A 57,671-nucleotide genomic window follows, 5' to 3' on the forward strand; every position below is an offset into this window, starting at 1 on the left:
ACGTCAGCCCGGGATAGCCGATGACGAAATGCGCCTGCTCCTTGGTGCGCTGCTCCTCGGCCTTGCGGATGCCGTCGGCCGGAGGGACCGGAAGCGCTCCCAGGACCCCGAATCCCTTGCGCTGCGGCATCGCGCCGAACGCGTCACGCACCATGGCGATCGCCTCGTCGGTGCCGATGTCGCCGGAGACCGTGACCACGAGGTTGCGCGGGTCGGACCAGCGCTCAAAGTATGCCTTGACCGCCTCGGGCGTCAGCGCCTTGATCGTCTCCTCGGTGCCCAGCGGGTTGCGCGAATACGGGTGTTCGCCGTAGTGCGTCGCGAGGAACAGGAGAAAGACGGACTGCGTCAGCTCGTCCTTCTGCAGCTTGAGGCGGCCGAGCATCTCCTTGCGTTTCTTCTCGAGCTCGTCGGCCGGGAAGGTCGGCGACAGCAGCGATTCGGTGAACAGCGCGAAGCCCTTGTCGAAATCGCGCCGCATGAACTTGGCGCGCAGGCCGAACGAGTTGCGGCCGGCGAAGGACGACAGATCGCCCGCCATGTCCTCGACCGCCACGGCGATCTCGCGCGCGTTGCGCTTCGGGGTCCCCTTGGTCAGCAGCTCGGCCATGACGGCGCTGACGCCGCCCTGTTCCTTCGGCTCGGCGCGAAGGCCGCCCAGGAAGCCGGCTTCGACGGACACGACCGGGACGGCGTGATTCTCGCGAACGATGACCCGGATGCCGTTCTCGAGCGTCTCTTTCCGGACCGCGCCCGACGGCTTCTTCGCGGCTTTCGCCCCTTCCTTCGACGCCTCGGCCCAGATCTCGGCCGCAATCCGGCGAACGGCGTCCTCGGACAGGTGCGACCCGTCGCCCTTCGGCAGGACGGCCGACACGGTGAGCTTCTCGGGCGACAGGCAGCTTTTCGCCACCCGGAGAATGTCGGCGGCGGTCACGGCTCGGATCTTCTGGATGTATTGCTCTTCGAAGGCCGCGTCGCCCAGCGCCGTCTCGAAGAAGCCGACGTGGCGCGCCAGCGACCCCTGCGACTCGAGCGAATAGAGAAAATCGCTCTCGGTGCCGGTCTTGGCACGCGCCAGCTCGGGGCCTTGCGGCAGCTCGAACGCCATTCGGAACGTCTGGCGCAGGATCTCGCGATAGGCGTCCTCGGCCTTGTCGGGCGCGGCGGTCGCTCCGACCATCAGGAGCCCCGCATCCCGCGGCGTGTAGGAATAGGCGCTGATCGAGTCGACGAGCTGCTTCTTGTCCTTCACCTCATGATAGAGACGGGAGGTCTGGCCGCCCCCGAGGATGATCGAGAGCAGGTCCCACGCGAACACGTCGTTGTCGGCGATCGCGGGGCCGTGGAAGCCCAGGTCGAGGTAGACGCGGCGCGCGTCGCGCTCCTGCACCTTGACCCGGATGGCGTCCTGCGGCGGCTCTGGCGGCCGGAGATCCACCGGCGCCGGGGCGGCGGGCAGCCCGCCGAAGATCTTCTGGATGACGGGCCGCGACGCCTTTGCGTCGATGCCGCCGGTGATCACGAGCACCATGTTGGACGGAACGTAATGCCGTCTGAAATAGGCGAGCAGGTCTTCGCGCGTCGTCGCCTTGATGGTTTCGGGATAGCCGATCACGGGACGCCCGTACGGGTGGACCGTGTAGGCGGTGCGGAAAAGCGCCTTGGATCCGACGCGGCCGGGGTCGTCCTCGTTCATGTGCACTTCCTCGAGGATGACCTCGAGCTCGCGCTTGAGCTCGTTCTCGTCGAAGAGCGAGTCGCCGAGCGTGTCGGCCAGGATGTCGAGCGCATTTTCGAGGTAGCGGCCTGAAATGGTGATGTGGTAGACGGTCTGGTCGAAGCTGGTGTAGGCGTTGATCTCGCCGCCCAACGCCTCGACCTCGCGCGCGATCTGGTTGGGGCCGCGCCGATGCGTCCCCTTGAACGCCATGTGCTCGAGGATGTGGGACATGCCGGCCCGGACTTCGGGCTCGGTGGTGCTGCCCGCCTTGACCCAGACCTGGACCGCCACGACGGGGGACGAGCGGTTTTCACGAATCACGACCGTCAGGCCGTTGCCCAGCGTGTACTTGTCGATCACCTTTGCCTCCTCGGACGGGGACGCTTCGCCCGCCGCGTTGACTGTGCTGCCGAATCCGAACCCTGCCACCAGCGCCGCCAGAAGAAGGCATAACACCGCATTCCGTACGTCTCTCATCGCACGCCCCGACCTGTTCCGATTCTAATGGGATTTTTTAGATGTCGGTGTCCCGGCGCGGATTCGAAGCCGCCGGGACACCCGATGCAAGACTACCGCGGGCGCGACGAAGAGGACGTCGGCCGACGCGAATCCTTGCGGGGGCCTGTGCCGTAGCGCGACGGCTTGCCCGCCTGCTCGAAGCGGCGACGCTGCGCCGAGTGGATATTGGCATCGGCCGGGGACGACGCGGCGAAGTCGGCGGCGCTGATCACGTAAGGATTCTTGAGCAGCTTCGACTTGGTCGGCTCGAGCGCGGTCGGCGGCCCCGGGTTGAGCTCGGAGCGGTACGCGTGGTTGTCGACGATCTTCAGGTGTTTCTTGATGAGCCGTTCGACGGACTGCAGGAACGGCCGCTCCTCGATGGCGCAGAACGAGAAAGCGACGCCGGTCAGCCCGGCGCGGCCGGTGCGGCCGATCCGGTGGACGTAGCTCTCGGGCTCGTTGGGCAGGTCGTAGTTGATGACGTGGGACAGCTCGTTGATGTCGAGGCCGCGCGCGGCGATGTCGGTGGCGACGAGCACGCGCGTGCTTCCCTTCTTGAAGGCGGCCAGCGCCCGCTCGCGGGCGTTCTGGGACCGGTCTCCGTGGATCGCCTCGACGCGGATGCCGGCGCGCTGGAGCGACCGCTCGATCCGGTCGGCGCCGTGCTTGGTGCGCGAGAAGACGAGCGCGTTCTTGACGTCGTCGCCGACGAGCAGCTCTTTCAGCAGGTCGATCTTGTTGGACTTCTCGACGTAGTAGACGAACTGCTCGATCATGTCGGCCGTCGCCGCGACGGGCGTGACCGCGACCTCGACCGGGTCGCGCAGGATCGTGTCGGCCAGGCGGCGGATGTCGTAGGGCATCGTCGCCGAGAACATGAGCGTCTGGCGCTCCTTCGGGATCAGCTCGATGATGCGGCGGATGTCGTTGATGAAGCCCATGTCGAGCATCCGGTCGGCCTCGTCGAGGACCAGCGTCTCGACCTTGTCGAGATAGACGAAGCGCTGCTGGATCAGGTCGAGCAGCCGTCCCGGCGTGGCGACCAGGACATCGACGCCCTTGCGCAGGGCATCGGTCTGGGGCCGCTGGCTGACGCCGCCGAAGACGACGGTGTTGCGCAGCGCGGTGTATCGGCCGTAGGCGGTGAACGAATCGGCGATCTGGCTCGCCAGCTCGCGGGTCGGCGAAAGCACCAGGCAGCGGATGTTGCGCCGCCCGCTCTTCAGCGGCTCGGCCGAGAGGCGATTGAGGATCGGCAGCGCGAACGCCGCGGTCTTGCCCGTGCCGGTCTGGGCGCAGCCGAGCAGGTCTTTCCCTTCCATCACGTGGGGAATGGCCTTCTCTTGAATGGGGGTGGGGGTTTCGTACTTTTCGGCCTTGACGGCGCGAAGAATCTCGGGCGAGAGCCCGAACTCGTCGAACTTCATGCAATTGCTCCTTCTTTTTACCGGCGGCGTTCGGAAGTTTCCCAAGGCGCACGCAAGTGTGCCAGGGAGGAAAGCCGCGGTTGCAGTGGGATCACCACGCGCAATCCGCGGAGACGGGACCATCCCGCCGCCCAATCTTCCGAAGGTAAAGACCCTGACGCATCGCAGGGTGAGTAAGGAAGGGATTGCAGTTCGTGATTTGCCAAGCTGGGTCCACTATACACGCCGTGCGGGAAAACGCAAGCCCGCCAAGCCGCGCGGCGGTGGCGACGGCTTTTCTCGCATGAGCGGGGGGTATTTTCGGGGTACGGCTTGCTCACGCATCCCTGCGTTCGCTGCGCCTCGGGTACCCGCTCGCGGCGCCCTCCATGGCGCCCCAAACCGCTCGGGGCACACGCCCCCGAAAATGCCCCCACCGCTATGCGATCACCGTCGCCGTGACGCTTGCCGAAGCGGGGCGCCCGAATGCCGCGTGATCCGTAGCGGAGCGGGCAGGGGGGTCTGAACGCAGTGCCGGTGGATAGAAGTGTTGCGGCTGACGACGGAGTGAGCGGCCCCCCTCCCGCGGAGCCTAGGATTTCAGGGCATTCGGCTCACGCTTCCAGAGGCGTCCCAGGGCGGCCGTCAGGGCGAACGCGAGGAGGGTGCGGATGCCGAGGATCATCGACATGCTGCCGCCAATGGCGCCGAACACCAGCGTGTCCTCGACCACGGCGTGGCACGTCGCAAGGAAAAGCCCCATCAGGAAGAGGTCGCGCTTCGGGAGCCCCTTTTCCTGCGCCACCCGGATGATGATTCCGGCCCCGTAGGCGATGCCGAGAAAAATGCCCGTGAACAGCGGGACGGCGGAATCGGCGGTCAGCCCCATCCCGCGCATCGCCGGGTCGACCGCGCGCCCGGCCTTCCGGAAGACCGGCATGTGCCGCAACAGCTCGAACAGCGCGACGAGCGGCACGATGATCAGCACCAGCTTGGCCGAAAGCCGGAGCGCGCCCAGAAGGCTGTTTCCCAGCGCATCGGCGAAGGGAAGCCGGATCGCCACGGACGCCGTGGCTGCGGCGACCGCCTTGACCGGGGCGGCCCCCGTCAGATCGAGCAGCCCGAGCAACCGGGCTCCGTTGAGCCCCAGCCCGGCGACGATCGCCAGCAGAATCCGCAGCAGCGTCAGCGCCGTCCCGCGCGTCCCCGTGCTGCCCAGGACGCCTCCTTCGAGGAGCAGGTTGTGGGCGATCCCCATCATCAGCCCGCACTGCGTCACCTGGAACGCGTCGAGGCCCAGAGGCACGATGATCGCGAGCCCCGCGTAGATGTTGAGCAGCCCCGCGGCGACGAAGGCGAAGGCCGACGTGCCCGGCAGCCCGAACAGCGCCATCGCGGGGGCGAACAGACGCCCCAGCGCATCGACCGCGGGCGTCGTGGTCTTGAGCAGGTCGACCCCGACATAGATCGGGAAGGTGATCCGGGCGATCTTCAGCGCCGTACGGAAGCCGCCGGACAGGCCGGTGCGCAAGCGCGTGCGGATATCGGGAGCCTCGGGCAACATGGTCTATCAGGGTACCAAATGCGATACGCCGGGAATGCTATAATTTTCCGTTCATAAGGAGGGAACTCATGCCATCGTTCGATATCGTGTCCACGGTCGACATGCAGGAAGTCGACAATGCGGTCAACCAGGCCATCAAGGAAATCGGGCAGCGCTACGACTTCAAGGGATCGAAGAGCGAGTTGACCCTCGAGAAGGAGGGCATCAAAGTGCTCTCCGACGACGACTACAAGCTCAAGGCGGTCATCGACGTCCTGCAGTCCAAGCTCCTGAAGCGCGGCATCTCGATCAAGGCGCTCGAGTACGGCAAGGTCGAGCCGGCGAGCGGCGGCGCCGTCCGCCAGATGATCACGATCCAGCAGGGCATCTCCAAGGAGAAGGGGAAGGAAATCAACGCCCTCATCAAGGAGAGCAAGCTCAAGGTGCAGTCGCAGATCCAGGACGAGCAGGTCCGGGTGACCGGCAAGAACCGCGACGACCTGCAGGCGGCCATTGCGCTTTTCAAGGGGAAGGATCTCGGCATCGACATGCAATACGTCAACTTCCGGGACTAGCGGGAAGCGCCCGCTTGCGCCTGGGAAAAGCCATCGCCGTCTCGCTGGCCATTCACCTGCTGGCGGCCGGATGCGTCGCCATCGGTTCCGGGATCAAGCGGTACACCCGGAAGCCGGCGCCCGATGCCGTCTTCGCCGAGCTGTTGCCGCCTTCGCCCGCTCCGGCCCCCGACACCGCTCACCGATTGCCCGACCAACTCGCCGAAACGCCGATGCCGGCACAGGCGCAGGAAACGCCCCCGGATCCGCCCGCGACCCGCGAACCCTCGCCCCCGCCGGCGCCCACCGCCGCGCAGCCGCCGCCCCGGCCTGCGTCTGTCTCGACTGCGGCTGTCTCAACTGCCGCCCTCGCGACGTCGCCCGTTTCCCCGGCCGACAACGCCGCGGTCGCCTCTCCCGGCGAAATGCCCGATCGCCAATCGTCCGATATCACCCGGATGCACCGCATGGCGGCGATCTCGACGGCGGCGTTCTACAGGGACGTGCCCGCCGAGCTTTCGCAGGTGATCAATTCGGTTCTGGAGGGGGGAACGCTCCTGTCGCAGGGCGACGCCCTCATCCACATGGACGTAACGCCCGCGGGGCAGGTGGGACAGGCGCACATCCAGGCCAACTCCCCCGCACTCCTCAACCGGCTCGAGCAGGTCGAGTGGACCCGGACGCTGCCGCCCCGGCCGATGGCGGCCTGCAACGCCATCCACCTTCGGATCTCGGTCGTGGGCAACGACATCCAGGTCAACGTCGAGTTTCTCTGACCCGGCGCGCCCCGGCCGCCGCTCAGAATCGATATTCCCGGTTGGACGGGTCGAAGTCCCGATCGGTCAGGCCGACGTTGAGCCTGAGCGCGTCGTACCAGTACTCCTCCATCGGCAGGCCGTCCCACCCATAGGCGGAAACCCGGATCGGGAGACCCGTTGCCCGGTCGAAGTTCACGATGAGCGCCTTCGCGTAATAGCCCTTCCCCGCCGGGAGCTGCACCGAGAAGATGTCGGTCGTGCGGTCGCCCAGCGCATCCTCGCCACCGTAAAGCCACTTCCCGTCGCCCGCCTTCCGGCTCTGCTCCCACGTCCGGACGAGCATGTCGAGCAAATCGCCCAGGCTCGATTCGTCGATCGGATGACGGTTTTCCTTCATCGCCCGCGGGTCGCGCGGCTCCATCCGAAGCGTGACGAAGCCGAGGAAGCCGCCCGTGTGGGCCAGCATCTTCCCCCCGTTCTTCCCCCGGACGTAAAGCGCCTCGGTCCCCGCCATGCCGTCCTCGGTCCACTTCATGTAGACCGCGTAAGGCTTGCGGAACTTGATTTGGATCCCCTTCTGCCGGTAGAGCTGGTCACCGTGCCGTTCCTGCCGGTGCAGCGCGCACGTGTAGTCCTCGACCTTGGCCCATGCCGCCTTCGCCCGATCGAGCGTTTCCCCGATCTCGGGGGCCGACGCCGCGGACGCCACGGACGCCCCGACGCACAGCAGGAGCAGACCGGCAGCGAACCCCCGGGCCGTGCGCAAAGCCGTACTCACGACGAGGACTTGCGCGCCTTCGCGAGCGCCTCGGCGAAAGCGGAGAGCGGCGCGGCGGGCCGCGGCGACGCCGGCTTGCCCGGCTTCGGCATCCCGCTCCCATGGCCGGACTGCGCATGCCTGCCACCTGCCGCTGCGGCACGCGGTGCAGCGGGCGAGGTGCGGTGCGCGGCTGCGCCCGAAGAACCGGCGCCCTCGGAAGGCGGGACCGTTTCGCTGCTGCGCATCGACAGGGCGATCCGGCGGCGGGGAAGGTCGACCTCGACCACGGTGACGGTGACGCGCTGCTGGACCTTGACGATCTCGGACGGCTCCTGGACGAAGCGGTCGGCCAGCCGGCTGATGTGGACCAGGCCGTCCTGATGGACGCCGATGTCGACGAAGGCGCCGAACGCCGTGACGTTCGTGACGATGCCGGGCAGCCTCATGCCGACGACAAGGTCCTCCATCTTCTCGACGCCATCGGCGAATCGGACCGCCTCGAACCGCTCGCGCGGGTCGCGGCCGGGCCGGGCCAGCTCCGCCAGGATGTCGTTCAGCGTGGGCAGCCCGACGGTCTCGGTCACGTACCGGGAGAGGACGATCTTTTCCCGCAGTGCCGCATCGCGCATGAGGTCGGCCGGCGCGCAGCCAAGGTCGCGCGCCATGGCCTCGACGATCGGATAGCTCTCGGGGTGCACCGCGCTGCCGTCGAGCGGGTTCTCCCCCTCCCGGATGCGCAGGAAGCCGGCCGCCTGCTCGAACGCCTTGGGCCCCAGCCTCGGGACCTTCCGGAGCGAATCGCGCGATGCGTAGGGACCGTGCGCGTCCCGGTACGAGACGATCGCCGTCGCGAGCGACGGCCCCAGCCCCGACACATACGAAAGGAGAGGCCGGCTCGCCGTGTTGACCTCGACGCCGACCGCGTTGACGCAGCTCTCGACCACATCGTCGAGACTGCGGCGCAGCGCGGGCTGCTCGACGTCGTGCTGGTACTGCCCGACGCCGATCGACTTGGGATCGATCTTGACCAGCTCGGCCAGCGGGTCCATCAATCGCCGCCCTATGGAGACGGAACCGCGCACCGTCAGGTCGTGGTCGGGAAACTCTTCGCGCGCGATCTCGGAGGCGGAATAGATCGAGGCGCCGCTCTCGTTGACCGACACGACGGACGGCTGCCCGGGCAGCGGCTGCGCCCGGAGGAACGCCTCGGTCTCTCGGCCGGCGGTCCCGTTGCCCACGGCCACCAGCTCGATGGAATACTTCTCGCACATCGACAAGACGGCCGCGACGGCATCGGCGCGCTGGCGCTCGGAAGCGTGCGGGTAGATCGTCTCCGCGTGGAGCAGCTTTCCCTGCCGGTCGAGGCAGACCGCCTTGCAGCCGGTCCGGAAGCCGGGATCGAGCGCGAGGACGTTCTTTTGTCCCGCCGCGGGCGAGAGCAGGAGCTGCCGGAGGTTAGACGCGAACACGCGAATCGCCTCGGCGTCTGCGCGACGGCGTCCCTCCATCCGCGCCTCGGTCTCGATGGCGGGGCCGAGCAGGCGCCGGTAGCCGTCCTCGACCGCCGCGCGCACCTGCATCGAGGCCGCGCCCTCTCCCCCGACGAACCGGCCGCAAAGAAGCGCAACCGCCTCGTCTTCCGGCGGCGTCAGGCGAAGGTACAGAAAGCCCTCCTTCTCGCCGCGGCGCATCGCCAGGACGCGGTGCGAGGGGGCGGTGGCGGTGGCCTCGTCCCACTCGAAATAATCGCGGTACTTGGCCCCTTCCGCCTCCTTGCCCGGCGCCACCCGGCTCCGCAGGACGCCCTTCTCGAAGTAGAGCGACCGGATCGCGGCGCGCGCATCGGCATCCTCGCTCACCCGCTCGGCCAGGATGTCGCGGGCGCCGGCCAACGCGTCATCGGCGGAAGCGACCCCCTTTCCCGCATCGACGTACGGCAACGCCGCGTCCGCGGGATCGGCCGCCCCTTGCGCCCAGAGCAGATCGGCCAGCGGCTCGAGCCCCTTTTCGCGGGCGATCGTCGCGCGCGTCCTGCGCTTGGGGCGGTAGGGGAGATAGATGTCCTCGAGCGCCGACAGGGTTTTCGCCCCGCCGACCTTTTCCTTGAGCGCGTCGTCCAGCAAGCCCCGTTCGGAGAGCGAAGCCAGCACCGCATCGCGCCGCTTGTCGAGCTCGGCCATTTGCTCCAGCCGGTCCCGGATCGCCGCGACGGCCACCTCGTCGAGTGCCCCCGTGGCCTCCTTTCGATAGCGGGCGATGAAGGGGATCGTGGCGGAATCCGCCAGAAGGGCCGCCGTGGCGGCCACCTGGCCCTCTCCGATCGACAGCTCCCGTGCGACAGCGGAAATATAGGTGTCCTGCATCATGTTTTCTGCGTCCCTCCAATTGAAAACGGCTTCGCCGGCCCTGGATCGGTCAAGGGCCGGCGAAGCCGATATCCACTTCGCGGTTCTGACGAAAAGAGCGTGCGATCAGTGGCCGCGCATGCCGCCCATGCCGCCACCCATGCCGCCGCCCTTGCCGCCCGCGGTGTTGCCTTCCTTGATGGAGAGCAACTCGACTTCGAAGATCAGCGTGGCGTTGGGGCCGATGAGGTTCCCCGCCCCCTTGGTGCCGTAAGCCAGCTCGGACGGAACGAAGAGCTGCCACTTGGAGCCGACTTTCATCTTCTGGAGCGCTTCGGTCCAGCCGGGGATGACGCCATTGACCGGGAAGACCGCGGGCTGGTTGCGCTTGTAGGAGCTGTCGAACTCGGTGCCGTCGATCAGCGTGCCCGAGTAGTGCGTCTCGACCAGGTCGGTCGGCTTGGGACTGACCCCGGTGCCTTCCTTGATCACCTTGTACTGGAGACCGCTGGGCAGCGTGATGACGTTATCCTTCCCCTTGTTGGCCAGGAGGAAATCCTCGCCCTGCTTCTTGTTCTTCTCAAGTGCCGCCTTCGCCTTCGCTTCCTGGTGCGCGGTCACCTCGGACTGGAGATTCATCATCGTCTCGCGAAGCTGGTTATCGCTGAGCGCGGGCGAGGCGCCGGTGAACGCGTCCCGCAGCCCTCGCAGGAGAAGTTCCTGGTCGATCTCGATATCGTCGTTCTTGATGTTTGCCTTGAGGTTGTTGCCGAAGCTCAGTCCGATGCCGTAGCTGACCTTGTCCTTCTTGTCCTTCAACTCCACGCCGTCTCCTCCGAACGCCAGATTTGCCGAAAGCACGACAGCCAATACCACGACTCCCCAGATCTTCATACGCGCTCCTCTTACCGGACGGATTTTCCGGTGTCATACGTATTTTCCCGCCTCCGCTGCCGGGGCATTGCAGAGCCATCGGACAATGGGGGGTAATTTTCCGATTGTAGCACCCCGTGTGCCGGAACTGGGGTAAAATGTCCAATATCAGCATGGACGACACAGGGAACTCAATGCGTTTTCGCACATTCGCCGCCCTCTGGGCGCTCTTTTTCCTTCTCATCGCCTTCTCACCGGCCGTCGCCGCCCGCAAGGCGCCGAAGAACAGCAAGCACGCCGCCGCCGCCGACAAGGGGTCCGGCCAGGAATCCCGGCGGCAATCGCGCCGCGCCGCCTTCTGGGCCTGCTCGGACGGCAAGGGGTCGGTGTCGCTCTTCTGGCTGCCGACCGGCGGCGACTGGCCCGAGGGAGGCTTCCAGCTCGAACGGATCACGCGCAGTGCCACCACGCTGCTCGCCCCGAAGCTCGGCCCCGGGCTCGAGGCCTCCGCCCTCATGCGCCTGCCCGATGCGCAGGCCGAGGAGATCCGCGCCTTCTCCGACAAGTTGACCCAGCGGACGCTCACCGAGGACGACCGACGCGCCTCGATCGTCAAGATGGGGCGGACGGCGACGACTGACATCAACTACGGGTTGGCGCTTGGGGTCCGCTACACCGACTCTGCAAGGGGAGGCGGGAAACGAAGCTACCGCCTCACCCTGATGGGCCCCGACGGCAAACCCGAACTGACGGTCAACAGCGACGAGGTCGACCCGTCGAAACGAACGCCGGGACCCGCCCAGCCGGTGGGGCTTCGCGCGCAGCCGCGCATCGACAGCGTCGCCCTGTTCTGGAGCGACCCCCCCGCCGATACGCAGACCCCCGTCGTCGCCTACATGATCGGCCGCATCATCGGCAGCGGGAAGGGCACGGCGAGCACTTCCCTGACCCCGCAACCGCTGGCGCTCGAGCGCCACCTTCACCGGGGACAGCCCGAATTCCTCGACGACGACGCCCCCCGCCTCAACCTCTCCTACGACATCAGCGGCGTCGACCTGTTCGGACGCCATAGCGCCCCGGTTCGCGTTTCCGTCCTGGCCAAGGAATTTCCCGAGCTCGCGCCGCCACCGGATGTCCGCGTCGAAGGCGTCAAGGGGGCGGTCAGTGTTGCCTGGACCAACACAGACAACGCTTACGTCGCCGGCTTTCTCGTCGAACGCTCCCCATTCCCCAACGGCCCCTTCCAGCTCGTATTCAAAACCCCGCTGCCGCGCAACGCGTCGCAGTACGAGGACTCAGGGCTTGAGGATGGGAAAGAATTTTATTACCGGGTCCGCGCGGTAAGCGGGCGAGGCGAGGCGGGAACCGCCTCGCCCACCTACATGGCGCGAACCACGAGCGGCAAGGACGGGGTGGCCCGGCCTGGCGACGGCATTGAAGAGGAAACCATCGTGACCTCCTCGACCGGAGAGGAAGTGCTGCCGGTCCCGACGACGACGCACCGGCAGCCGTTGCCGGCGGCAAAGCCGCCCGAACCGCCGCCCGCGTCGCCTCCGGCCCCGGAGCCCGTCGCCGCACCCGCGCCGCCTCCGGCCCCGACGCCCATCGCCGCACCTGCGCTGCCTCCGGCCCCGGCACCCGTCGCCGCACCTGCGCTGCCTCCGGCCCCGGCACCCGTCGCCGCGCCCGCGCCGCCTCCGGCCCCGGCGCCCGTCGCCGTCCCCGCGCCGGCCCCTGAGCCGGTTGCCGCACTCGTGCCGGCGACCGCCCCCACCCCGGCCGCCGTGGCTGCCGCGCCGGTTGCCCCGGAACCGCCCGCGCCGGATCCCGACACCGTGCCAGCCCCCACCATCCTGAGCATCCAGGGGATGGGAGGAAAGGTGACGATCACCCTCCAGACGGGCAATCCCCCCGGGATGACGACCGAACTTCTCATCTACCGCAGCTCCTCGGCCGCAAACATGGGGGTGACCGTCGGCCGTCCGTTGCCGGGCGACACGCGGCAGTGGCAGGACACGAGCGCCGAACCCGGAAACAGCTACTGGTACCGGATCGTCGCGATCGATGCCCAGAAGCGGCAGAGCGAGCCGTCCCGTCCCAAGTGGGTGCGGGTCAACCGGTAAGCAAAGGTGTCGAAGGGAAAACCCCCCGTCACGACCGCCGTGCGGGCGCTACGCGCCGCCTGCGTCCCTTTCACCCATCACCTCTACGCCTACGAAGACCGGGGCGGAACCGCCGTTTCCGCGCGGGAACTGGGCGTCGACGAGCACTGCGTCGTCAAGACGCTGGTGATGGAGGACGACCGAAAGCATCCGCTCATCGTCCTGATGCATGGCGACCGGGAGGTCTCGACAAAGACGCTGGCCCGCCTCCTGGGCGTCAAGACCATCGCGCCATGCTCGCCCGACGCCGCCCATCGCCACTCGGGCTTCCTCGTCGGCGGCACCTCGCCTTTCGGCACCCGGCAATCGATGCCGGTCTACATCGAAGAGACGATCCTGTCGCTCCCGACGATCTACATCAACGGCGGACAGCGCGGCTATCTCGTCGGCCTCGACCCGAAGGACGCCGCCCGGATCCTCAACGCCACCCCCGTCCACGTCGCCAACGAATAATTCTCAGCATACAAAAGGGCCGCCCCCCTTGCGGGAAGCGGCCCTTTCGGAAGATCAGGGAGAAAAAGTGTTACTTGGCGGCAGGCGCTTCAGCAGCCTTCTCGTCCTTCTTCTCTTCCTTCTTGGCCTTCTTGGCCTTCTTGACGGACTTCTTGGCCTTCTTCGCCTTCTTCTCGACCTTGGCAGCGTTGTCGGCAGGAGCCGCAACAGGCTCAGCGGCGAACACGGAACCGGCGACGACGAGCGCGAACATCATGGCAACAACGGATGCGAGAACCTTCTTCATTTCATTACCCCCTCATGGGATTGTATTTGACCTTTCCTTAGAGCAATGGACGTGCCAGTTTTGGAATATGGCTGTAACCTATTGATATGACACGATTAGCCGATCCGTGGACAATGCGGGTCAGACCGGGAGGCAGCCTGTGGCTGCCTCATTCGGGCACCGGTTTCCCCATATGGGGAAGATGGGAATCCATCCCCCTTTTCCCTTGGGAAAATGCAATCGATTCTGGTAGAACCGTATCCGGAGACCGCGTGCAACCGATACACGCGCAACAGAGAGGATGATAATCATGCCGGTGGAAATGGTGAGTCACCTGTTGTCGTATGCCCCGTACCTGCTCGGCGCAGTCGTGCTTTTCCTGGTCTGGAAGTCGATCCTGCTCGTCGGCGGCACCGAGATCGCCGTCATGGAGCGGAAATATTTCGGCGCTTCCATGCCGCAGGGACGCGTCGTGGCCATGTCGAACGAGGTCGGCATCCAGGCGCGCACGCTGGGCCCGGGGATGCACTTCCTGATCCCCTTCCTCTATGCCGCGACGAAATATCCCTTCAGCACGGTCGGCGAGAACGAGGTCGGACTCATCGAATCGATCGACGGGGACCCGGTGCCGCCGGGAAAGATCTTCGCCAAGGTGGTCAAGGGGCACAACGCCTTCCAGGACGGCGAGAGTTTCATGAAGAACGGCGGGGAGAAAGGGCCGCAGATCGAGATCCTGCCGCCGGGGACGTACCGGGTCAACCCGGTGCTGTTCAAACTGCGCAAGCTGCCCGCGGTGATCATCGAAAAGGGGAAGATCGGCGTGGTCACCTCCAATGACGGCGAGCAGATCCCCGCCGGCCGGTTACTGGCCCGGAAGGTGGAGAACCACAACAACTTCGAGAACGGGCAGGCGTTTCTGAACAACGGGGGGCAGAAAGGGCCGCAGATCGACATCCTGCTCCCGGGCACCTACCGCATCAACCGCGACCTGTTCAAGATCGAGATCGAGGATGCGACGGTGGTCCCCGCCAAAAAGGTGGGGCTGATCACAGCCCGTGATGGCGAGCCGCTGCCGGACGCCGAATACGTCGCCAAGCCGGTGACGGGGCACAACGATTTCCAGGACGCGTCCAAGTTCCTCGCGGCCGGCGGGCAGCGCGGTCCCCAGTTCGACGTGCTGCGCCCCGGCACTTACTACATCAACCCGATGTTCTTCATGGTCGAGCAGGACGACGTCGCGATCGTCGAGCGCGGGCAGGTGGCGGTCGTCGTCAGCAACGTCGGCGAAGAGCCGCCGCAGGTCAAGAAGATGGTCGAGGAGATCGCGAAGGCCGAGGGGCAGGTGCCCTCCGGCGAAACGGCCGCGGGCGTCGAAGGGCGTCACAACCTCGGGCTCGAGCGGTACGTCGTTCCGAAGGGCTTCCGCGGCATCCAGCAGGAGGTGGCGGGCCCCGGCTACTATTACCTCAACCGGCGCGCCTACATCGTGTACATCGTCGACACGACCAACATCACGATCGACTGGGACGACTCGAAGGAAACGCGCTTCGACCCGCTGAAAGTCATCTCCCGCGACGGCTTCGCGATCGGCGTCTCGGTCAAGGTCGTCATCCGGATCCGGCCCGACCAGGCGCCGTACATGGTCGCCAAGATCGGCTCGATCGAGAATCTGATCCTGCACGTCATCCACCCGATGATCGACTCGTCCTTCCGCAACCAGGCCTCCTCCACTTCGGCCATGAACTTCATGCAGGACCGGCAGGACGAGCAGCGCAAGGCCGAGGAGCGGGCGAAGACCGAACTCGAGAAATACCATGTCGAGTGCGTCTCGGTACTCATCTGCCAGATCAACCTTCCGCAGGAGCTGATGGACACGCAGACCAAGAAGATCATCGCGCAGCAGCAGGAGGCGATGTACCAGGACCAGCAGAAGGCCGAGCAGAGCCGGATCGCGACCGAGAAGACGCGGGCGGAAGCCGACCAGCAGAAGAACCTGGTCGAGGCCGAGATCGGCGTGAAGATCGCCGAGCAGAACAAGCAGAAGGCGATCCGGTTCGCGGAGGGCGAGGCCGAGAGCATCCGGGTGAAGGCGGTCGGCGAAGCGTCGGGCATCAAGGCGCGCGGCGAGGCGGAAGGCGCCCGTATCCTGGCGATGGGGGAGGCGACCGCGAAGGCGTACGAGCTTCAGAACAAGGCGGTCGGGCAGGCGGGCGTCACCGCCATCGAGATCGCCAAGCAGATCGCGACGGGCAACATCAAGGTCACGCCCGACTTCCTGGTGCAGGGGGGCGATAACGTCGGCGGGCTGCTGTCGGCGTTCCTGACGAAGAACATCGCGGGAGGACAGGTGCGCGGCATCGCCGGAAAGGCGGACACGGATACCCAGAAGCCGGCGTAAGGCGAAGGACCGACGGAAACGCGGCGCCCTCCCGCAACGGGGGGCGCCGCAAGGATCAGGCCGTCACTGCGCCGAGGCCCAGAACGAGCAGACCCCCTCTGCGCACGGGTTCTTGAGGAATTCGCGGCATCGACCGGCCGTCGTGCGGCTTTTCGACCCGTTGATGGACACCGTGATGGGATACTCCTCGGCAACCTCGCATTGCTCGATCAGCTTGCTGCCCGCCTTGGCGATGACGCTGACCATCATGACCAGCCCTGCCGACGGGTCGACGTAGTTCGGGATCTCGCCGACGGTGACGACGCCCCCCGCCTTGTCGAATTCGCCCGTGATGTCGAACCCGACCGAGGATGCATCATCGGCCATCGCGGAGGAAACGGCCCCGAAATGCGTCGGGTCGCTCGCGCCGTAGGAAGGGACCGGGGACGTCATCAATGCGACGACCGCTGCAACCCCGAACGAAAACACCAGATGCCTCATTGCGCTCTCCTTTCGATGGGGATCCGGAATGGACGGGAATCAAACAGGAGAACTAGCAAGGACTATTCCGGGGAGGTGGCAGAAAAAACATCAATCATTCAAGTGAGTTATCCGGGGGCTGATCCGCCGGAGAAGAAATTTATGGAACCATCGGATAAATCATTGCCCTGATCCTCCTCCGGGCAATCCGGTCTTTACCGGAGAATCTCCCCCGCCGGCGCTGACCGGGCCTTCGCGTTCCCCGTGCGGATCCGCTGCGCCTCCCGGAAGCAGCGGTCGGCATCCGGGTTCCTCCCGAGCCGGCGAAACGCCACGCCCAGATTGAACCACGCATCTGGATATTCCGGGCGGAGCCGGATCGCCTCCCGAAGATTTTCGATGGCGGTTCCGACGCGACCGAGGGAATTGTTGCTCACCGCCAGGTTGTTCCATGCCTCGGCGCTTTCCGGATCGCGGCGCAACGCTTCTCGATAGAGGGAAACCGCCTCCGTAGATTCGCCCACCGATTCCAGGACCATCCCGAGATTGTTCCAGGAGCCGGGCTCGCGAGGATCGATGCGGATCGCTTCCCGAAAGAACCAGGCCGCCTTCCGGTAATCTCCCCGCGCCTCGTGGATCAGGCCGAGGTTGTTGCTCGCCAGCCAGTTGTCGCCCGTCACCGATCGCGTGTGTAGATACAGCCTTTCTCCGTCGCCCCAACGTGCGGCCTGACGCGCGGAAACCATCGATAGCGCCGCAATCAGGGCGATTCCGATGATCGCCCCGGCGATCCGGAGCGGGCTTTTTCCCGAAAACGGTTCCGACGCACCCCACGAGAACGCCACGAATAGCCCGATCATCGGCACATAGGCGTATCGATCCGCCATGGCCGCCTGCCCCACCTGGACGAGGCCGATAACCGGCAACATCGCGACAAGGTACCAAAGCCACCCCGACAGCCAGCAAGGCCGGGTCCGGCGAACGCGGACCGCGAGGGAGGTCAGACCCGCGAGCAGCGCCACCGATGCGGCGACCTGCCACGCCGGGATTTCCGGGGGAAGCGGGTAGTATGGCGCCAGGGCGGAAGGCCAGACGGCGTCCGACAGGTATTTCGCGTGGGAGACCAGCGCATTCGCGATCCGGTGCCCGAGAGGGACCATCCGCAGGGTGCGAAGCGCGCCCCCTTCCGACTGGGCGACCAGGGTGACGGCGGAGGAGGCGATCGACAGCGCCAGCAGCGGCAGCTTCTCGGCCACGAGGCGGATCAGCCGGGAACGGGCCGCCCCGGCACCGGCGACCTGTCCGGATCGAGCGTCAAGCCGCCCCAGTGGCCAGATGTCCAGCAGCAGGAGCAGCAGCGGCAGCGTTACGGGCATCGGCTTGCACATCAGTGCCATGGCGAACAGGAGCGCCACCATCGCGTAGCGCCGGATCGAGCGGTCTGACGCATAGTGCGAATAAGCGCCGATCGTCAGCAGCAGGAAAAACGTGGAGAGAAGATTCTTTCGCTCGGCAATCCAGGCGACGGATTCGACGTTCAGCGGGTGGACGGCGAACAGTGCCGCTGCGAAAGCGCTTCGCCACACGGCGCCGGTCATCCGGGAAAGACCGAAGAACAGGAGCAGGACGTTTGCGAGATGGAGGACGGCGTTGACGAGATGCTGCGGGCCGGGCGCGGCGCCGAACAGCGACACGTCGGCCATGTGCGACAGCCAGGTCAGCGGGTGCCAGTTCGCGGCTTGGAAGGTCGAGAAGGCCCAGGCGACGTTTCCGGCGGAAAGCCCCCCCAGCACGCGGCCGTTTTCGGAGACGTAATCGGGATCGTCGAGGTTGATGTACGGGTGTCCGCCGACCTGCCCGTAGACCCCGGCGACCAGCAGCGACAAGAGCAGGGCGATCGCGAGGAAGCGTGCCCCGCGACCGCCCGCCCCGGCTTCGTCGACGGTCGGCGGCCCCTCGCTCACTTCGGGAGAGGCGTCCCTGCGTCCCGCTCCCGGAACAGGAAGGGAACCGCCTTGCCGGTCGCGCCGGCGCGGACGAGGTAGACCCATCCCTTGGACGGCCCCTTTATGCCGAAATCGGGAACAATCGCGCGCAGCCCGCCCGAGCCATCGGGGTTCGCTGCGGCCTTGATGTCCCTCCCCTTCAGGAGGAAGCGGATCTCGTCGGGCTGCGCGGACCCGGCCGCCGTCGCCGGCACGACGGTAACGACTTGGCCCGGACGCCCTTCGGCGACGCTCAGTCGCGCGATCGGCGGCCCGGTCGCGGCGGCCACGGGCGGGCCGCCTACGTCCTTGCACCGGTCGACAGCCACCCCCTTGAACATCTCCCGCATCGACCGGCCGATCCCCTCGTCCCGGGCAGGCAGTTCGGCCATCGCAGGCGTCGAAAGGATGGCGGCGGCGACCGTCCAGGCCACCCGCCGCGCCGCGGCTCCCGACATCGTCCTCATCTTCCGCTCCCCGTTCGCCCCGGCCTATTTCCGCATGCCGGCGGGACGCTTCCCGAACAGGACGCCCGCGCGCAGCACCGGCTTCCCGTCGAGGTAGACTTCGCCTTCCTTGCGCAGGTCCTTGATCATGTCCCAATGGATCGCCGAGTCGTTCTTCCCGCCCGATTCGGCGTAGGAACGCCCGACCGCCAGGTGGATCGTGCCGCCCATCTTCTCGTCGAGCAGGATGTCGCGCGTGAAGTCGGTGACGCCCGCGTTGCAGCCGATGCCCCACTCGCCCAGGACCCGCGCCCCGGGATCGGCGTCGAGCATCTCGAGCAGGTACGCCTCGTTCTTCTCGGCCGACGCCGCGATCACGCGCCCTTTCTTGAACGTCAGCCGGACGCCCGCCACCTCGCGCCCGCCCGCGATCGCCGGGAACTCGTAGTAGATCTTCCCCTCGGTAGAGTTCTCGACCGGCGCCGTGAAAATCTCGCCGTCGGGCATGTTGAAGTCGCCCGCGCACGGGATCGCCGTGCGTCCCTTGATCGAGAACGAGAGGTCGGTCTCCTTGCCCACGATGCGCACCTGCGACGACTTGTCGAGGATCTTCTTCGCGCCGGCGAGCATCTTCGCCATCGCCGCCCAGTCCTGCTCGACCGCCTTGTAGTACAGCTTCTCGTAGTCGGGCAGCGACCGGTCGGTCTCCTGCGCGAGCGACTCGGTCGGGAAGTTGGTCAGGCACCAGCGTACGCGCTTCATCAGGATCTCGGATATCGGCTTGACCGCCTTCCGCCGCCGCGCCATCGCCTTCGGCGCCACGTTGCTCAGGTGCCGCGTGTTTCCCGGCGCCAGGATGATGATGTCGGCGTCGATCGCCTTCGCCTCGTTGAGCTTGGTCGGCGGCAGGTGGTCGAGTTGCGCCTCGGACGCCTCCTCGTAGAAGATGCGCCCCGCGTCCTCGAAGCCGATCGCCCAGAGCGGATTCGCCCCGGCCTTCAGGATCTCGCGGTAGACCTCGAGCGCAAGCGGCTTGCCGAGCTCGCCGCACGAGATGCGGACGGTCTCACCCTTCTTCGCCTTGACCGATTGCCGAACGAGGATCTGCGCCAGCTTGCTGATCTGCTTTTCGGAACCCATGTGTAGACCTCCCGGAATTGTCGATAAATAACAATCGTCCTTCGAATATTACCCCGATCCTGAAGAAGCAAGACCCGCTCCGAAAAGCTCCCGGAACGCGGACGCCTTGATCGCCGCGTAGATCGGCTGCCCAGGCCGGAGGTCGAGCTCCTCCGACGTCTCGCGCGACACCTCGGCCACCAGCCGCTCGCCCCCGCACGAAAGCCCGACGCCGGTCCGGGTGCCCAGGTCGTGGAGCCGCTCGATCCGGCAGGGCAGCAGGTTGCGCGCGCTGATCGCGCCGGGGTGCTCTCGGATCAGGATGATGTCGCGGGCGGAAAGCACGAAGACCGTCTCGCCGGGCTTCCCCTCGCCGGAAATCACCAGCCCGGTCCCGCCCCACGGATAGACCGACAGGCCGTTCCGCCGCGACGGGTTCACCAGGCGGAGCAGGTTGACGTAGGCACCGCCGACCCCCATCCGCCCGATCGCGAGCGCTTCGGCGCTCGACATTTCCGCGATGCGCCCTGCCTCGACGACGGCAACCTGCCCGGCCATCAGCCGCATCTCGAGCAGCGCGTGGGAGATGAACAGGAACGGGACGCCGAAACCGTCGAACGTTTTCCGCAGGAACGGGATGACCCGGTATTTCAGCGCGTCGTCAAGACCGGACAAAGGTTCATCGAGCAGAATCAGGCGAGGGTTCGACAGCAACGCCCGCCCCAGCGCCACGCGCTGACGCTCGCCGCCGGACAGGTTGCCCACGCTTCTCCCCAGCAGGTCGGACAGCCCGAGCGCATCGGCCACAGGTTCGAGCGCGATCCGGCGTTCGGCCTTCGGGCAACGCCGGTATCCGTAGAGCAGGTTCGCCCGGACGTCGAGGTGCGGGAAGAGGTGCGCGTTCTGGAAGACGACCGCGATCCGCCGGCGCTCCGGGGGAATGTCGATGCCTGCCTCGCGGTCGAACAGCACCGTTCCGTCGAGGACGATCCGCCCCGAATCGGGCGTGACGAGTCCCGATAGCGCGCCGACGAGCGTCGATTTCCCGCTGCCGGAGGGGCCGAACAGGCCGATCCGCTCGCCCTCGACCGAGAGCGCGGCGTCCAGCGTGAAGTTCCCGAGTCGCTTCCTGCAGGCCAGTTCGAGGCGCATGCGGCTAGCCCTCGCGCCCGGCGCGGCGGGCGATCCACTCGTGCGCGAACAACACCCCGACCGAGATCGCGACGGAGACCACGCAAAGCGCCCCGGCGGAACCCTCTCCGCCCGGCGATGCCGCATAGTCGTAGATCGCCAGGGGAAGCGTCTGCGTCACCCCGGGAATGTTGCCCGCCACCAGTACCGTCGCGCCGAACTCTCCGAGGCTGCGTGCGAACATGAGCGCAGCGCCGGCCAGGATGCCGCGGATCGACAGCGGGACGACCACGGAGAAAAGCGCGTCGAGGCGGGTCGCCCCCAGCGTGCGAGCCGTGCGCGGCAGCGCCGGGTCGATCGATTCCATCGAGAGGCGGATCGCCCGGACAAGGAGCGGGAAGCCGACGACCATCGAGGCGATGACGGCCGCCCTCCAGGTGAAGATCAGGCGAAAACCCAGCTTCCGGAACAGCGGACCGAGCGGCCCGCTTTCCCCGAGCAGCAGGAGCAGCAGGTAGCCGACGACCACCGGTGGGAGCGTCAGCGGCAAGTTGACGAACACCTCTACGATCGTCTTCCCGCGGAACTTTCCGTAGGCGAGCAGGGCAGCCGCGCCAAAGCCAAGGGGGAGCGACAACAGCGTCGCGGCGGCGCCGACTTTCAGCGACAGCAGGATGGCTTCGTAATCGGACGGAGCGAGCATCTAGTCGACCTCTGCGCGTACTTTCAACGGATGACGAATCCCTGCTTTTCGAGCACCGCCTTCGCCGCATCGGAGCGCAGGAACGCGAAGAACGCCAAGGCATCCGGCTTCTTCGCCCCGGAAACGGTCAATGCGCACGGATAGGTGACGCGATCGTACAATTCCTGCGGCACGACGAAGAGGACCTTGAGCACCTTCGACCGGATCGCATCCGTGCGGTAGACGAAGGCGCCGTCCACCTCGCCCCGCTCGGCATAAAGCATCGCCTCGCGGACGTCGCGCGCCATGACCAGCTTCTTTACCATCGGCCCCGCGATCCCGGATTTGTTCATCGCCTGGACCGCGTATTCTCCGGCGGGAACGCTCTTCGGGCTGCCGATCGCGACCCGCGCCAGCCCCGGGAGATCCTTCATCCCGCCCGCCCGGACGCCTTCCTTGCCGGCAAACACCAAGACGTTGTGCGCCAGCGTCCCGATGCTCCCGGGATCGATTGCCTTTTCCCTTTGCAGCTCATCCATCCACTCACGGTTCGCCGACAGGAAGAGGTCGGCGGGAGCACCGGCTTCGATCTGCTTCGCGAGCGCTCCCGACGCGCCGAAATTGCGGACGCACTTGACGCCGAGGTGCGCCATCTCGTACCGGTCGGCGAGCACGTTCACGACTTCCTTCAGGCTGGCTGCCGCCGACACGTAGATTTGCCCCGCCCGGACGGCCGTTGGCAGCAGGGCGAGAGCGAAAATTAACACGGCTGCCCCGAGCAGTTTTACCGACATGGTCATCTCCGGCCGTCGACCTGTTCCATTGCGTTTACTATATAACGCGCCCCGGCTATGTCGGAAAGGCATGTTCCCGCAATGCGGTACGGATATAATCGGGCAAGGACTTTTCCCGAAAGGAGGTGATCCTCATGCCGGATTCTTCGCTTTTCCCCCGCCGCATCCGTTGACGCGACGGACGATCCGCCGGTCGGCGGAATCAGAACATGACAGGGAACGGCGACGGCTGGGCCGGAAGGGGGATCGCCTCATTCGCGCAGGATCGCCCGTCAGCGCGTCATTGACAACGCCAGCCTCTTCCGCCCCACCCACCGCCGTCTCCCTGGATGCACCCCCGCAACGTCCAAATGGGAGGTATCCACGCAATGGACCGCAACACTGCAATCCTGTTCACACGCAACGGGCTCGGCGATGCGCCACCCGAGCTCCGGCGCCTGCTCGTCACCAACTTCGCCGGACTTCTGGCCAGGGAGGAGACACCGCCGGGCAAGCTGCTCTTCTACGGCGAAGGGGTGAAGCTCGCCTGCACCGGCTCGCCGGTCCTCGACGCGCTCCGGCAACTGTCGGAGCGGGGCACGGATCTGTTCCTTTGCCGCACCTGCCTCGACTATTTCGGCCTGCTCTCGAAGGTGGAAGCGGGCGAGATCAAGGGCATGCCCGACATCCTCGCCGCGATCGCCGCGGCAAGCAAAGTCGTCAGCGTATGACGATGACGCCCCGAAGACGCATCGCCCTGTTCGCCGGTACCCTGTCCGCGGCGGTCGCGCTCGTCGTCTTCGGGATCTTCCACGACGAGATGGGCGAGGTCATGTTCAATGCCTGCATGCTGTGTCTGTCGTGCATCGGGATGGGGTGAGGAAAGGGAGCGCCCGAGGGACGGCCGATGCCGTCCCCGGGCGCTTCCGGAAGGTGACTACAGCCCGTCGACGTCCTTATCGATCGGGTATTCGACCGCGAACGTAAGCGTCAGCGTCTTCTTTTCGCCCGCCGCGAGCGGCAGCTCCCAGCGCACTTCGCCCGCCTCCTTGCCGCCGATCTTCGCCCCCGGCGCCTCGACGTCCTTGATCTCGATCTCCCTGGAATGCGCCACGGGGATCCGGTCGAGCATCGTCAGCGTCGCCGGCTCCTTCCGGAAGTTCGTCACGGTGTACTCGTAGCGGTATCGGATGCGCTTGAAGCGGCCGAAGACGCCCCCCTCGTCCTTCTGGCGCAGCGTCTCCTTCCGGATCGCCTGGAGCGACGGATCCTTGCCGAAGCCGATGCGGAACGCCGCACCCTCGGGCACCTCGGCCGGGCGGCCCGACGCGTCGGTGACGAAGCCGCTGCCGATGAAGGCGTCCTCGAGGAAGAGCGCGGCCGGGGCGGAAATCAGGGGAAGGCCGGTCCCGTTGGTCCCTTCCGCGGTGACGAAGGCGCCGTCGGCGACCTTCGGGATCGAGAGCCACGAGACGGATGCCTGCTGCTCGCGTTTCGCCAGCAGGAACGACTTCTTCTCGCCGCTGCCGGGAAGCGCCTGGGGCCCGTCGAGCGTCACCTCGAACGAGGCGAAGCGACGCAACGGCGACGGCACGGGCGGCGGAGGCGGCTCGGCCCCCGCCATATCATTCAGCTCATCGAGTGCCTTCCCACGACCGGCCGCCATGGAGGCCATCGGCCGGGCCGACTTCTCGAGCTTCATCATGGCGCGCGGCGGCTCGGGGGGCGCCTTGAAGTCGATCTCCCAGGGCGGCAGCGGCGGAAGTTGCGCCATCCGGCCGGGACGAACGGTCGAAACCTTCATCGCCGCATCGACCCAGTCCTCGCCCGTTCGCTGCCAGGCGTCGCCCGCCAGCTCGAACGCCAGCGCGCCCGAGCCGGGCGAGAGGCGAACGTTGTATCGCGGTGCAAAGCCCGCACCCGTGGTCAGGTAGGTGAGCGCAACCTTGCACGAAGCTGAGCGGGAAAGCTGGATCGTGATCTTCTTCTGCCGCAGCGGCTCGGGGTTGCGCACCTTGTCGAGCTCCTGCTGCGCGGCGACAATCTCCCGGTCGAGCGTGCGAATCTCCTGCTCCCGCTTGAGCAGCGCCCCGTCGATCGAATCGACGCGGCCCCGGAACAGGGCGAGCGCGGCCTCGATCTCGGCCGGCGTCAGCCGCGACGGGCGTGCCTTGTCTTTGGGTGTCGCATCTCCCGGCTCGCCCCGGTAGACCGCCTGGATCCCCTGGTCGAGCAGCTCCTGCTCGCGGCGGCTCGCCCGGATCGCGCCCTCCGCTACCCGCTTCGCGTCGTTGAGCGCCTCGATCTTCTTTTCGAGGTCGCGCACCTTTTCGACCGCAGGCTCGGTGCGGAAGGTGTCCTCGACGGAGAAGCCGACGATCGTCGCCTGTCCGGCCGTCACCTTGGCCGCAAGCGAGGCGGGCTGAAGACCGGCCGGAAGCCCCTCGAGCACCACGACCGACGACGGCGGGTCGACCGGGATCGTCCGGGTCACCTCCGCCATGTCGGGATAGAGGATCGCCTGCGTCACCTTCGACGGGTAGACCTCGGCGCGGGCGGCGAAGGCCGGCATGCTCGCCAGGAACGGAATCGCCAGGATAATGAACGCGGGAACGCGGACCGGGAATCTTCGCATCGTGCCCCTCCGGATCTTCAGATGTCGGACCATTCGCACAGGACGACCGTGACGTTGTCGCTTCCGCCCCGCTCGTTGGCGAGCGCGACCAGCCGGGCGACCTTTTGTTCGGGGGTGCCCGGGGCCGCCAGGACCGATTCGATCCCGGCGTCGTCGACCATGTCGACGAGCCCGTCGGAACAGAGCAGCAGCGCTTCCCCCGCACCCAGCGCTCCCCCGGAGATGTCCGGCTCGGCGCCCTCCGCCGTGCCCACGGCCCGGGAGATCATGTGGCGCAGGGGATGGTTGCGGGCCGCTTCCTCGGTGAGGAGGCCGGCGTCGATCTGGTCCTGGACGGGGGAGTGGTCCCGCGTGATCCGCCGGAGGCGCCCCCCGGCGAACAGATAGGTCCGGCTGTCGCCCACGTGTCCCACGACGAAGCGGTTCCGGATGAACATCGCCACCTCGGCGGTGCACCCCATCCCCGCTCGGCCGGCATCCTCGAGCGCGACGGCCAGGATCGCCTGATTGGCTTCCCGGAAGACCCCACGGATCAACTCGGCCGCCTCCGTCTCGGAGGCGGGGCCGCCCGCGGCGGCGGCGCGGCAGGCCGCCTCGACGAAGATCGCGCTGGCGACTTCCCCCATCTCGGCGCCCCCGATGCCGTCGGCGACGGCGAAGACGCCGGTTTCGGGCAAGAGGGCGAAGGCGTCCTCGTTGTTCGTCCGGCGAAGGCCCACATCGGTTATTCCGGACACGGAAAGGGGAGACATGCGGATCAGCGCGACGCGGGGGAGACGAGCGCCCGAAGGGCGGCCAGGTTGACGAGATCCATCTCGTATTCGTCGGCCCCGTCCTTGGGCGTCTCGAGGATGAGGGGAAGCTCGCGGAAGACGGGATCGTTCACGATGTGGCGGAACGCCTCGAGCCCGAGCTTGCCCCGCCCGACGTGCTCGTGCCGGTCGACGCGGCTGGCGAGCCCCGTCTTCGAATCGTTGATGTGCCACATCCGGACAAGCGGCAGGATGCCGGTGCGGTCGAGCTCGCCCTTGAAATCGGCCCAGCGCGCCGGGTCGGCCAGGTCGTGTCCCGCCTCGAAGAGATGGGCGCTGTCGAGGCAGACCGCGATGTCCGGGGGATTGCCGATCCCGTCGAGCATGCGGCGGAGTTGCTCCATCGTCTTGCCGAGCGACGCGCCCTGCCCCGCCGTGTTCTCGAGCAGAAGCGACACGCCCTCGGGGAATCGCCCGAAGGCCTTCAGGCCGGAGACGATCCGCGCGATGCCATCCTCCTCGGAGTCCTCCCCGCTGGAGCCGGGGTGCATCACGAGGTTGGGGATGCCGAGCAGCGCCGCGCGCGAAGCCTCGTCCTCGAGGGCATAAAGGGAGCGGGTGCGGACCTCCTCCTTCGAGGAGGCGAGGTTGATCAGGTAGGCGCAATGGACCGCCACGGTTCGCACGCCGGTCCTTCGGGACTCGGCCCGGAATCCCTGCACATCGTCGGGCTCGATGGCCTTGCCTTCCCAGCGCTGGCCGTGCTTCGAGAAGATCTGCACGACGTCGGCGCCGATCTTCTCGCCGCGCGCCGGTGCGGTGGCGACGCCGCCCGCGATGGACACGTGGGCGCCCATGGGCGGCTTTCGGGCGGGAGCGGTCACTTCTTCCGTTCGAGCCGGTGGCAGAGCCGGCAGTTCTTGGTGCGGATGGGGTGCTTCTTGCCGCCGGCGCCCTCGTTGCCCATCGTGGGCGCGGGCGTCTTGTCGGTTTCCTTCACGAGCGGCGGCATCGGCGGCGCGCCGTCCTTCGGGGCCGCCGGGTTGTGGCACGAGAAGCAGTACGCGTCGGCCTGCGCGCGATCCTCGATCCCGATCGCCGCGACGTGCGGCGGGATGCGCGGGATGAACCGCTCCTGCCCCCGTGTCGAAAGGTACGCCAGGAAGGCGACGACCGCCACCGCGGGAACGATGAATGCGAGATCCCTCTTCTTGATCATACGGCGACGCCCCCGATCCGTTTCTTGACGTGCAGGACGCATTCGCCCCGCCCTTCGCCACGCGTCCCCTCGAAGCAGAGGCCGCAGCCCAGCGCGCCTTCCCACGTGCCGTGGTCGACCGCACGGGAGATCCGGCACAGCGTGGCGATCTCGTCGGGCGAGAGTCCCATCTCCCGCCACTCGTCGACGAGCGGGCAGCCGGACATCGCGATCACCACCTCGTCGTCGCTCTCGGACACGATGCGGGGGGCGAACTGGAATTCCTTGACGGGATCGGGCGCCACGAACTCGGCCGCCGCCGCGTGAAGATCGCCCCCGCGCGCCTCGGAGGAATATCCCTTCGCCGACTTGTCCTTCCCGTATTCGAAGATGGCCTCGCTCATCAGGTCGATCGCGGCCTGTTCGCCCAGTTTTTTCTTCAACACCCGGAACAGGTGGGCGTAAACGGCGGCGCGTTGCCGGGTGGCTTCCGCCACCCTCTGTGCAGTCTCGGACATGCTATTCTCCAGACGATGGGATGCAAAAGATTATAGTAAGGGCGAACGGCGAAAGGCTGAACTTCTTTTTTCCGGGGATAATTCCCGTATCCTTCGCTGGCGCAATTCATCTAAAGTTATGGGATCAGGTCGTGAATCCTGTCGGAACGGCGGTGTTCGAATGAAACAGGTCACAGTGTACCAGGTGGATTACGTCCGCAAGACCCGCATCCCGGTCGGATGGGTCACCGAGCGGCGCACCAAGGGACGGCAGGACAACCTGTTGGGCCTCGTGCGCCTCGCCCGCAAGCTCTATGGGTCGAACGACCAGGATGCCTACCGGATCGTCGTCGACTCCCGGGAAGCCCGTCTGGCCTGAACCGGCGCGCCCCCTGCTTCCTTGAGGGACTGTTCGAATTTCGGCCTTCGATCGCCGAGTTGACGACCGGGGTCAGGACGTCGCGGCCGGGGAGCCCGGGGTTCGGTGCCGCGTTCCCGAGAAACCTTATCCCGGTTAACCCCCCTTGTCCGCCCGTTTTGGCGACGTCCGGAGTCCGCTCCCACGTACTGGCACAATTGTTGACCTCCCGTCGGGGAACCCAACCCGAAGGAGGTCGCACCATGCGGCTGCATTATGTCCTGAACCACGGCGGTACCCCCGAATCCAAGCTCGCCGACGTCGAAATTCATTTTGAAGACTAGCCATTCCTTCTGCGTGTTGGTGGCCAGTTCCGGAAACCAGCGATTCTGTTCATAACCCGCCGCGCCCAACGCCAGAACCCACAAAAAGCAGCGCCAATACTGGGCTTGCTGTTCGCAACTTATTTTGTACAACTCATAGCTGCCGGCGTCGGATGATGGTTCTGGGGTGCTCCTGTTATATCTGCTAAAAGTGGGTGTAGCGACCGCTCACTGGTGAACCATCCGGCGGGAACGGGAAGGAGCGACAGACCCGGCCTTCTTTCCGTTTATTTACTGCGTATTCCGCCCCAATTCGGCCACCATTCAGAGGCCAAATCGGCCACTGTTTTCACCCCAAACTGCTTATTCCGTACCAAACTGACCAGGGGATAAGTCCCCTTGGAAGGCCCAAGCGCGCCGCAGAGACCTCGCCTTCGGCCGTGCCACACTTCAGCTATCGGAATCGTTTGTCACCTGTCACTTCGGGTAGGCGCCAAGTATCGAGATGATTGCGAGACTTCCTTGCGACCGGCGAGGAAATGATGGCAGAAGGAGATGTTGCCGTCGAAAAGGATTGACACCTTCTATTGTGACCTGATAGCGTCCCTGCGACTCTACAGTTAATTGCTGTCGCCGCCGCTTTGACTCATTCGTTGTCGTCCCAATCTTGTGCCGTTTGTCGTGCGCTTGCCAGGCCAACGAGAGGAGAAGTGCGGGGAAGCTGCTCGCGCATAAATCCGCCATTCTCATGTTGAATGCCGTTTCCTCCCCTTCGATTTCCGAAACTCAATCGAGAATTTCTATCCCGACCGTATCGGATCTCAGAGATGGGAAATACCCTTTTTCTTCATGGGTCATTCCGCCTCGGAGAGACCGATTACGAATTGCCGGGGAAAGGATCAAGAGGATGCCTGTAAGAAAGATCGCCGGGTTGCTGTTCCTGCACATGCTGACCTTGTGGATGATTGCCGGAGCAACCTATGGGGGCAATCGGTCATTGCCCAACTGCCCCGGTATTAGTACTGCCAGGTCGATCAGCGACTGCAGGGCATGCCACGATTCTCTTGCGGCGCAAAACGCCGCTGCCAATCCGTTCACGCCGTTGAAAAGTGCCGCTCAGATGTCAGTATCATCCGAACAGCCCTTATTGCCCCTCAAATACACGCAATACACGACTTCCCCAGATGGAAAGATGATCATAAATTATCCAATAAGTGCATATAAAAACAACGCGTTCAATGTAAACATGACACTAAAAGGGTATGATTGCATGTTACTCGTTGGTGATTTAGTGTTGGACCCTGTTACAAGAAGGCCATTCATAGATCCATCAACTGGTGGAACTGTAATTAATCAATGGTTGTATTCTACTTCTATTCAGCCATGGTATCCGTCAACAGTTAACAACATAACAATTCCTGTAATTTATTCAACCGAAGGCCATCATGGATTTATCGCCAAATATTTCTATTACCCTAATAGGTGGGGCGATGGTTTCAATTATGTTTTGGCTGGAGGCCGAGAACAGTACTGGGAAACCATCATCACTGATCCGCTCTATTGCGATCTGGCCATCGCAACCCTCACGGCCAATAATCGCACAGACAACACGACGATCAATACGTCGGCGGGTGACAACGTTACTTTCAACGCCTTGATCACGTCGGCCACCTATGCATCCACTCCCGGTAACGTCACCTGGAATCTCGTGCTGACCAAACAGGCGGGCGGCGCCGTCGTCAAAAGCTGGTCGGGAACGGGATTGAACCTGGGCACCATCGTCTGGAACGGCGTATGCGACGACCATGCTCTGGCCCCTGCGGCGAGCTATATCGCCACGCTTACGGCCAATACGCCCGACAACTGCAGCGCGGTCAGCACTGTGAAGGTCAATGTCGTGAACGATGAGACTTGCCCCATACGTGCACCATTCGGTTCCACAGCCAACATTGCCTCCGGGAGCCTATCGCACACGCAGGAGCTGTTTTCCGTCCGAGGCGGTGCTTTGCCGGCCTCTTTTGCGCTTACCTACAACAGTTTCGACGGTTCTTCCTTCCCCCTTGGGAAAGGCTGGACGCACAGTTACAACGTCTCTCTCGCCGCGTCCGGCGTCGATGCTTACACCCTGACGGAAGGGGACGGAAGCCAGACGCTTCTTCTCCTAAATCCCGGCGACAATATCTATCATCCCCGAACTGCCTACTACCCGTATCTGGTGGCGGCCGACAATGCCTCCGAGATTTATCTCAAGGACGGCGGGAGCTATCTCTTCGACGGTAACGGGAAATTCATCCGGATCGAGGACAAGAACGGCAACGGCGTAAATTTGACATACGATCCGGCCTACGGAGATCTGACCGCCATCACCGATCCTGCCGGACGGGTGACCACGCTGAACTACAACAGCGACAACCGCCTCGCCCACGTGATCGCGCCTGGCGGCCGGGTCTTTGCGTTCGAATACGACGATGCGTTCCGTGATCATTTGCAGCGGATTGTGGCACCCGACAACAGCGCCTCGACGTTTATCTATGACCCCACGTGGGGACGGATGCAAACCAGGACCGATCCGCTCAATAACACGACCACGTACCAGTACGACGATCAGGGGCGGGTCAATTATTCCCTCGATCCCGAAGGAGGCGAGAAGCGGATCGTCTACGATTCCGCGTCGGCCATTTCTACCGTGACGGAAAAGGACGGCGGTGTCTGGTACTGGCGGTACGACCGGCTCGGGGGAACACTCCTGCAAAAGCAGGATCCTGACGGAAAGAGCCAGTGGAACGTCTACGACGATTTCCGGAATCTGACTTCATCGACCGATCCGGACGGTGGCGTGACGAACTACACCTACGACGACCTCGGCGACACGCTCACTGCGACCGATCCGATGGAGAGCACTACCACCTACACCTACGACAATTTCGGCCGGATGACGAGCAGCACTGATCCGGCCAACAACACCACGCAGTTTTTCTACGATGCTCATGGCAACCTGACTGATACGACCGACCCGACGGGTGCTACGACTCACAGCGACTATAACGCGAATGGGTACGTCCTCCGGACGGTCGATCCGCAAGGGCGCATCACCTCGTATACCTACGATCCGATTGGGAATGTCGCGAGCGCGACCGATAACGCCACGGGCAACACGATTGGGTTCGTCTACGACAACAACGGCAATCTGCTCCAGCGCACCGACGCCAACGGGGCGGTCACGACCTATGTCTACGACGGCAACGCCCGCCTGAAGTCCGTCACCGATCCGCTGGGGCATAAAACGTCGTACGGCTACGACGCCAACGGCAACAGGATTTCGGAGACCGACGCCAACGGAAAAATCATCACCTTCGAATACGATTCGAAGGGGCACCTGACAAAGACGATCAATCCGTTGGGAGGCATCACGGTCAACAGCTACGGTGGGAGCGGCTGCTCCTCCTGCGGGGGCGGCAAAGACCGGCTTATGGAGGTCACGGATCCGGCCGGGCGCACGACGCGCTACGAGTACGACCTGCTCGGTCGCAAGACGAAAGTCACCGATCCTGCCGGGGCTTTTTCGACCTACACGTACGACGCCCGCGGGAATCTGGCGACGGCGACCGACAACAACGGGCACACGATGCAGTATTTCTACGATCCTTCCTCCCGGCTTTATGCGCAGGTTGATGCGCGGGGCGGGCTAACCTGGTTCGACTTCACGCCTGCGGGCCAAACCGACAACGTGTTCGACGCCAACGGGAACCGCACGCACTACGCTTACGACAACACGGGGAAACTGTCCCGCACCGCTTCCCCCGACACGGGGTCGACGACCAACCTTTACAACCTTGACGGCACGCTCCATTCTCGAATCGACGCCAATGGGACGACGATCACTTATACCTACGACACAACCGCCCGCCTGACGGGAGTTGCATTCCCCGATCAGGCCCAGAACATCACCTTCAGCTACGATTCCCCCGCCTCATCCTTCGGAAAGGGGCGCTTGACCGGGATGGTCGATCCTGCCGGCGTGACGACCTACCAGTACGATGCCTTGGGCCGCATCGTTCAGGAGCAGAAAAACATCCTGGGGATCCTTTACACCACCGGGTACGGATACGACAACGTGGGCAATCTTTCGGCGATCACCTATCCCAACGGACGGACAGTCGACTATACGTTCGACGCCCTCCGGCGCGTGACGGGCGTCACCGGCCCGGTGAACGGCTCGGCGGCCAACCTGGCGGGAAGTTTTGCCTATGACAATACGGGCCTTCCCCTGTCCTACACCCTGGGCAACGGGATCGTGCAGTCGTTCTCCTACGACAATGTTGGGCGAGTGTCGACCATTGATGCGCCTGGCGTGATGGGCTACTCCTACCAGTACGACCCAACCGGAAACATCCTCTCGATCAACGATCGGCTTCGCACGACGCCGCTCCTACCTCCCGACATGAACACCACGACTTACGCATATCAGGCCAACCGGCTGGCAACCGTGACGGATGCGGGTATTCCCAGCCAGTACGTCTACGATAACGTCGGCAACACGAACCTCGCCGGTTCGCGCACGCTCGTCTACAACCAGAACCAGCGGCTGATCCAGCTCTTTGACCAAGGTGTGCTGAAAGGCCAGTACGGTTACGACGGCAAGGGGCGGCGGGTGCTCAAAACCGTCGGCGGGACGTCGACCGTTTTTCACTACGATATCTCTGATCGGCTGATCGAAGAGACGGACGTTTTGGGACATCTGCTGGTGGACTACGTGTACCGAGGGGTGCAACCGCTGGTGCAGGTGCGCAAACAGGGGGTGAGCGAAGCCGCCTCCTACTACCACCTCGACCACCTTGGGACACCGAAGGTGATGACGGATGCGGCACGGAATGTCGTCTGGCGGGTGGATTCGGACCCGTTCGGGAACGAGGCGGGCACGCCACTGAAGACGGTGGAGAACAATCTGCGTTTCCCTGGACAGTACTACGATCAGGAAACAGGGCTGAATTACAACTTCCACCGTGATTACGATCCGAAGACAGGGAGGTATGTGGAGGCGGATCCTATAGGAATACGCGGTGGGATAAATATATATGCTTACGCCAAGAATAACTCTATTTCAGAAACAGATGTAACAGGTTTGTGGTCTACAGATGCTCACAATGCAATAATCGAAGAATTTGGAAAAGAAATGGGCCTAAATATAGATATGATAAAAGAAATGGAATTGGGATCAAGGGAGGCAGATAGTTGGAAATATCAAGATGCCGCACATTCTTATATGCATGCCATGAGTTCCTCTTCTCTAAGTAAAAAAAGCGCGTGTGAAATGTTAAGGTATTTTGTTGTTGACAGCATTGCGGCGGCTGAAGCATCAGTCGACATAGGGCAGGCATATTTCGACATTGGATTTGGACTGCATGCCATCATGGATTCCACTTCTCCACCCCACGCCGATTTTCAAAAATGGAATATTACTGATTTTTACAAACATGGAGCGCTTCCAACCTCGAAAGAAGATATTAATAGCTTAACTCCTGCGTTATTAAAATTATCCGTAGAGATGATGAGAGCAGCAATCGGTGGAGATATTAAAATTAATTGCTCCTGTTATAAATAACATGATTAAAATAATTGTTGCCTTCACTTCTGTGTGCCTTGTACTATCTGTGTCTATGCTAGGAAGCGCTGCGAATAAAACCTATTCCAGCTACACAATTGAAAAGGCTTGGTTTGACGCAGGCTATATATATATATTGTATAAAAAAAGCGATAAGACAGTGAAGTACTCTTTGTCAGATATAGAAGGCACTATAACAAAAGAAAACAGCAAACTGTTCATGTGTAGATATTCAAAGCCGTCCGGATGGAAAAAGCATTCGGTGCAATTTGATAATATATATTCCGATGGGTCGTTGATATATAAAGATTCAGATTTCACAATATCAAAAGAGTTGGCTGGAATTGCTATATCTGGCCGATCATTTTCCAAATCAATTACTAGTTGTGATCAATTCATATGGACTTATGACTGGCCTATACGTTTAAAAGGGCAGATCTTCAGTTGTGGAGTATTGTACGACGCATATGGCAATAAGGTATGGGAAGTTCCAAAATATGTAATGAATAAAATTGAAGATAAAAGAAGATATATGCTTGGAAGAAAGAAGTTATTTCCCGGGATTGCGTTGAGATTGGTGGCAGTCATTTCAAATTATAACCTTTTATTGACATGGGTTGATCCTACATCAATGATTTCAGAAATTGAATTTGGGATCGTGCCAATTGGCAAGACTGATAAAATGAATTGGGTAATAAAGACTTTACCAATAGCAAAGAAGGGATACCAAATAATGAATGGATCAAAAATATATAGCCCGACTGCAGGGTTTGTACTAGAAAAAGACAATGGGGAAGATTCAGGGATATTAATATTAAGTGAGAAGAAAGAATATAAAATTGCGTTACCTGGGGGATATTCATATTTGCTGATTGATGGGGAGGGAAATACAATTTATAGAATAGTTCATAAGGATCTCACATCTCCGATAATTGAATTGGATGCTATCAAATACTAATCCGTTAATGCAGAATTGATGATATCTATATTGGACGTAGCGATTGCGATTAATTGTGAAATTGGTTGAAGGAGCTTTGCGGAATCATCAAGGCAGGTAGTCATTTATCTGTGCCTGGAGGCCGAGGATATGAGTTTCGGATTGAAAAGAGGACTTCTTAAGTTGTTTCTTGCGGTGATCGGCGTTGCCGTCTTGTCCTCGGCCGCCTTCCCGGCAGGCTTTTCCACACAATACCGCTACGACGAGTTGAACCGCCTCCACCAAGTGGTGTATGGCGACGGCTCCATAATCGAGTATGCCTACGATAACGTCGGCAACCGGACCGTAAAAAGACCCCCTCTGCCTCCGCAGGTCACCTCCCTGACGGCCACGCCCGCTACGGGGAGCTATCCGCTGCCTGTGACGCTTACCGCCGTCGCATCGGCTCCCGGCGGCTCGATCGCGAGCTACGCTTTCGATTTCGGAGACGGATCCTCCATTGTCAGCGGGAGTTCCCCGAACGCGTCTCACACATACATCGCAGCGGGCAGCTATACCGCCAAAGTGACGGTAACGGACAATTGGGGCGCCACGGCGTTCCGAACGACCCCCGTTTCGGTCACGATGTCGAACCTCCCCCCGACGATCAGTTCATTTGTTGCAACGCCTTCCTCGGGAGTCTATCCGCTGGTGGTCGTTTTCACCGTAGCGGCTTCCGATCCGGACGGGTCCATCGCCTCCGTGCAATGGGACTTCAACGGGGACAATACGGTTGACCAGACCACCACGGGGTTGACCGTCTCCCACACCTACACGTCGTCTGGCAGTTACACGGCCAAGGTCCGGGTGATCGACAACCTGGGCGCGTCGTCCGCATCCTCCTCGGTACCCATCACGGCGACAACCGCGAACCATCCCCCGGTGGTGAGCAACTTCACGGCAACCCCGACCGACGGCGACGCCCCGCTGACGGTCAATTTCCAGCTCACAGCGACCGATCCGGAAGCCGCGGGCAACGTCCGGGTCGACTGGAACTACACTGGCGCCCTGGACGGGAACGGCAACTACATCGTCAACAAGACGGAGACCAGGGCGAGCGGGTCTACCTTCACGGCATCCAACCTGTATTCGACAGCGGGCAGCTTTACGACCCGAGCGATCGTGACCGATGCTTCCGGCATCGTCACCGTGGTTCCCCAGACCATCACGGTGTACGCCACGCCTCATGCGCCGCGAGCCACCCTGACCGGCTACCCGACGACGGGAACCCATCCGCACCTGATCAATTTCACGGCCGCCGCGGCGTTGGCCCCGGGTCGGACCGTCACCAAGGTGGACTGGGATTTCGACGGCAACGGAACTACGGATTCCACGACCACCGGCCTTACCACCACGTACACATTCAATTCTCCTGGATCCCGCACCACGCGGGCGACGGTTACCGACAGCACGGGCCAGACCAGCACTGCCACTCTCTACTCGGTCACCTATCCCGCCAATTCCCAGCCGAGCATCACGTCGCTTACGGCCACGCCGACTTCCGGCTACCCGCCGTTGCCGGTCACCTTCACCGTGGCGGCTTCGGATTCGGATGGGACGATCGATCACGTGGACTGGGACTTCGACGGCAACGGCATCTTCGATGCGCAGACCCAAGGCCTTTCGACCACGTATATCTACAAAACGCCCGGGACCTATACGGTCAAGGCACAGGTCGTCGACAACTGGAGCGGCAAGACCCATCAGACCATCAAGATCACCGTCAGCTCCGGAAACCCGACGGTGACCGCCTTTACAGCGACGCCATCCAGCGGGTTCGCGCCGCTGACGACGATCCTCCAACTCGCCGTGACGTACGGAAGCGGCGCTTCCCTGTCGAAAGTCGATTGGGATTTCGACGGCAACGGGACCGTGGACCGCACCACGACGACGCTGTCCACCAGCTACACTTACAGCGGCGTCGGGAAGTTCGTCCCGACCGCCAAGATCTACGACACGAAAGGCCGGATCACCACAGCGGTCTTTGCGTCTTACGTGGACGGCAAACCGGTCGTGCCGATCATCAACGCGGTCACCATCACGCCGTCGACTTCGGGAATCACGCCGTATCCGGTGACCTTTACGCTCAACGCCTCCCCGTCGGCCGGTTCTCCATCCGGCACGACGATCGCCCGGGCGGAATGGGACTTTAACGGCGACAACACGGTGGACCAGACCACGACAGCCCTGTCCGTTTCCCACACCTACACTTCGGCCGGCTACTACCCGGGCCGGGTCCGGGTCTTTGACAACAACGGTATCGCCTCGGCCTACAGCGATATCCCGATCCGTACGGCTGCTCCGAACACGCCGCCCACGATCCAATCCGTCGCCGTGACGTTCCCGGCCGAGAAGTTCGCGCCGGTTTCCCCGACGGCCATCGTGACGGCCTATGCACCGGGCAAGACGATCGTTCGGTACGACTGGGACCAAAACGGAGACGGGATCGTCGACTTCTTCACCACCACCGCAGGGCCGGTCACGCTCAGCTACAACACGCCGGGAACCTACAACCTGACGGTCACGGCCGTCGACAGCGACGGACTCTCCTCGCAATTCGTCCAGCCCGTGCAGGTTTTGGCAGGTCCGGTGATCAAGGCATCCGTTGCCTATGTGGGCAGTTACAGCAGTTCGGTCCGGGAATACCGTGTGGTCCTGACCAACGTAGGGACCGGAACCGGGACTGCGGTGATTGCCACCGACATGACGGCCACCGTTGCCGCCGGGACAGGAACGACCAGCACGGCTTTCCCGATCCTCAATCCGCCACTTGGCCTGCGGGACATTCCGGTCGGGACGAATGCGTTGATCAAGTTTTTCCTCAATTCGTCCTCGACGGTCACCCAGGTCAACTTGGGAGTGGGCGGGACCCTGAAGAATGCGGATGGAGTGAACGGCACTTTCAGCAAGTCTGTCATCACGAACAAGTAGGCAGGCAATAACGGTTTCCTGCCTGCGAGGTTCCTGATTTGTACGAACCGATTATCGAAAAAGGAGTTTCTATGAAGAGGGGTAATAATTTCGGAGTTCTGACCGCGGCGCTCCTGTTGGCGCTTGCCGCTTTAATCCCCGGAAGGGCATCCGCCATCAGTGGTCCCGCCGTGACTTCATTCACTGCGACCCCGACAGAAGGAGTCGTTCCCTTGTCGGTATCGTTTCAGGTTACCGCGTCCGATCCTGCCGGCGGAGCTATCGTGAAAACGCTGTGGGATTTTGACGGCGACGACGTCACCGCTGAAACGACGACGGACAACCGGACGGTCACCCACCTGTACGACAAAACGGGAACATACTTGGTCAAGGCAACGGTTGTGAATGGTCGCGGGGAAACCGGGCAGAGCGTCGTTCGGGTCGAAGTTGTGGACGGGCCGCAGGTGTCCTTGCAGGTGCTTGCCTCTGGAACCCGCGCGCCCGGCGTGGCGTATGCGGACCTGGAGATCGGGAATATCGGTACGGCCGAGGCGTCGAACGTCCGGATCGAAAGCGTCTCGGGGAAAACCGCTGACGGCGCGACGCTGGGCCAGAACCTGTCGTACTCGCCCGTGTATCCCCTTCCAGGAGAAGTAGTGGACCCGGCATCGCTGGAACCCACCTCACTGCCGATCCAACTGGGCCGAATCCGTCCCGGCGAACGGACGCGTGTGCGGTACTGCTTCGACGTCCCGCAAGGGGTAACATCTTTCCTGGTTACCCAAACTGGATTTGTCTACGATGCTGACGGAAAGGCCAGAGGCTACACGTCCTCACCGGTTTCCGTCATCCTGTCGCCATAACCCGGAACAGAAAGACATGATGACGGTGTCGCTCAATCTGCCCGGGGGCGAGGTTCTTTCCTGCGAGGACTGCGGACTCAGTTATTCGGTTCGCGCCTCGTATGGGGAGACCCCTTCCTGTTGCCCGGAAGGGCAAGCACCCGGCAAGCCGTGTTAAACGGAAAGAGTTGGGGGCTTCCCGCGGCTGGTGCCCGCGGATTCTTCTTGTGAAGGCTCGAAGTTGCGGCTTCGGTGGACATTATCTTCTCCGGCTCCCCCATATCCGGCAGCGGGTGATGCACCCATAAGTCGCCCCACAGGTTGTCGCTTTCGCGGCTCCGAATCTCCTCTAGCATCATCTCGGTCTCGACCTCGCGATCGGTGAGGCCGGGATGCGCCGCCTTCGTCTTCTTGAACCGTCTCTTGGCGGCCCGCTTGATCGCCAACTTGGTGGGCTGGGTCAGTCCATACGCGAGAGAGACGTACATGTGGCGTCCGCGCGCTCCGCCTTGATCTCCTCCACGAAGGTCGCCAGGCAGGCCGCGCGGATGCCCGAGTCGTGGTCGAAGCAAAATCGGATTTTGTCGACGTTGTCCGCAAGCAGGCGCTTAAGAAGCTCGAAGTGCGCGAACAACACGTAATCCTCTTTCAACTGCACCCCATTCATCGGAAGACGCAGGACGGACGAGAGCGCCGACGGGTCCTCGATGTTTTCCCGCTCGACCGCTTCCTTGGCGTGCGCACGAATCCGCTCGATCATGGTCTTGGGGATCTTGAACCGCTTTCGCTTGCTCTTCTTCGCCCGGATCTCGGCGCGGGCTACGGCTCGGCGCGTAGTCCTCCTGGAGCCAGTACTGCGCGTACTTTCGAAACGGTACCGGAATCCCCTTTTCCGGAGTGGCTTCGGACTCGAGCGTGACGGGGTCGACGCCGTCGATGTAGTTGAGGTTCATGGCGAACACGTAGCCGCTGTTGTTGTCGGCCGTACCCACCGCCTCGAGCTTGATGTTCCGCCGGTCTTCGCGAACCTTCCAGTTGATGACGTACTGGCCGTCCGTGGACAGATAGAGACGGTCTAGCCCCCTTGTGGTAGAGGCCGGCGTTGTCGTTCTTGCTGTAGGTTGCGGTGGCGGGAACGCCGTAGTTCTGGCACTCCGTGTTCTTGCAGAAGTTGAGCTGGACGCCCTCGGCCTCGAGGGGGATGCGCGGCAATATCGCCTTGAACCGGTAGGCCATCGCTTCCTCCTTTCTGGCCAGAATTTGCTTCCCACCTCAATTTTATCGAAGACGATAATTCCCTGCTGGCCGCCGACTACACGTTTCAGGGCTGGTCCGGTTAGCGGGCAAACTCTACGCCTCCGGTGGCCGGGAAGCCTACCGAATCGCCGTCGACTCCCGGAAGCGCGCCTTTCCGGGCTTGCCAGATCACCCGGTCCGACCTCCGCCGCCGTTCGGCACGGATGTTGACACACCTTAGGACAACCCAACCCGAAGGAGGTCGCACCATGCGGCTGCATTATGTCCTGAACCACGGCGGTACCCCCGAATCCAAGCTCGCCGACGTCGAAATTCATTTTGAAGAAGGGCTCCTCGCGGGCCTCAAGCTGGTCGGCTGCTCGGTCTGGCGGTCGAAAAAGGGAGAGGCGCCCACGGTGCTCGTCCCGTCGCGCTCTTATGCCACGGCGGGCGGCATCCGCTACTTCGAGCTGTTGCGCCCGTCCGAGGAGGGCGCCGGCCCCAACGACCCCGCCGCCCGGATCCAGATCCGCAAGTTCAAGGACTATATCAAGGACGAATTCCAGCGGATCGAGGCGCTCCCCGCCGAACCCCCGAAAGAGGAAAAACGCTCGAAAGCTTCGGCGGGCTGACCGCCGCGTCCGTCTGCGCTCGAGGGGGGTTCAGACGAGCATGTGGTAGGGATCGACGTCGGCTTCCATCCGGGCGCCATGGCGGCGGACGGCGTCACGCAACGGGCGCAGCAGCTCCGGAAACACGTCGGCCACGGGAAAATCGGCCGGCATCTTGAGCAGTATTTGATAGCGGTACAGCTTCTTCACCTTCGCGATCGGCGAGGGGGCGGGGCCCAACAACCGGATCTCGTGCGCCGCGAGCGCTTCCGAAAGCGCCGCGGCCACGAGGGCCGCCGCATCGCGCACCCGCTCCTCCTTCGGCCCCCAAAGGCGCAGCAACATCATTCGCCCGTATGGCGGGTATTCGAGCGACTCCCGCACCGCCAGCTCCTCGTTCATGAACCCGAAAAAATCGTGTGCCGCGATCTTCCGAAGACAGCTGTTGTCGGGAGACAGCGTCTGGATGAGCACCGACCCCGGCCGGTCGCCGCGCCCCGCGCGCCCGGCCACCTGCGTCAGCACCTGGAAGGTGCGCTCGGACGCCCTGAAGTCGATGAAGTTGAGCGAGGCGTCGGCGTAGAGGACGCCCACGAACGTCACCTCGGGGAAGTCGTGCCCCTTGGCGATCATCTGCGTGCCGACGAGGATGTCGACCTCTCCCCGGTGCATCCGCGAGAGCACGCCGCTCGCGGCGCCCTTCGTCCGGCCGACGTCGGAATCGAGCCGCGCCACCCGCGCATCGGGCCAGCGCTTCTCGGCCCAAGCCGCCAGCCGCTCGGTCCCCAGCCCCAGCTGCGCCAGCTTGTGTCCGCCGCACGACGGGCAGGCGTCGGGCGGCTTTTGCCGGACATGGCAATAGTGGCAGAGCAGCGCGTCGTATTCTTTGTGGAAGGCGAGCGAAACCTGGCAGTTGGGACACTGGACCGTCGCCGCGCAATCGAGGCACGAGAGCACGGGGGCGTAGCCGCGACGGTTGAGGAAGAGCATCGCCTTCTCGCCGCGCGCCAGCGTCTCCTCGACCGCCGTTTCGAGTTCGGGGGTAAAGTACCGGTCGGCCCCTCGACGATCGACCTGGCCCCGCAGGTCCACGATCCGGATGTCGGGCAGCTTGCTGTCGCCGATCCGCTCGGGCAGGTCGAGCAGCGTCGCCGCCCCCGTCCGCGTCATTCGGATCGCCTCGGCCGACGGCGTCGCCGAACCCAGCAGCACCGTGGCCCCCTCGATGCCGGCCCGCAGCAGCGCGAGGTCGCGCGCCTGGTACCGGATCCCCTCCTCCTGCTTGTATGCGGCATCGTGCTCTTCGTCGACCACGATCAAGCCGAGCGCCGGGAAGGGGGAGAACACCGCCGACCGGGCGCCGACGCACAGGAAAACCTCGCCCGCCCGGACCTTGCGCCACTGCGCGGTCCGCTCGGCCGGCGTCAGCTGGCTGTGCAGCACGGCGACGCCGTCGCCGAAGCGCGACCGGACGCGCCCGAGCAACTGCGGCGTGAGAACGATCTCGGGCACGAGGTAGATCGACTGCCGCCCCTGCGCGCGCGCCATGTCGATCGCCCGGAGGTACACCTCGGTCTTGCCCGAGCCGGTGATCCCGTGCAGGACGAAGGCCGCGGACTCCGGCCCCCGAAGCGCGGCGCCGATCGCCTCGAGCGCCGTCGCCTGCGCCGGCGTCGGATCGAGCGCCCCCGCCAGGTCGGGCAGGTGCGTATCGGACAGCCCGACCACCCGCTCCCGCGCTTCGGCGAGGAGCCACCCCCGCGCCGCCATGCGCTTCGCCGCATCGCCCCCGCCCGGCACCTTTTCGGAGAGCGCCCCCGCAGCCAGCTCGCCGGCCTCGCGCAGCGCGTCGGCCACGAGCCGCTGCTTCGGGGTCATCGGCGCCCCCTCGGGCGCGCCGGGCGCGAGGTGGTAGACCGTCTCGGTGCGCGGCGCCGTCGGCGCCTCGTGGCGCGCCAGGCCGCGCGGCAGCGCCGTGCGCAGCATCTCGCCCAGCGGCGCGAGACACTCGCGTGCCGCGCGCGAAAGGAACGCGAGGTGCCGCTCGGTGATGTACGGCTCGTCGTCGAGGAACGCCAGGACCGCCTTGGCCGCGTGACCCTCGAGCGCCGATTCGTCGACGACCGCGGTCACCAACCCCGTCAACTTCTGCGCACCGAATGGCACCAGCACCCGGACGCCGACCCTCGCACGCGCCTCCTGCCCCGCCGGAACGCGATAGGTGAACGGCTTGTCGAGCGGCAGCGGCACCGCGACCTCGACATACTTTTCATCGGAAGGGAATAGCGATCGCATCGTGGAAGGCATTGTACCGCGGGTGGAACGCTTGGAGGGGTCGCAAAGGATCACGAAAAACGCCCCGCGCAATGAAGCGCGGGGCGTATGGAATAATCAAGATGGTGGAGGAGAAGAGGATTGAACTCTCGACCCCCACGTTGCGAACGTGGTGCTCTCCCAGCTGAGCTACTCCCCCACCTTTGAACGAATCATTTTCCACGACCTCGGCATTTGTGTCAAAGGGAAATATGCCCGGTCAGCCGAGCGGCGCGACCGTCTTCCCGTAGACCTCGTTGAGCACCTGCGCCAGCCCGGCATAGATCGCGGACAGGCCGCAGAAGATCCCCTCGTAGCCGGCCAGGATCTTGACTGCGTGGCTTCCGGTCGCATCTCCTGCCGCCAGGAGGAAAAACAGCACCGTCAGCGAGCCGAACACGACCTGCAGAGCCCGGCTGAGCCGCAACGTGGCGATGAAGAGGACGCCGGTGAAGAGCCCCCACATCGACAGGTAGGCGGTCATCGAAGAATCCGCGGGCGCCGCGACGAGGCCCGTCCGGGGAAGAATGACCAGCGCGACCAGCGTCAGCCAGAAAATGCCGTAGGACGTAAACGCCGTCGCGCCGAACGTGTTCTTTTTCTTCCATTCCATGATCCCGACGATGATCTGTCCGAGGCCTCCGTAAAAAATCCCCATGCCGAGGATCATCGCGTCCATAGGGAACATCCCCGCGTTGTGCAGGTTCAACAGGACGGTCGTCATGCCGAAGCCCAGGAGCCCGAGCGGCGCCGGATTCCCCGTGGTGTCGCGAATCGAGTAGGCGGCAGCGTCGTCGATCGCGAATACGGGGATCCGTTCCTGCAGTGTCGATATGGCCATTATGCATTCCCTCCCTTTTCGCACAGATCGATCTTCATGTCCCAGTTCGTGATCTTCATGGTGCCGTTCTGCGCCAGGTTCAGCTGCATCTTGAAGGCCCGGTCCCACAGCTGGGGCTCGTGGCCGACTTTCCGGGCGATGCAGTCCTTGGTCGCGATATCGAGATACTCGCCCAGGATCGGCTGGTAATCGGGATGGGCGCAGTTCTTGATGATCCGCCGGGCGCGTTCCTTCGGCGCAAGCCCCCGCACGTCCGCCAGTCCCCGCTCGGTGACCACGCAGTCGAGGTCATGCTCGGTGTGATCGATGTGGGAACAGTGGGGCACGACGCAGGAGATGCCGTTCGGGTCGGTCTTCGACGGGCGGGAAGACGGGGTGTGCATGATCTTCAGGAAGCCGTTGCGCAGGAAATCGCCCGAGCCGCCGATCCCGTTGATCATCCGGGTGCCGCCGACCAGCGTCGAGTTGGCGTGCGCGTAGATGTCGATTTCGACCGGGGTGTTCATCGCGATGACGCCCAGGCGCCGGATCGGCTCGGGCGCGTTCGAGATCGAGAGCGGCCGCAGGAGGATCTTGCCGGAATACTTGTCCATGTCGGCGAAGAAACGCGGGAAGCCCTCGTCCTTCGAGAGCGACAGCGAGCAGGACGAGGCGCAGTCCAGCTTGCCCGAGTCGATCAGGTCGAGCATCGTGTCCTGGAGCACTTCGGTATAGACGGTCAGGTTGGAAAACGGCCCCTTGGCCAGCCCGCCGATGACCGCGTTCGCGATGGATCCGACGCCGGACTGCAGCGGCAGCAGGTTCTTCGGCAGGCGGCCGGCCTTCACCTCGTGGGTGAAGAAGTCGATGATGTGGTTGGCGATCGCCCCGGACGTCTCGTCCTGATCGGAAAATGCGCGCCCGTTGTCCCGGTACCGCGACTCCACGACGGCGATGATCTTGCCCGGATCGCACGGGACATGGGGAGTGCCGATCCGCGAATCGGCCCGGGTGATGTTCAGCACCTGTCGCTCCGGCGGATTATCGCAGCTGACGTTGTCGTGCATGCCTTCGAACGACGGCTGCCCCACGTTGACTTCCACGATGATGCGGTCGCAGATCTTGAGGATCTCGGGGATGACGCCGCAGGATGAGGTGGGCACCAGCCCGCCGTCTTCCGTGATGGCGGAGACCTCGATGATCGCCAGGTCCAGCTTCCCGCTGTCGGTGTCCTTGGTGTAGAACCCGTACCCGAGATCCTGGGCGAACAGGGAGAGATGCTTGTCCCCCATCCGGATGCGCCCCTCGTTGATGCCCGCCGCGATGTTCTTGCCGGTCTGGTAGGGCCAGCGGCGATCGAGCATGTCGAGGCTCGCCCACCGGTCTTCCGTCTCCGCGCCGACCGATGCCCCGGTGAAGAGACTGAACCGCATCTGGCCCTGAAGGTTGTTCTTCTCGACATGGTCGGCCAGGGCGATCGGGACCGCCTTGGGATACCCGGCGGGCGTGAAACCGGACCATCCCAGGCTCATGCCGTTCTTGAAGAACGGAATGGTCTCCTCGGCACTCATCACCTTGCCCAGCAGCGACTTGCAGCGAACCCGATCCTTTAACGTTCCGTATTCCGACATGCGCAATCCCCCCCCATTGTTTTATTGTCTTGCGGTTCCTGACGACTGGAGTCGCCGGCCCTGACATTCACCAGCACGTCAGGCATGTCGATTCTGTGCCTCGATCGCCTGCCTGTGCCGTTCCTCGACGCTGAGGCGGGCGGTCCGGATGTGGCGGCGCATGAGAAGGTCCGCCAGTTCCGAATCCCGTTCCTCGATCGCGTCGACGATCCGGTGGTGCTCCTTCAGCGCCTGGTAGGGCCGGGGGCTGGCGGTGCTGTACTGGTAGCGGTACATCCGGATCAGCTGGTAGAGCCCGCCGTCGAGGATGGCCAGCAGCTTCCTGTTCCGGCTTCCCTTGAGGATCCGGTAATGGAAATCGAGTTCGCCCTCCTTCTGGTAATAGGAGAGCCCCTGGTCTTCCGCGATGCTTTTTTCATGTTCGCGCAGCAGGCTTCGCAGCGACGCGATCTCCTCATCGGTCATGTTCACGGCCGCCAGGCTGGCGCCCAGGCCGCCAAGCGCTTCCCGGATCTGGTACGTCTCGATCAGTTCCTCGTAGGACAGGGAGACGACCCGCGCGCCGTGGTTCGGCGACCGGACGACGAGGCGCCGTTCTTCCAGGCGGCTCAACGCCTCGCGCAGCGTCCCGCGGCTGATGCCGTGCGCCTTGGACAGTTCCGGCTCGGAGATCTTGCTGCCCGCGGGAATCTCCCCCTTGGTGATCGCATCCTGCAGGATCTCGAAGACCCGGTCCGTCAGGGAAGCGGAGGACGGGCTGATATCGCGATTCGAATCCATTCTGTCGACACCTTTCTTTCATTGATGACCTTAATAGCCACTCTATGGGGTTAAATCCCGCTTTGCAAGCGGAATGTGTCGACACATTATCGGAGCAGGACAAGGGTCTCGGCCTGTCGGGCGATCGGGCGACATTCCGGTTCCGGTTTGGAGGGCGCGCATTGCACGCTCCTCGCATTTTCTGTTGACAGCGACGTCGATGCTCTTACAATCAGGATAGCCATACTAAACGGAGGGTTTAATCCAAAGCGCCGTGCTCGATATCGGTTCAAAGATCCGGCACCTGCGGCAGATCAACGGGCTGGCCCAGTCCGACCTGGCCGAGCGGGCCGGACTCACCAAGGGCGCCATCTCCCAGATCGAGCGCAACATCTCCACGCCTTCCGTCCCCACGCTCCTCGAAATCATTGCCGCCCTCAACGAAACGCCCTCCTCCTTCTTCGCCGCGGCCGACGAAGTCAGGGTCCTGTTCCGCAAATCCGAGGCGCTTCCTTCCGACCTTTCCGGCTACCACCGGTTCGTGACGCTGCTCCCACGCAGCCGCCGCCGGTCCGTCACCGCCTACAACGCCGTCATCCGGCCGGGAGGCAAGCCGATTCCCGAGCATGCGCAGGAAGGCGAAAACTTCGTGTTCGTGGTCAATGGGCGGCTCGGCCTCCAGCTCGGCAAGGCGGTCTATGTCGCCCGAAAAGGAGATAGCCTCTACTTCCGCGGCGAGAGCGGTTTCACCTTCCTCAACAAGGGGAAGGCGCCCGTCGAATTTCTTTGGGTCAAGGCCAATGCATAAGAAGAAAGAGGAGGGTCATGGACACGCCATCCGGTGAGGATGCCCTGACATTACCCGGCTCCGGGGGCAGAGCCGACGCTTACGATCCACCCTGGCCGCGCGTCACCGAGCGCGAGTGGAACGATTACCGGTGGCAGCTCGCGAACCGCGTGACCGACGTCGGGCAGCTGTCCGCGCTGCTCGAGCTCGACCCCGACGACCGCGCGCTGATGCGGCGGGTGACCGACCTCTACCGCGTCGGCATCACGCCCTACTACCTGTCGCTCATCCGGGCCGACGATCCCAACGACCCCATCGCGCTGCAGGCGATCCCCTCCGTCGAGGAGTTCACCGACGTCGGGCTCGACGACCCGCTCGAGGAAGAGAAGGACATGCCGGTGCCGGGTCTCACGCACCGCTACCCCGACCGGTGCCTGATGGTCGTCACCAACTTCTGCTCGATGTATTGCCGGCATTGCACCCGGAAGCGGATCTGGGTCCTGGGGGAGGGCGCCAAGACCGAGTTCGAGCTGTCGAAGATGTTCGCCTACATCCGCCGGCACGAGGAGATCCGCGACGTTATCGTCTCGGGGGGCGACCCGCTCACGCTGCCCACCGCGCGGCTCGAGTACATCCTCAAGAACCTGCGCCGGATACCCCACGTCGAGATCATCCGGATCGGCTCCCGCGTCCCCGTCGTCCTGCCCATGCGCATCGACGACGAGCTTTGCGACATGCTCGGAAAGTACGGCCCGATCTGGCTCAACACGCAGTTCAACCATCCACGCGAAATCACGCCCGAGGCGGCCCGCGCCTGCGACCGGCTACTCCGCGCCGGCGTCCCCGTCAACAACCAGACGGTCCTGCTCCGGGGGGTCAACGACCACCCCGAGGTGATCCGGAAGCTCAACACGTCGCTGCTCAAGGCCAAGGTCCGCCCCTACTACCTGTTCCAGTGCGACATGGTGCGCGGTCTAGAACATTTCCGCACCCGCCTATCGCGCGGCGTCGAGATCATGGAGGCGTTGCGTGGGCATACCTCGGGGCTGGCCATCCCGTCTTTCGTGGTCGATGTGCCGGGCGGCGGCGGCAAGATCCCGATCATGCCCAACTACATCCTGTCGATGGGCGAGGAACGCACCGTCCTGCGCAACTACGAGGGAATCATCGTGAGCTACGAGGAGGCGAAGGCTTCCGACCGCCCATCGGCGCAGCCCGAAGGCCCCGGGCCGGCTCCCCGCAACGACGTGTATCGCCTGATGACCGGCGAGGCCAAGTCGCTCATCCCGGCCGGCAACGAGCGGCTCGCCCGGAGGAAACGCCGTTGCGAATCGGCCTCGCCTTCAACGTAAGGCCGGCGGAGCATCCCGGCCACCTGCCCGAGGACGCGTTCGAGGAATTCGATTCGCCCGACGCCGTCCGGCAGATCATCGACGCCATCGCATCGTTCGGCCACGACGTCTTCCCGCTTCAGGCCGGCCCCGGCATCGTCGATGCGCTCCGCGAGACGCGCCCCGACTTCGTCTTCAACCTTGCGGAAGGGACCGGCGGCCGCTGCCGCGAGGCGCATGTCCCGGCGCTGCTCGAGCTGCTCGGCATCCCCTATTCCGGCTCCGACCCGCTGACGCTCTGCGTGACGCTCGACAAGCCCTCCGCCAAACGGATGGTTTCGAGCGGCGGCTTTCCGACCCCGCCGTTCGGCGTCTGCCGCAGCGTGGCCGACGCCGATGCCGTCGACCTCCCGTTCCCCGTCATCGTCAAGCCTGCCTTCGAAGGTTCGAGCAAGGGCGTGCGGCTCGCCTCCCGGGCGACGACTCCTGAGGCGATGCGCGACATGGTGCGCTTCGTCATCGAGACGTACGGACAGGAAGCCATCGTCGAGTCGTTCATCGCGGGGCCCGAGATCACGGTCGGCATCGTGGGCAACGGCGACGACGCTCGCGTGGTCGGCATGATGGAGATCGTCCCGAAGACCATGTCCAACGAGACGTTCGTCTACTCGCTCGAGGTCAAGCGCGACTGGAAACGCCAGGTCGAATATCGCGTCCCGCCCGCGCTGCCGCCCGATGTCCTCTCCGGGCTGTCAATGTGCGCGCTGGGCATCTACCGGCTGCTCGGCTGCCGCGATTTCTCCCGCATCGACTTCCGGGTCGACGGAATGGGTACCCCGCAGTTCATCGAGTGCAATCCGCTGCCCGGCCTTTGCCCCGGCTACGGCGACCTGCCGATCATGGCCGATGCGGTCGGCATCCCCCACAGGGCGCTGGTCGGCGAGATTCTCGGCCATGCGCTGGCGCGGAACGGGATGACCCCGGCATGAGGCCGAAGTCCGATAAAACCGCCCCGCGCATCGCGGTGCTCTACACCTGCGTCAACGCGGCGCTGGCCGAGGTTCATGAGGACCTCCGGGCTTCGATGGACCTTGCGCTCAACGCCTCCGCGATCGCCGGGGCGCTGACCTCCGCCGGGTTCGACGCTCACCCGCTCCTGTTCGGGCGCGAGCCGGGGGCGCTCTGCGACGCGCTCCGCGCCTTCGCGCCCGCCGCGGTCTTCAACCTGGCCGAAGGGCCGCTCGACTGCGCCCAGAAGGAGCCGCACGGCGCTGCCCTGCTCGAGCTGCTGCAGCTTCCCTACACCGGGAACGGGCCCTCCGCACTGTCCTTGTGCAACGACAAGGCGCTGGTCAAGGCGCTCCTGGCGCAGGCAGGGATCGCCACGCCGCGCCATCGCCTCTACGGCGCCACCTCCCGCGGGAAGTCGGGACTCCGCTTCCCGGTCATCGTGAAGCCGGCGCGCGAGGACGGCTCTGCGGGCATCACCGACGCGAGCGTCGTCGACTCCGAAGCCGGGCTGCGCCGGCAGGTGGCCCGCGTCATCGCGGAGTTCCGCCAGGAAGCACTGGCCGAGGAGTTCGTCGGGGGGCGGGAATTCAACGTCGCCGTCCTGGGAAACGGCACCGGCCCCGATCCGTACCGGGCGTTGCCGCCCGGAGAGCTCGTCTACGACGAACCTGCGTGGCGCGTCTGCTGCTTCGCGTCGAAGTGGGACCCGACCCACCCGGCCTACGACGCCATCCGATCCGTCGTCCCGGCGAGGATCCCGGCCGGCCTCCGGCGCACCCTGCAGACAACCGCGCTCGCCTGCGCCCGGCTCTTCGGGGTGCGCGGCTACGCCCGCGTCGATTTCCGGGCCGATTCCGAAGGGCGCCCGCACGTGCTCGAGGTGAATCCCAACCCCGACATTTCTTCCGACGCCGGGATGGCGCGGGCGGCCGCCGCGGCCGGCCTGTCCTATTCGGCGATGATCGCCGAGATCCTGCGGCTTGGCATCGGGCTGGGGGCGAGGTGAGTCTCCGGATCCGGAAGATCGAGTCGGGGGATCGCGACCCGATCGGGGCGCTGATTTCCGGCACGCGCGTCTTCAAGCCGCACGAGGTCGACGTCGCGCTGGAGCTGGTCGATATCGCGCTCACGAAGCCCGGCCAGGACGACTACCATCCTTACGTCCTTGTCGAGGAAGACGGCGCCGTGGTCGCCTATGCCTGCTTCGGGAAGAATCCGATGACTACGGGCACGTTCGACCTTTACTGGCTGGCGACCCGCGTCGACCGGCACGGCCGCGGATACGGCCGGAAGCTCGTGGCGTTCGTCGAGGAACGGGTGCGGGAGATGGGGGGCTACCTGCTGGTCATCGAAACGTCGTCGAAGGAATGCTACGGCGATACGCGGGCGTTCTACGACAAGATCGGCTGCGCGCTCGCGGCGCAGCTGCCCGACTACTACGACCGGGGCGACGACAAGCTTGTCTACCTGCGGCGGATTGTGTAGCGCGCCGCCCGGTCAGAAGGCGCGAGCAGCCTCGATCCCGAAGATGTCGGCCCGGGACTTGGGTTGCATCAGCCCGAACGCTCCGCCACCGGCCGGCGTCACATCGGAAGCCTGGAAGCGCCAGCCGTCGTAGAACAGGCCGCCACGCCAGGGGCCCTTGACGATCCCGACGCTCCCGTACAATGACAGGTTGCCCTTGGGGCTGACGTTGACCTTCCCGAAACCGGGGAACTTGGCCGAATTGTAGGTGGACAAGGGAAGCTTGAGCCCGAGCTCGCCGTAGCCCCGGACCGGGGTTGCGCCGATCACGAGGTCGGCCTCGGCCCGGGCGCCGCCGCGGGCGAAAACGCTGTCCCATGTCTCGAGGTAGCCGGTGGCCTGGGGAGTCGTCCGAAGGTCGCGGCGCCAATAGTTCCAGGCCAACCCGAGATAAGGCTCGACCTGCGACTCGGCCACGAAATGGTAGACGGCCCCGATGTCGGCGCCGATGCCGAACCCGACGTAGCGGACGTCGGTCGAGACCGGCGTCCCGCCCTGCGTGTGGCCGTCGTAATCGACGTAGCCGAACATGCCCTCGACGTGGGGGGTGAACGTGATGTCTTCCCGGTTGTAGCGGCGGGAGGCGCCCAGCTGGAGCCGGGGACCGCTCTCCTTGAGCAGGCGGGTGTCCCCGTCGTACTCGCGCCAGTTGAAGTATTCGAGCCGTGCTGTCGCCAGGTTCGAGGCGGTCACGGGCGATTCCCCGCTGGGCTCCTGCAGGAAATCCGCTTCGAGCGCGAATGCCCCGGTCGCGGGCAAAAGGAACGAAAGCGCCAGGGCGCAGGTTAGTCGTCTGGGCAGTCGGGAAATCCTCACGGGGCCTCCGGGGCAGGGAATCCGGCTAGAAGGAATAGCCGGCGTTGAGCGAATAGATGTCGGCAGCCGACTTGCGCTGGGCGACCGGTGTCGCGTCGGGCAGCGCGACCGGGTCGGAGTTCATGAAGCGCCAGCTGTCGTAGGAGACGCCGAAACGCCACCGGTCGATCACGACGCCCGCCTCGGCGAATGCCGATAACGCGCCCCGCGGCTTGAGGTTGACCTTCCCCTGGCCGGCGAGCTTGACGGAATCCTGGGTGGAAAGCGGCATCCTGAGCCCGAGCTCGCCGTAGCCGCGGAACGGCTTCTGCCCGGCCACGAGATTGGCGGAGGCACGCGCCCCGCCGCGGGCGTAGATGGTGTCCCACGTTTCGCGCGGCCCGCCCCAGGACGCGATGTCGCGCCGCCACCAGTTCCAGCCGAGGCCGAGGAAGGGCTCGACCGTCGATTCTCCCTGCAGGTGGTAGACCACGCCGACGTCGGCGCCGACATCGAAGCCGAGGTACTTGGCGTAAGTATCGATGTAGCGATTGGGAGCATAACCGAGCGTCCCCTCGTTGCCCACGTAACCGACCATGGCGCCCACGCGGGGAGTGAAGGTGATGTCGTCCCGGTTGTAGCTGCGCGCGACGCCGACCGAGAGACGCGGGCCGGATTCCTTGGCGCGCGAGAGCTTGCCGTCATATTCGCGCCAGTTGAAATACTCGAGACGCCCCCAGGCCTGGTTCGATACCGAAACCGGAGAGTCGTTCCCGCTCTGGCTCAGGAAATCTTCTTCGGCGGAGGCCGGCATTGAAGATCCCGTCGCGCAAAGGACCGAAACGGCCGCGACCCCTATCCACAAACCCAGTTTATTCAGGCGCATGCAATCCTCCCGTTCCGGGGCGTTTCATTACTTATCGGCAACCCCCGAAAATTCTTTATCCTACATTGTAAAGCGCTCCCGGTGGACGGAAAATAGAAAGGATGACCCCTGTCCCGACAAACACCCGTATTTTCGTTCCCGCGATGGACTGCCCCGACGAGGAGCGCGAGATCCGTGCGGCGCTCTCCCGACTCCCGACCGTTTCCTCGCTGACGTTCCACCTGTTCTCCCGGCAGGTCGAGGTCCTCCACGAAAACGACCTCGACCGCATCCTGGCCGCGCTCCGGGAAATCGGCATGCCCGGGCAGGCGGTGGACGAATCGTTCCGGAAGACCGACCTTCCCGAAGCCCCGAGTGCGCCGCTGCGCACCTTCGGCGCCTCGCTGTTGCTGCTGGCGCTCGCCGTCGCCGCCCGGTTGCTCCACCTGTTCCCCGAAGCCGGCGCCTGGACCTTCCTCCCCGCCGTCCTCGTCGGCGGATTTCCCGTCGCCTGGCGCGGGTTCCGCGAGGTCCGAAACCGGTCGCTCAACATGAACGCGCTGATGACCCTATCGATCGCCGGCGCCGCGGCCATGGGCGAAATGACGGAAGCAGCGGTCGTCGTCACCCTGTTCGCGCTGGCCAACTACCTTGAGGCCAAGAGCCTCGACCGGGCGCGTCGCGCCACCGCCGCGCTGTTCGAACGCGCGCCGGAACAGGCCGTCGTCCGCGAGGACGGGGCCGACCGGGTGATTCCCGCCGAGTACGTCCGGCCGGGCGACCTGCTGGTGATCCGCGCCGGAGAGCGGGTTCCCGTCGACGCGATCGTCCGGGAGGGCGTTTCCGAGGTCGACGAGTCGGTGCTGACCGGGGAATCGCTCCCGGTCTCCAAGTCCCCCGAGAGCGAGCTTCATGCCGGCGCCGTCAACGGACTCGGGCTCCTGCTGGCCGAAGCTGTGCGGCCGCTGTCCGATTCGACGCTTGCCCGGATCCTGCGCCGGGTCGAGGAGGCGCAGGCGGGGAAGGCGCCCGTCCAGGCGGCCATGGAGCGATTCGCGTCGATCTACACGCCCGCCGTGCTCGTCCTGGGCATCCTCACCGCCGCCGTCCCCCCGCTGCTCGGGATGGGCACCCCCCTGGCCTGGGCCTACCGGGCGCTGGTCGTGCTCGTCATCGCCTGCCCGTGCGCCATCGTCCTGGCCGCGCCGGTCGCCACCATCTCGGCGCTGACGCGCGCGACCCGCGAAGGCATCCTCGTCAAAGGAACGAACGCGCTCGAGACGCTCGGTCGCGTCAGCGCCGTCGCGTTCGACAAGACCGGCACGTTGACGCGCGGCCGCCTGCGCGCCGTGCGGGTGCGGCCGCTGGGCGGCGCCACGGCCCGCGAAGTCGTCCGGCTCGCGGCCACCGTCGAGTTCGGATCCGCGCACCCGGCCGCCGAGGCGCTGCGCCACGAAGCGCAGCGGCTCGGGCTCGCCGGCGCGCTCGACACCTCCCGGGCAACCGGCTTCGCCGTCCACGAAGGACGCGGCGTCTCGGCCGAGATCGAAGGCCGGACGATCTACGTCGGCAACCGGCGGCTGTTCGACGAGATCGGCGACGCCGGTCCCGAGATCGATGCCGCGCTGGCCAGGGGCGGGGCCCCCTCCGGGCGGACGCTGTCGATCGTCGGGAGCGCATCCGGCGTCCTGGGCATCATCGAGATGGAGGACGTCCCCCGAGACGAAGCGGAATCGGTCGTGCGCGCGCTCCGGGCCATGGGAATCTTTCGGCTCGCGATGCTGACCGGCGACCAGGACGACGTGGCGCGGGCCACAGCCGCCGCCGTGGGAATCGAAGAGGTCTACGCCGGACTGCTCCCCGAGGACAAGCAGATGCTGGTCCGCCGGATGGTCTCCGAAAAGGGGATCGTCGCGTTCGTCGGAGACGGCATCAACGACGCCCCCGCGCTGGCGCTGGCTTCCGTCGGCATCGCCATGGGATCGGCCGGCTCGCCCGCCGCGATCGAGACGGCCGACGTCGTCCTGATGTCGGGCGACCTGCACCGGCTCCCCGGCGCCGTCGCGCTCGGCCGCCGCATGGTGTCCGTCGTCCGCCAGAACGTGGCGGCGTCGCTCTTCATCAAGGCCTGCTTCCTCGCAGCGGCGGCGGCAGGCTATGCGTCGCTCTGGATGGCGGTCGTTGCCGACATGGGCACGACGCTGCTCGTCATTTTCAACGGCTTGCGGCTGCTGGGGTCCATTCCCCGGAAGGGAAGGTAACGCCCCGTGACGAAGTCCAGGCTCCACCGGAACGTCCTCGCGCTGGGCATCGTCAGTTTCTTCACCGACTTCTCCAGCGAGATGATCTATCCGCTGCTCCCCGTATTCCTCTCCGCGACGCTGGGCGCGGGCCCGGCGGCGCTCGGACTCATCGAGGGCGTCGCGGAAACGACGGCCAGCCTGCTCAAGCTGTTTTCCGGCATGGCGTCCGACCGGGTGAAACGGAAAAAGCCGCTGGTGCTGGCCGGCTACGGGCTTTCGGCGCTGATGCGGCCGATGATGGCGTTCGCGTTTGCCTGGCCGCACGTCCTGGTGGTGCGATTCGCCGACCGGATCGGCAAGGGCGTGCGCACCTCGCCGCGTGACGCGCTGCTCGCCGCCTACGTCCCGCCGGCGGACCGCGGGCGCGCCTACGGGCTCCAGCGGGCGATGGACCATCTCGGCGCGGTCGTCGGACCGCTCGCCGCCTTCGCCCTGCTTTATGGCGCCGGCTTGCCGCTGCGCACGGTGTTCCTCTGGTCGGCCGTCCCCGGCGCCGTCGCCGTCATCGTGCTCCTCACGGCCGTGCGGGAAGTCCCCGGGCCGAAGCCCGCGGGCCCGCCGCCGAAGCTGTTCGGAACGGCGCTTCCCGACCCGTTCCGCCGCTACATTGCCATCGTGGCGCTGTTCACGCTGGGCAACGCGAGCGACGCCTTCCTCATCCTGCGCGCCGTCCAGGAAGGCATCCACGTCAAGTACGTCCCGCTTTTGTGGGGTGCGTTCCACGTCGTCAAATCGACGCTCTCGACGCCCGCGGGCGCGCTGGCCGACCGGTGGGACCGGAAGAAGATGATCGTTGCGGGATGGATGGTCTACGCGGCGACCTACGCCGCCTGGGGATTTGCGGAAGGGCCCGCCTGGATGGTCGCCCTGTTCCTCGTCTATGCGCTATACTCGGCCGCGACCGAGGGCGCCGAGCGGGCGCTCGTGGCCGACTTCGTGCCGCAGTCGCTGCGCGGCACCGCGTTCGGCTGGTTCCACCTGGCGGTCGGCATCTCGGCGCTTCCCGCCAGCGTCCTGTTCGGCGCGCTCTACGCCTGGCGCGGCGCGCCGACCGCCTTCCTGACCGCCGCTGCGCTCGCGCTGCTCTCATCGGTGCTGTTGCTGGCGCTCAAGACGCCGCGTCCGGGGGATGCCCGCTGAATCCGGCCCTTCAGATCATCGTCTTCGGGTCGAGGATCGCGTCGATCTCCTCCTTCGGCATCAGCGCCTTTTCGGTCAGCAGCTCGCGAATCGTCTTCCCCGTGACGAAGGCCTCGTGCGCCAGCTCGGCGGCCTTGTTGTAGCCGATCCTGACCGCCAGCGGCGTCACCATCGCGAGGCTGCGCTCGATCGATTGGGCGCACTTCTCCCGGTTGGCCGTGATGCCTCCGACGCACTTCCCCGAGAGCAACCCGGCCGCGGCCGTCAGGAGCGACGCCGATTCGAGCACGTTCCTGGCGATCACCGGCAGCATGACATTGAGCTCGAGGATGCCGAGCGCGCCGCCGAGCGTCACCGCCGCATCGTTCCCGATCACCTGCGCCGAGACCTGGATCGTCATCTCGAGGATCACCGGGTTGACCTTGCCCGGCATGATCGACGAACCGGGCTGCAGCTCGGGCAGGTCGATTTCGCCAAACCCGCAGCGGGGTCCCGAAGCGAGGAGCCGCAGGTCGTGCGCGATCTTCAGGAGCGAGACCGCCATCCCCTTCAGGGCGCCCGACGCCGCGACGAGCGGGTCCTGAGCCCCCATCGCCTCGAAACGGTTCTCGGCCGCGCGGAAGGGGATTCCGGTCGCCGATGCGATGGCCGCAATCGTTCGTGGCGCGAAATCGGGGTGTGCGTTGAGCCCGGTCCCCACTGCCGTCCCGCCCAACGGCAGCGCCTCGAGGTCGTGGTACGTCGACCGGATCCGGTTCAGCCCGTTTGCGACCTGCGCCGCGTAGGCCGAGAACTCCTGCCCCAGCGTCACCGGCACCGCATCCTGCAGGTGCGTCCGCCCGATCTTGAGCACGTCCGCGAATTCGGCCGCCTTGGCCGACAGCGCCTCGCGCAGCGCCTCGAACGCCGGCGCGACTTCTTCCGACAACGCCCGCCGCGCCGCAATCCGGATCGCCGACGGGATCACGTCGTTGCTCGACTGGCAGCGGTTGACGTGGTCATTGGGATGCACCGGCGCGTTGCCGCCGCGCGGCCCCCCGAGAAGCTCGTTCGCGCGGTTGGCCAGCACCTCGTTGACGTTCATGTTGGTCGACGTGCCCGACCCGGTCTGGAACACGTCGACGACGAACTGGTCGTCGAACTTCCCGGCGACGGCTTCCCGCGACGCCGCGGCGATCGCCTCCGCCAGTTCCGGCTTCAGCAGGCCGAGCGTCGCATTGCTCTTTGCCCCGAGTCCCTTGATCATCGCCGCCGCGTGCGCCACGGCCATCGGCATCGGGCTGCCGCTCACGGGAAAGTTGTCGACCGCCCGCTGCGTCTGCGCCCCGTAATACGCCTCCGCGGGAACCCGGACTTCGCCCATCGAATCCTTCTCGACCCGGTAGGTCGTCATGCCCTTTTCCCCCTTTCCATGCCGCCTTCAAAGCGGATCGGCTCGTATTGCTCCGTCGCCGGGTTGTAGTCGTAGACCGTCCCCGACGCAATGTGGAAAAACCAGGCGTGCACATGGAGCCGATCCTCGGCGATCGCCCGCTGCACGACCGGGTAGGTGCACAGGTTCTCGAGTTGCACCAGCACGTTTTCCTCGAACGAGATGGCGAAGCGCTCCTCGTGGGAAAGATCGGGATAGCTCGCGGCGACGACCCGGACCGTCCGGTCGCCCAGCTTCAGCCACTCGGCGATGTGGGGTGTCCGGCCATCCTCGAACCGGCTGCGATCGGCGTAAAGCGCCTTGATCGAGCCGCAGTCGGTATGGCCGCAGATGACGATATCCTTGACGCGCAGGAAGTCGACGGCGTATTCCACCGCGGCCCCGACCCCGGTGACGTCCGGATGGCCCTCCCGGTAAGGCGGCACGAAATTGCCGATGTTGCGGACGACGAACAGGTCGCCCGGTTTCGCGCGCGTCAGGAACGTCGGGTCGATGCGGGAGTCGCAGCAGGTGATGAACAGGGCGTCCGGGTTCTGCCCGTGAGCCGCGAGATGCTCGAACACCTCGCGATACTCGCCCCAGTATTCGTCGCGGAATCGGTGGATTCCGGAAATCAGCTTTTTCACGATGTGCTCGCCTCCGCCTTACGCTTCTGCCTTTATCCTATCCGACCCCGCGGAGACG

The 57,671-nt window shown here is 64.6% G+C and carries 49 protein-coding genes and 1 tRNA gene (1 of these 50 only partly in view); 20 read left to right on the forward strand and 30 right to left on the reverse strand.

Going from position 1 to position 57,671, the window contains the following annotated elements; translation table 11 throughout:
* From VGK27_02600 to VGK27_02610, 3 genes are all read right to left on the reverse strand, one after another.
* On the reverse strand, nucleotides 1-2,200 hold the 5' portion of the coding sequence (locus VGK27_02600) for a pitrilysin family protein (GenBank protein HEY3488995.1). It extends 479 nt beyond the left edge of the window; only the first 2,200 of its 2,679 coding nucleotides appear in the window; the start codon lies at nucleotides 2,198-2,200; its stop codon lies beyond the left edge, outside the window.
* 92 nt (nucleotides 2,201-2,292) lie between these two features.
* Nucleotides 2,293-3,651, reverse strand: a complete 1,359-nt coding sequence (locus VGK27_02605; GenBank protein ID HEY3488996.1) for a DEAD/DEAH box helicase — start codon at nucleotides 3,649-3,651, stop codon at nucleotides 2,293-2,295.
* A 571-nt stretch (nucleotides 3,652-4,222) separates the two neighbouring features.
* Entirely contained in the window at nucleotides 4,223-5,194 is a 972-nt protein-coding gene (locus VGK27_02610; protein HEY3488997.1) for a nucleoside recognition domain-containing protein, read from the reverse strand.
* Nucleotides 5,195-5,262: 68 nt separating this feature from the next.
* Here VGK27_02610 and VGK27_02615 point away from each other — a divergent pair, with 68 nt between their 5' ends.
* Both VGK27_02615 and VGK27_02620 read left to right on the forward strand, forming a co-directional pair.
* Nucleotides 5,263-5,748, forward strand: coding sequence for a YajQ family cyclic di-GMP-binding protein (locus VGK27_02615; protein HEY3488998.1), 486 nt, complete (start codon nucleotides 5,263-5,265; stop codon nucleotides 5,746-5,748).
* A gap of 14 nt (nucleotides 5,749-5,762) precedes the next feature.
* Nucleotides 5,763-6,503: a hypothetical protein gene (locus tag VGK27_02620; GenBank protein ID HEY3488999.1), complete on the forward strand. Its 741-nt coding sequence runs from the start codon at nucleotides 5,763-5,765 to the stop codon at nucleotides 6,501-6,503.
* A 22-nt stretch (nucleotides 6,504-6,525) separates the two neighbouring features.
* Here the strand turns inward: VGK27_02620 and VGK27_02625 are convergent, their stop codons facing one another.
* The 3 genes from VGK27_02625 to VGK27_02635 form a co-directional block, all read right to left on the reverse strand.
* On the reverse strand, nucleotides 6,526-7,263 hold the full coding sequence (locus VGK27_02625; protein ID HEY3489000.1) for a DUF1571 domain-containing protein: 738 nt from the start codon (nucleotides 7,261-7,263) through the stop codon (nucleotides 6,526-6,528).
* The gene (locus VGK27_02630) at nucleotides 7,260-9,611 is read right to left on the reverse strand and encodes a Tex family protein (GenBank protein ID HEY3489001.1); all 2,352 of its coding nucleotides are present in this window, start codon (nucleotides 9,609-9,611) and stop codon (nucleotides 7,260-7,262) included. Before VGK27_02630 ends, VGK27_02625 begins: the two co-directional genes overlap by 4 nt.
* Nucleotides 9,612-9,716: 105 nt before the next feature.
* Nucleotides 9,717-10,484 (reverse strand): FKBP-type peptidyl-prolyl cis-trans isomerase, encoded by a 768-nt coding sequence (locus VGK27_02635; protein HEY3489002.1) that lies wholly within the window; start codon nucleotides 10,482-10,484, stop codon nucleotides 9,717-9,719.
* A 173-nt stretch (nucleotides 10,485-10,657) separates the two neighbouring features.
* Here VGK27_02635 and VGK27_02640 point away from each other — a divergent pair, with 173 nt between their 5' ends.
* Both VGK27_02640 and ybaK read left to right on the forward strand, forming a co-directional pair.
* Nucleotides 10,658-12,586, forward strand: coding sequence for a fibronectin type III domain-containing protein (locus VGK27_02640; GenBank protein HEY3489003.1), 1,929 nt, complete (start codon nucleotides 10,658-10,660; stop codon nucleotides 12,584-12,586).
* 6 nt (nucleotides 12,587-12,592) lie between these two features.
* Nucleotides 12,593-13,078, forward strand: a complete 486-nt coding sequence (ybaK, locus tag VGK27_02645; protein HEY3489004.1) for a Cys-tRNA(Pro) deacylase — start codon at nucleotides 12,593-12,595, stop codon at nucleotides 13,076-13,078.
* 70 nt (nucleotides 13,079-13,148) lie between these two features.
* On the opposite strand, the gene VGK27_02650 is transcribed toward ybaK, so the two are convergent.
* Nucleotides 13,149-13,364 carry a hypothetical protein gene (locus VGK27_02650; protein HEY3489005.1) on the reverse strand — a complete coding sequence of 72 codons (216 nt, stop codon included), beginning with the start codon at nucleotides 13,362-13,364 and terminating at the stop codon, nucleotides 13,149-13,151.
* Between the two features lie 289 nt (nucleotides 13,365-13,653).
* Here VGK27_02650 and VGK27_02655 point away from each other — a divergent pair, with 289 nt between their 5' ends.
* On the forward strand, nucleotides 13,654-15,741 hold the full coding sequence (locus tag VGK27_02655) for an SPFH domain-containing protein (GenBank protein ID HEY3489006.1): 2,088 nt from the start codon (nucleotides 13,654-13,656) through the stop codon (nucleotides 15,739-15,741).
* Nucleotides 15,742-15,804: 63 nt separating this feature from the next.
* Here VGK27_02655 and VGK27_02660 read toward each other — a convergent pair whose 3' ends face one another.
* The 7 genes from VGK27_02660 to modA form a co-directional block, all read right to left on the reverse strand.
* A complete protein-coding gene (locus VGK27_02660; protein HEY3489007.1) occupies nucleotides 15,805-16,221 on the reverse strand; it encodes a hypothetical protein in 417 nt (138 codons plus the stop codon).
* A gap of 194 nt (nucleotides 16,222-16,415) precedes the next feature.
* Nucleotides 16,416-18,164: a tetratricopeptide repeat protein gene (locus tag VGK27_02665; protein ID HEY3489008.1), complete on the reverse strand. Its 1,749-nt coding sequence runs from the start codon at nucleotides 18,162-18,164 to the stop codon at nucleotides 16,416-16,418.
* Nucleotides 18,161-18,652, reverse strand: a complete 492-nt coding sequence (locus VGK27_02670) for a hypothetical protein (GenBank protein ID HEY3489009.1) — start codon at nucleotides 18,650-18,652, stop codon at nucleotides 18,161-18,163. The genes VGK27_02665 and VGK27_02670 overlap by 4 nt, the downstream gene beginning before the upstream one ends.
* Nucleotides 18,653-18,676: 24 nt before the next feature.
* Nucleotides 18,677-19,771 (reverse strand): aminopeptidase, encoded by a 1,095-nt coding sequence (locus tag VGK27_02675; GenBank protein HEY3489010.1) that lies wholly within the window; start codon nucleotides 19,769-19,771, stop codon nucleotides 18,677-18,679.
* Nucleotides 19,772-19,819: 48 nt separating this feature from the next.
* Nucleotides 19,820-20,902 (reverse strand): molybdenum ABC transporter ATP-binding protein, encoded by a 1,083-nt coding sequence (modC, locus tag VGK27_02680; GenBank protein HEY3489011.1) that lies wholly within the window; start codon nucleotides 20,900-20,902, stop codon nucleotides 19,820-19,822.
* A 4-nt stretch (nucleotides 20,903-20,906) separates the two neighbouring features.
* Nucleotides 20,907-21,584 carry a molybdate ABC transporter permease subunit gene (gene modB, locus VGK27_02685; GenBank protein HEY3489012.1) on the reverse strand — a complete coding sequence of 226 codons (678 nt, stop codon included), beginning with the start codon at nucleotides 21,582-21,584 and terminating at the stop codon, nucleotides 20,907-20,909.
* A 23-nt stretch (nucleotides 21,585-21,607) separates the two neighbouring features.
* Nucleotides 21,608-22,357, reverse strand: a complete 750-nt coding sequence (gene modA, locus VGK27_02690) for a molybdate ABC transporter substrate-binding protein (GenBank protein ID HEY3489013.1) — start codon at nucleotides 22,355-22,357, stop codon at nucleotides 21,608-21,610.
* A 368-nt stretch (nucleotides 22,358-22,725) separates the two neighbouring features.
* Here modA and VGK27_02695 point away from each other — a divergent pair, with 368 nt between their 5' ends.
* Both VGK27_02695 and VGK27_02700 read left to right on the forward strand, forming a co-directional pair.
* Nucleotides 22,726-23,067 carry a DsrE family protein gene (locus VGK27_02695; GenBank protein ID HEY3489014.1) on the forward strand — a complete coding sequence of 114 codons (342 nt, stop codon included), beginning with the start codon at nucleotides 22,726-22,728 and terminating at the stop codon, nucleotides 23,065-23,067.
* 2 nt (nucleotides 23,068-23,069) lie between these two features.
* Nucleotides 23,070-23,216, forward strand: a complete 147-nt coding sequence (locus VGK27_02700; protein ID HEY3489015.1) for a hypothetical protein — start codon at nucleotides 23,070-23,072, stop codon at nucleotides 23,214-23,216.
* A 57-nt stretch (nucleotides 23,217-23,273) separates the two neighbouring features.
* Here VGK27_02700 and VGK27_02705 read toward each other — a convergent pair whose 3' ends face one another.
* From VGK27_02705 to VGK27_02725, 5 genes are read right to left on the reverse strand one after another with little or no spacing between them, the layout of a single operon-like run.
* Entirely contained in the window at nucleotides 23,274-24,971 is a 1,698-nt protein-coding gene (locus VGK27_02705) for a mucoidy inhibitor MuiA family protein (GenBank protein ID HEY3489016.1), read from the reverse strand.
* A 17-nt stretch (nucleotides 24,972-24,988) separates the two neighbouring features.
* Nucleotides 24,989-25,690 carry a protein phosphatase 2C domain-containing protein gene (locus tag VGK27_02710; protein ID HEY3489017.1) on the reverse strand — a complete coding sequence of 234 codons (702 nt, stop codon included), beginning with the start codon at nucleotides 25,688-25,690 and terminating at the stop codon, nucleotides 24,989-24,991.
* Between the two features lie 38 nt (nucleotides 25,691-25,728).
* On the reverse strand, nucleotides 25,729-26,607 hold the full coding sequence (locus VGK27_02715; protein ID HEY3489018.1) for a deoxyribonuclease IV: 879 nt from the start codon (nucleotides 26,605-26,607) through the stop codon (nucleotides 25,729-25,731).
* Nucleotides 26,604-26,942 carry a hypothetical protein gene (locus VGK27_02720; GenBank protein HEY3489019.1) on the reverse strand — a complete coding sequence of 113 codons (339 nt, stop codon included), beginning with the start codon at nucleotides 26,940-26,942 and terminating at the stop codon, nucleotides 26,604-26,606. Before VGK27_02720 ends, VGK27_02715 begins: the two co-directional genes overlap by 4 nt.
* Nucleotides 26,939-27,439: an L-2-amino-thiazoline-4-carboxylic acid hydrolase gene (locus tag VGK27_02725; GenBank protein HEY3489020.1), complete on the reverse strand. Its 501-nt coding sequence runs from the start codon at nucleotides 27,437-27,439 to the stop codon at nucleotides 26,939-26,941. Before VGK27_02725 ends, VGK27_02720 begins: the two co-directional genes overlap by 4 nt.
* A gap of 160 nt (nucleotides 27,440-27,599) precedes the next feature.
* Between VGK27_02725 and VGK27_02730 the strand changes: the two genes are divergently transcribed.
* From VGK27_02730 to VGK27_02750, 5 genes are all read left to right on the forward strand, one after another.
* Entirely contained in the window at nucleotides 27,600-27,797 is a 198-nt protein-coding gene (locus VGK27_02730) for a hypothetical protein (GenBank protein ID HEY3489021.1), read from the forward strand.
* A gap of 1,209 nt (nucleotides 27,798-29,006) precedes the next feature.
* Complete coding sequence (locus VGK27_02735; GenBank protein HEY3489022.1) at nucleotides 29,007-33,701, forward strand: RHS repeat-associated core domain-containing protein; 4,695 nt, start codon at nucleotides 29,007-29,009, stop codon at nucleotides 33,699-33,701.
* Nucleotides 33,664-34,659 (forward strand): hypothetical protein, encoded by a 996-nt coding sequence (locus VGK27_02740; protein ID HEY3489023.1) that lies wholly within the window; start codon nucleotides 33,664-33,666, stop codon nucleotides 34,657-34,659. The genes VGK27_02735 and VGK27_02740 overlap by 38 nt, the downstream gene beginning before the upstream one ends.
* A 162-nt stretch (nucleotides 34,660-34,821) precedes the next feature.
* Complete coding sequence (locus VGK27_02745; GenBank protein HEY3489024.1) at nucleotides 34,822-37,608, forward strand: PKD domain-containing protein; 2,787 nt, start codon at nucleotides 34,822-34,824, stop codon at nucleotides 37,606-37,608.
* Nucleotides 37,609-37,679: 71 nt separating this feature from the next.
* Nucleotides 37,680-38,450: a PKD domain-containing protein gene (locus tag VGK27_02750; protein ID HEY3489025.1), complete on the forward strand. Its 771-nt coding sequence runs from the start codon at nucleotides 37,680-37,682 to the stop codon at nucleotides 38,448-38,450.
* A 77-nt stretch (nucleotides 38,451-38,527) separates the two neighbouring features.
* Here VGK27_02750 and VGK27_02755 read toward each other — a convergent pair whose 3' ends face one another.
* Both VGK27_02755 and VGK27_02760 read right to left on the reverse strand, forming a co-directional pair.
* Complete coding sequence (locus VGK27_02755) at nucleotides 38,528-38,917, reverse strand: hypothetical protein (protein HEY3489026.1); 390 nt, start codon at nucleotides 38,915-38,917, stop codon at nucleotides 38,528-38,530.
* Nucleotides 38,890-39,189 (reverse strand): hypothetical protein, encoded by a 300-nt coding sequence (locus VGK27_02760; GenBank protein ID HEY3489027.1) that lies wholly within the window; start codon nucleotides 39,187-39,189, stop codon nucleotides 38,890-38,892. The genes VGK27_02755 and VGK27_02760 overlap by 28 nt, the downstream gene beginning before the upstream one ends.
* Before the next feature lie 745 nt (nucleotides 39,190-39,934).
* Between VGK27_02760 and VGK27_02765 the strand changes: the two genes are divergently transcribed.
* Nucleotides 39,935-40,297, forward strand: coding sequence for a hypothetical protein (locus VGK27_02765; GenBank protein ID HEY3489028.1), 363 nt, complete (start codon nucleotides 39,935-39,937; stop codon nucleotides 40,295-40,297).
* A gap of 30 nt (nucleotides 40,298-40,327) precedes the next feature.
* Here the strand turns inward: VGK27_02765 and priA are convergent, their stop codons facing one another.
* The 5 genes from priA to VGK27_02790 form a co-directional block, all read right to left on the reverse strand.
* A complete protein-coding gene (gene priA / locus VGK27_02770; protein HEY3489029.1) occupies nucleotides 40,328-42,571 on the reverse strand; it encodes a primosomal protein N' in 2,244 nt (747 codons plus the stop codon).
* Nucleotides 42,572-42,673: 102 nt separating this feature from the next.
* A tRNA-Ala gene (locus tag VGK27_02775) sits at nucleotides 42,674-42,749 on the reverse strand.
* A 60-nt stretch (nucleotides 42,750-42,809) separates the two neighbouring features.
* Nucleotides 42,810-43,430 (reverse strand): acetate uptake transporter, encoded by a 621-nt coding sequence (locus tag VGK27_02780; GenBank protein ID HEY3489030.1) that lies wholly within the window; start codon nucleotides 43,428-43,430, stop codon nucleotides 42,810-42,812.
* Nucleotides 43,430-45,040: an acetyl-CoA hydrolase/transferase C-terminal domain-containing protein gene (locus tag VGK27_02785; protein ID HEY3489031.1), complete on the reverse strand. Its 1,611-nt coding sequence runs from the start codon at nucleotides 45,038-45,040 to the stop codon at nucleotides 43,430-43,432. Before VGK27_02785 ends, VGK27_02780 begins: the two co-directional genes overlap by 1 nt.
* 78 nt (nucleotides 45,041-45,118) lie before the next feature.
* Nucleotides 45,119-45,820 carry a GntR family transcriptional regulator gene (locus VGK27_02790; protein ID HEY3489032.1) on the reverse strand — a complete coding sequence of 234 codons (702 nt, stop codon included), beginning with the start codon at nucleotides 45,818-45,820 and terminating at the stop codon, nucleotides 45,119-45,121.
* 253 nt (nucleotides 45,821-46,073) lie between these two features.
* Here VGK27_02790 and VGK27_02795 point away from each other — a divergent pair, with 253 nt between their 5' ends.
* The 5 genes from VGK27_02795 to VGK27_02815 are packed head-to-tail and all read left to right on the forward strand — an operon-like array spanning nucleotide 46,074 to nucleotide 50,413.
* Entirely contained in the window at nucleotides 46,074-46,607 is a 534-nt protein-coding gene (locus VGK27_02795; GenBank protein ID HEY3489033.1) for an XRE family transcriptional regulator, read from the forward strand.
* Nucleotides 46,608-46,624: 17 nt separating this feature from the next.
* Nucleotides 46,625-47,938: a KamA family radical SAM protein gene (locus VGK27_02800; GenBank protein HEY3489034.1), complete on the forward strand. Its 1,314-nt coding sequence runs from the start codon at nucleotides 46,625-46,627 to the stop codon at nucleotides 47,936-47,938.
* Nucleotides 47,911-48,906 carry a hypothetical protein gene (locus tag VGK27_02805; protein ID HEY3489035.1) on the forward strand — a complete coding sequence of 332 codons (996 nt, stop codon included), beginning with the start codon at nucleotides 47,911-47,913 and terminating at the stop codon, nucleotides 48,904-48,906. The genes VGK27_02800 and VGK27_02805 overlap by 28 nt, the downstream gene beginning before the upstream one ends.
* Nucleotides 48,903-49,934, forward strand: a complete 1,032-nt coding sequence (locus VGK27_02810; GenBank protein HEY3489036.1) for a hypothetical protein — start codon at nucleotides 48,903-48,905, stop codon at nucleotides 49,932-49,934. The genes VGK27_02805 and VGK27_02810 overlap by 4 nt, the downstream gene beginning before the upstream one ends.
* Complete coding sequence (locus VGK27_02815) at nucleotides 49,931-50,413, forward strand: GNAT family N-acetyltransferase (GenBank protein HEY3489037.1); 483 nt, start codon at nucleotides 49,931-49,933, stop codon at nucleotides 50,411-50,413. Before VGK27_02810 ends, VGK27_02815 begins: the two co-directional genes overlap by 4 nt.
* A 12-nt stretch (nucleotides 50,414-50,425) precedes the next feature.
* Here the strand turns inward: VGK27_02815 and VGK27_02820 are convergent, their stop codons facing one another.
* Nucleotides 50,426-51,268, reverse strand: a complete 843-nt coding sequence (locus VGK27_02820) for a hypothetical protein (protein HEY3489038.1) — start codon at nucleotides 51,266-51,268, stop codon at nucleotides 50,426-50,428.
* Between the two features lie 25 nt (nucleotides 51,269-51,293).
* Nucleotides 51,294-52,133, reverse strand: coding sequence for an autotransporter domain-containing protein (locus VGK27_02825; GenBank protein HEY3489039.1), 840 nt, complete (start codon nucleotides 52,131-52,133; stop codon nucleotides 51,294-51,296).
* Between the two features lie 101 nt (nucleotides 52,134-52,234).
* On the opposite strand from VGK27_02825, the gene VGK27_02830 reads away from it, so the two are divergent.
* Nucleotides 52,235-54,373 carry a cation-translocating P-type ATPase gene (locus VGK27_02830; protein HEY3489040.1) on the forward strand — a complete coding sequence of 713 codons (2,139 nt, stop codon included), beginning with the start codon at nucleotides 52,235-52,237 and terminating at the stop codon, nucleotides 54,371-54,373.
* A 6-nt stretch (nucleotides 54,374-54,379) separates the two neighbouring features.
* The gene (locus VGK27_02835) at nucleotides 54,380-55,555 is read left to right on the forward strand and encodes an MFS transporter (protein ID HEY3489041.1); all 1,176 of its coding nucleotides are present in this window, start codon (nucleotides 54,380-54,382) and stop codon (nucleotides 55,553-55,555) included.
* A 10-nt stretch (nucleotides 55,556-55,565) separates the two neighbouring features.
* On the opposite strand, the gene VGK27_02840 is transcribed toward VGK27_02835, so the two are convergent.
* The gene (locus VGK27_02840) at nucleotides 55,566-56,948 is read right to left on the reverse strand and encodes a class II fumarate hydratase (GenBank protein HEY3489042.1); all 1,383 of its coding nucleotides are present in this window, start codon (nucleotides 56,946-56,948) and stop codon (nucleotides 55,566-55,568) included.
* Nucleotides 56,945-57,613 (reverse strand): carbonic anhydrase, encoded by a 669-nt coding sequence (locus VGK27_02845; protein ID HEY3489043.1) that lies wholly within the window; start codon nucleotides 57,611-57,613, stop codon nucleotides 56,945-56,947. The genes VGK27_02840 and VGK27_02845 overlap by 4 nt, the downstream gene beginning before the upstream one ends.
* Nucleotides 57,614-57,671 lie beyond the last annotated feature (58 nt).

It is taken from the genome of Candidatus Deferrimicrobiaceae bacterium, from assembly GCA_036504035.1.
GTDB lineage: Bacteria > Desulfobacterota > Deferrimicrobia > Deferrimicrobiales > Deferrimicrobiaceae > JANXPS01.

Bases quoted from the DNA above. Each gene is read 5' to 3' on its own strand.
- VGK27_02695 (HEY3489014.1), top strand. From the start codon at position 22,726: ATGGACCGCAACACTGCAATCCTGTTCACACGCAACGGGCTCGGCGAT.
- VGK27_02630 (HEY3489001.1), bottom strand. From the start codon at position 9,611: ATGATGCAGGACACCTATATTTCCGCTGTCGCACGGGAGCTGTCGATC.
- VGK27_02655 (HEY3489006.1), top strand. From the start codon at position 13,654: ATGCCGGTGGAAATGGTGAGTCACCTGTTGTCGTATGCCCCGTACCTG.
- VGK27_02610 (HEY3488997.1), bottom strand. From the start codon at position 5,194: ATGTTGCCCGAGGCTCCCGATATCCGCACGCGCTTGCGCACCGGCCTG.
- VGK27_02780 (HEY3489030.1), bottom strand. From the start codon at position 43,430: ATGGCCATATCGACACTGCAGGAACGGATCCCCGTATTCGCGATCGAC.
- VGK27_02730 (HEY3489021.1), top strand. From the start codon at position 27,600: ATGAAACAGGTCACAGTGTACCAGGTGGATTACGTCCGCAAGACCCGC.
- VGK27_02605 (HEY3488996.1), bottom strand. From the start codon at position 3,651: ATGAAGTTCGACGAGTTCGGGCTCTCGCCCGAGATTCTTCGCGCCGTC.
- VGK27_02785 (HEY3489031.1), bottom strand. From the start codon at position 45,040: ATGTCGGAATACGGAACGTTAAAGGATCGGGTTCGCTGCAAGTCGCTG.
- VGK27_02750 (HEY3489025.1), top strand. From the start codon at position 37,680: ATGAAGAGGGGTAATAATTTCGGAGTTCTGACCGCGGCGCTCCTGTTG.
- VGK27_02840 (HEY3489042.1), bottom strand. From the start codon at position 56,948: ATGACGACCTACCGGGTCGAGAAGGATTCGATGGGCGAAGTCCGGGTT.
- VGK27_02615 (HEY3488998.1), top strand. From the start codon at position 5,263: ATGCCATCGTTCGATATCGTGTCCACGGTCGACATGCAGGAAGTCGAC.
- VGK27_02660 (HEY3489007.1), bottom strand. From the start codon at position 16,221: ATGAGGCATCTGGTGTTTTCGTTCGGGGTTGCAGCGGTCGTCGCATTG.
- VGK27_02800 (HEY3489034.1), top strand. From the start codon at position 46,625: ATGGACACGCCATCCGGTGAGGATGCCCTGACATTACCCGGCTCCGGG.
- VGK27_02650 (HEY3489005.1), bottom strand. From the start codon at position 13,364: ATGAAGAAGGTTCTCGCATCCGTTGTTGCCATGATGTTCGCGCTCGTC.
- VGK27_02670 (HEY3489009.1), bottom strand. From the start codon at position 18,652: ATGAGGACGATGTCGGGAGCCGCGGCGCGGCGGGTGGCCTGGACGGTC.
- VGK27_02830 (HEY3489040.1), top strand. From the start codon at position 52,235: ATGACCCCTGTCCCGACAAACACCCGTATTTTCGTTCCCGCGATGGAC.
- VGK27_02765 (HEY3489028.1), top strand. From the start codon at position 39,935: ATGCGGCTGCATTATGTCCTGAACCACGGCGGTACCCCCGAATCCAAG.
- VGK27_02635 (HEY3489002.1), bottom strand. From the start codon at position 10,484: ATGAAGATCTGGGGAGTCGTGGTATTGGCTGTCGTGCTTTCGGCAAAT.
- modA (HEY3489013.1), bottom strand. From the start codon at position 22,357: ATGTCGGTAAAACTGCTCGGGGCAGCCGTGTTAATTTTCGCTCTCGCC.
- priA (HEY3489029.1), bottom strand. From the start codon at position 42,571: ATGCGATCGCTATTCCCTTCCGATGAAAAGTATGTCGAGGTCGCGGTG.
- VGK27_02675 (HEY3489010.1), bottom strand. From the start codon at position 19,771: ATGGGTTCCGAAAAGCAGATCAGCAAGCTGGCGCAGATCCTCGTTCGG.
- VGK27_02825 (HEY3489039.1), bottom strand. From the start codon at position 52,133: ATGCGCCTGAATAAACTGGGTTTGTGGATAGGGGTCGCGGCCGTTTCG.
- VGK27_02640 (HEY3489003.1), top strand. From the start codon at position 10,658: ATGCGTTTTCGCACATTCGCCGCCCTCTGGGCGCTCTTTTTCCTTCTC.
- VGK27_02760 (HEY3489027.1), bottom strand. From the start codon at position 39,189: ATGATCGAGCGGATTCGTGCGCACGCCAAGGAAGCGGTCGAGCGGGAA.
- VGK27_02725 (HEY3489020.1), bottom strand. From the start codon at position 27,439: ATGTCCGAGACTGCACAGAGGGTGGCGGAAGCCACCCGGCAACGCGCC.
- VGK27_02735 (HEY3489022.1), top strand. From the start codon at position 29,007: ATGCCTGTAAGAAAGATCGCCGGGTTGCTGTTCCTGCACATGCTGACC.
- VGK27_02705 (HEY3489016.1), bottom strand. From the start codon at position 24,971: ATGCGAAGATTCCCGGTCCGCGTTCCCGCGTTCATTATCCTGGCGATT.
- VGK27_02720 (HEY3489019.1), bottom strand. From the start codon at position 26,942: ATGATCAAGAAGAGGGATCTCGCATTCATCGTTCCCGCGGTGGCGGTC.
- VGK27_02700 (HEY3489015.1), top strand. From the start codon at position 23,070: ATGACGCCCCGAAGACGCATCGCCCTGTTCGCCGGTACCCTGTCCGCG.
- modB (HEY3489012.1), bottom strand. From the start codon at position 21,584: ATGCTCGCTCCGTCCGATTACGAAGCCATCCTGCTGTCGCTGAAAGTC.
- VGK27_02810 (HEY3489036.1), top strand. From the start codon at position 48,903: ATGAGGCCGAAGTCCGATAAAACCGCCCCGCGCATCGCGGTGCTCTAC.
- VGK27_02790 (HEY3489032.1), bottom strand. From the start codon at position 45,820: ATGGATTCGAATCGCGATATCAGCCCGTCCTCCGCTTCCCTGACGGAC.
- VGK27_02755 (HEY3489026.1), bottom strand. From the start codon at position 38,917: ATGTACGTCTCTCTCGCGTATGGACTGACCCAGCCCACCAAGTTGGCG.
- modC (HEY3489011.1), bottom strand. From the start codon at position 20,902: ATGCGCCTCGAACTGGCCTGCAGGAAGCGACTCGGGAACTTCACGCTG.